The following is a 57,671-nucleotide window of genomic DNA, read 5'->3' as shown; positions in this document are numbered from 1 at the left end:
AAAAGAGGATATAAATGGTAGGATTCCTATTTTATATTATGCAATAGATTCTTTTGCTAAATTTGAATGTGATAATAGACAGATTAATAAGATAAAAGAAAATCTTGATAGTAGTTCTAAGATAGAAAAGATTATAAAAATATCGAGACTTGTAAGTAGTTATTATATAGAGGAGTATAAAGAAAAATATGGTTTAGAGTATAATGCTATGATAAAAAAACAAATTGACTATAAAATTTTATCAAAAGGAAGATCACGTGCTTTAGAATTGTTAGAAATGCAACTTTAGTAGACAAAAGTGATAAAATGAAAAAAATTTTTAACAATATTTTTATTATCTTAACTTTTTTTAAATTATAAGGTGAGAACTAAGCCAAGTGTGAAGATTCAAAAAGAAGAAATCGGAAAAAAATAAACTGGAAAATCAATAAAATATTTGTCAAATGTTTCAGGGGAAGATTTTCAAAAGAAATGGATGCCAACCTTGATAGATATAGTATCAAAAACGGTTTCAGATAAAATTAAAAATATAAAAGAATTTGATGAAAAAGAAGGAACTGTAGAAGCAACAAAAATTAATGGAAAATGGAATATTATAATGAATAATTTAAAATAGAACATTTTAGAAAATTAATAAGATTGGAATTTTTTAACATAAAAATTAAAAATTTTTTGTAACAAAGGAAGGATTGAAATGGCAAAAATAATAGACACACATACACACATTTACGATGAGCAATTTGCAGAAGATTTTGATGTGGAATTGAAGTTGAATAAAATTTAATTTAAAAATTTAATATAAAAAAAGGAGTTTTATGAAAAAAATACTGATTTTATTTTTGGTTATTTTTTCGTTAAGTTTTTCATTTGAATTAAAAAAAGAAAATTTTAAAATTACGAAAAATAAGAGTTTAAAATTATCAGAAGAGGAAATGAAAAATCAAAGTGAAAAAGTTGTTGAAGTTTTTAATAAAGAAATTTCAGATAGGATAGAAAGTAAAAATAAGGGTATTGGATATTCGGAAAATGCTGATTTGGAAACAGGTGAAAAAAATTTTAAAGTGAATATGCCAAATGTTTTGATGAATAACAAAGTTTATGAAAAAACAATTTATAAAATTGAAAAAATTAATTTTATTTCAAAAAACAAAGTGGAAATAATTTATACTGAAAAATCTCCGAATATTTTTGAAATTATGTTCTCTGAAGAATTTAACAAAAAACTTGAAGATAAAGTTTCAAAAGAATTGGGATATAAATTGGATAAGGAAAAAATCAAAAAATTGTCCAATGAAGAAAAATTGAAAGCAAATGTAATAATTTTGTCTGAATCTCAAAATGAAATGATAAAAAGATTGGATAATAATGAATTTGAATATGAAACTGAAAAGAGAAAAATGATTTTGGAAAAAAATCAGAAAAAATGGGAATATAAAGATGAAGAAACATTAGAAAGCGATGGTTTTGATATTTTTGATTCTATGTTTGAAAATTTTGGAAAATAATGTGAATAAATTAGAAGAGGTATGAGTAAATGAAGAAGATATTAATATTATTTTTGCTAACAACAAGTCTTGGATTTTCTGTGAATTATAAGGTGGAAGTTAAGCCAAATGTGAAAATTCAAAAAGAAGAAATTGAGAAAAATAATGCAGGGATAGAAAAGGCTTTTGAAAAATTTGTGGAAAAACAGAAGGCTGAGGGTATTAGAGAGGCAGAATTAACTACACAAAGCAGTCAAAGACTTGGAATGGCGTTAACTGACGGGATGGCAAAACAGCTTGTTTATGATACGCAATATTCTATAAAAAAAATTGAATATATTTCAAGTGACATTGTTAATTTAGATCTTGAAATAAAGATTCCTGAATTAGATAGTAGAAACTTTAGTGAAGATGAAATGATGAGAGTAGTTTCTAAAAGGTTTAAAGAAAAAACTGGGAAACCAATAGAAATTTTAAAAACTACACCAAAGAAAAATATAAAACCTGAATGGGTTTCAACATTATTCCAACTAATGAGTGATTTTACAATAGAAAAAGTTAAGACTACAAAAATATTTACTTATCAAAATGCAACAATAAGTTTGAAAAAAGTAAATAAAGAATGGACATTTCATAGGATTGTAAAACAGTAAAATCAAAAAAATTAAATTTAGAAAGGAAATGAAGTTATTCTGAAATTTTGGAATAACTTTATCTTGTTAAAATGAGTAAAATAATTGATACGCATACACACATTTATGATAAACAGTTTGAAGAGGACTTCGATGATGTGATGAAAAGAATTGAGGATGAGCTGGAAGGGATTGTAAGCATTGGGTTTGATTTAGAAAGTTCACTTAAAAGCATTGAGCTTGCGAATAGATATTCGTTTGTGAATGCGGTGATTGGAGTTCATCCTGTGGATATAAAAAAATATAGTGATGAAGTGGAAAAAGAACTGGAAAGATTGGCATTGACTGAGAAAAAAGTTGTCGCAATTGGAGAAATTGGGCTGGATTATCACTGGATGGAAGATCCGAAGGATGTTCAGATTGCTGGATTTAGAAAGCAGATGGAACTTGCAGAAAGGGTAAAAAAACCAGTTGTTATCCATACAAGAGAGGCTTTGCAGGATACACTTGATGTTTTAAAGGATTATAAAAATGTTGGCGGAATTTTGCATTGTTATCCAGGTTCTTTAGAAGCGGCAAAGCCGTTTTTAGATAGGTATTACTTGGGAATTGGTGGTACTTTGACGTTTAAAAATAATAAAAAGACGAAGGAGCTTGTGAAGGAGTTGCCTTTGGAAAAAATTGTTCTGGAAACAGATTGTCCGTATTTGACACCTGTGCCTTTTCGAGGGAAAAGAAATGAGCCGATTTATACAAAATATGTAGCGGAAGAAGTTGCTGGAATCAAGGAAATTTCGGTAGAGCAAGTTATTAAAGTAACTACTGAAAATGCTAAGAAAATTTATGGAATATAATGGAATTTAGAAATAAAATAGGAGATAAAATGTGTATTGAAAAAGAAAATAAAGATTTTAAAAATCCAATAGAATATAAATTAGAAAAAAAAGATGGAAATGCACGTGCTGGAGTTATAAAAACACCACATGGAGAGATAAAAACACCAGTATTTATGCCAGTTGGTACACAGGCGACTGTAAAGGCGATGACTAGAGAGGAATTGGAAGAGATTAATTCTCAAATTATTTTAGGAAATACATATCATTTGTATTTACGTCCTGGAGATGAGCTGGTAAATGATTTTGGCGGTCTTCATAAATTTATGAGATGGGATAAGCCAATACTTACTGATAGTGGCGGATTTCAAGTATTTAGTCTTGGAGATTTGAGAAAGATAAAAGAGGAAGGGGTTCATTTTCGTTCGCATTTAGATGGATCAAAACATTTTTTATCGCCTGAAAAATCTATTTCGATTCAAAATAATCTAGGAAGTGATATTATGATGGTGCTGGATGAATGCCCGCCAGGACTGTCAACTCGTGAATATTTGATTCCGTCCATTGAAAGAACTACGAGATGGGCAAAGCGTTGTATTGAAGCAAATAGAAATAAGGATAAGCAAGGGCTTTTTGCAATTGTGCAAGGTGGAATTTATGAGGATTTACGGGATAAAAGTTTTGAGGAGCTGTATGAGCATGATTATGGGTTTGCTGGATATGCTTTAGGAGGACTTGCAGTAGGAGAGCCACGTGAGGATATGTATAGAATTTTAAAATATAGTACACCAAAACTGCCTGAAAATAAGCCACGTTATTTAATGGGAGTGGGAGAGCCTGTGGATATGCTTGAAGCTGTGGAACATGGAATTGATATGATGGATTGCGTTCAGCCTACAAGAATTGGTAGACACGGTACTGTATTTACGAAGTATGGACGTCTTGTTATAAAAAATGCGATTTATTCAAGAGATGACAGACCACTTGATGAAGGTTGTGACTGTTATGCCTGCAAAAATTATACGAGAGCGTATATAAGACATTTATTCAAGGCTGGAGAAATTTTGGGACAAAGGCTTGCAACATATCATAATTTGCATTTTTTGCTAAAACTTATGGATAATGCACGTGAGGCAATTATTGATGGAAGGTTTAAGGAATATAAGGAAGAAGTGCTGAAAAACTATGCCATGGGGAAAGAAAGTGAATGGATAAAGCCAAAGTCGATATAACAATTAGAAAATAAAATGCAATAAAAATGTGCTATTTATTTCATAACAAATATTTTTCATTCCAAATAAAAAATATAAGTTAAAAGTAAATAGCACAAACATAAAATACTACATTTCTTTAAATGTCAATGTTTTTCCATCATCTGTCATAAAAGTCAAACGATTATTATCTAATTTAATCTTTTTTGAATTTTGTAAAATATTCAAATATTGGTTTTCAAGTCTCATAAAGTTATCTGGACCTGCCATTTTTGTAGAGCCGATAGGTCCAACCATAATATTATCTGATGCCATTATGTAATTTGAAAAATAGTTGTTTACTCCTGAATCGCCATGTATTCTGTCTTCTGAAAAATTAAGAGTAATTCTTATTTTATTTGTTGTCAATATCTTTCTCATTTTTGTGTCAGAAATATCAATAAGTTTCCAGCTAGTATTCAATAATTTTTTTTTCAAATTTAAAAGAGAAAGTGAATCCTTGTCATTCTGATTAACTGTATTTGACTTTTTAAAAGTCCAAATATCGCCAGTCTTGTTAGTTAAAGTTAAAGTATCCTTGTTGTATTTAATCACAGGGTTGGATTGCAGAATATCAAAGAAATCCTGTTCGAGATTCATTAAATCTAGAGAACCTCCCATCAAAGTTGAAGTTACTGTGGCAGAAAGAGTAGAATTTCTGTTAATTTTATAATTTCCTGAATATTCATTGATTCCACCAAATCCATTAATCTTATTTTTTGAAAAATTAATAGTAACACTTGTATTTTCTGAAATATAAGAATTAAATCTATTTTTCTTAATTTGAGTTAACTTCCATGAAGTTTCATTTAAATTTGAAAGAGGAAGTGAATCGTTGTCTGTTTGATTAACTGTATCAGGATTTTTAAAAGTCCAAATCTCTCGCTTGTTAGTTAAAGTTAAAGTATCCTTGTTGTATTTAATCACAGGGTTGGATTGCAGAATATCAAAGAAATCCTGTTCGAGATTCATTAGATCTTGAGCACCTCCTGTTAAAGTTGAACTTACTGTGGCAGAAAGAGTAGAATTACTGTTTAATTTATAACTTCCTGAATATCCGTTAGTTCCTCCAAATCCGTTGATATTATATTTTAAGAAATTAATAGTAACATTTGCTTTTTCTGGAATACGGGAATTCCGTCCATTTTTCTTGATTTCTGTCAATTTCCATGAAGTTCCATTCAAATTAGTGCTAACAGAGTCTCTTTTTTTCACAGCCGCATTCAAAAAACCACAGCATAAAAGAAGCATTGTAAAAATTCCAACTAAAAAAAATCTTTTTTTCATTTTAAAAACCTCTTTTCATTATTTTTTCTCTTTTCCTTTGTTAATTCAATATTATCATATTATCATTAAAGAATTATGAGAATTTTAAAAATTATTTGGTTTTTATAAAATATTTTTATTCAGCTTGAAAATTTTTCAGTTACTTATATATATTTTTTCATTTTTATTATCTGATTCCAGTTTATTAGAAGTAATATAATTATGGAATAAAGAAAAAACCGCCACGAAAATAATTTGAAAGAGTAAAAAGCATAACAAATATTTCACTCACAACAACTCTAAAACTTACCCATTCTAAATCAACTAGTCTTGGAAAACATTTTGCAAAAAGCTGAAAATAGTTAAATTCGCTACGATATTCCTTGTAAAGCATATTTGTGACATCAAAAGTATTTATTATATAAACTATTGAAAATGTAACGATAAATAATGAAAAGGCATCAAAAAAAGAGAAATCATCAGCTTCAAATCTATTGAATCCATTTATTTTGTTTGAAAAAAACATATATCCAATATAAGATGCGATTGGAATGGAAATGCTAAAAATCAAGGAAATAAAATTTTTATTAAAATAAAAAGCGATGTAATATATTATAATTCCTATCAACGAAAATAGAATTGCACCTAACAATCCAAATAGGATTTGTTTAAATTTATAATTAAAATTCTGTATAAGTTTGTTCATTGAGTATAGTGTATTCCTTTCAAAAATTTTATTGTCATGGAAAAACCTTCAGGTTGTAGTCTCCTGCAGATTTTTGGAGGTATAAAATGGTAATTTGTCATCTGTTTGCTAAAGATCAGATACAATCTTGAGGAGGCGAACCTCAAAAAATATTATAACATAAAAAAATACCCCAATCAATAATAGATAAGAGTATTTTTCTCCCTGTTTAGTCTGATATGGACGAATTCAATTATTTTGCTAATTATAGCACAAATTTTTTATTTTTCAATCATATAATTTTTATTTTTTTATAAATTTATGATAAATCCAGTCAACTATAATAGCTATTGCATTATCCCCAGATACATTTGCCGCTGTTCCAAAGCTGTCCTGTGTTATGTAAAGAGCAATTAGAAGTGAAGCTAAAGGACTGTTTGCGGCAATTCCAACCATTCCTAGAAATGGAAGTGCTGACATTATTGCTCCTCCAGGTGCTCCAGGTGCGGCTACCATTGCAACTCCTAGAACTAGGATAAATGGGAAAACTTTTGTTACATCGTAAGCCATATTGTTCATCATAAGAACGGTAACAACACAGCTTGTTATTGTAATGATACTTCCTGCTAAATGGATTGTGGCACATAATGGCACTACAAATTCACGTATTTCAGGCGATGTTCCGTTTCGTTTTGCACATTCCAAATTTATTGGGATTGTTGCTGCTGAAGATTGTGTTCCAAGTGCTGTAAAATAGCCAGGAATCTGATTTTTCATACAAGTAAATGGATTTTTTCCTGAAAGTGCTCCAGCGAATACAAATAAAGCTGAAATATATAAAATGTGAAGAATTATCACACAAACAAAAACTTTTAAGAAAATAGAAAGCGTTGTAAACATTTGTCCGCTGTAAGTCATGTTCATAAATGTTCCAAAAATGTAGACTGGAAGTAGAGGAATAACCGATGTGCTCAGTAATTTTGTGATTATTTTTGAAAACTCACGAAAAAGGTTGTAGGTAGTTTGTCCTTCACCATTATTTCTAAGCCAGCTTATTGAAAGCCCCATTATAAAGGCAAAAACGATTGCTGAAGTTACATCAAACATTGGTGCGAGAGGAATTTCGAAATAAGCTGTTAAAAGATTTTTCTCAGGATGTTCTATTGCTGCAAAAGAGGTAAAATTAAGAATTTTTGGAAAAATATTAGTTGCCATAAGATAAGATAAACTTCCTGCCACAATTGTGGAAACATAAGCTATCAATGTAGTAATTCCCAGCAATTTTCCTGCTCCTTGACGTAAATCTGAAATTCCTGTCACAACAAATCCGATTATCATAAACGGAATAACAAAAGATAAATACTTGCTAAATAGCGACGAAAAAGTCACAAAAATCCTAATAACAGGACTTGGTAAAACTAACCCCAGTACTATACCAAGCGTTATTGCGATAATTAAACGTGGCACAAGCCCGATTTTTTTCATAAATTTTTCTCTCCTTATATATTTTTTGTATAACTAAAATAAATCCCGCAACCCAACCTCAATATTATCAATTAACATACGGTAGTAAAATTTACAGTAATTTGTACAAATGTAACAATACTGGGATTAATTATAATTCTTGTAATTTCCCCGCACTACTTCATCTTGTAAGATATTTTTTCCCTAATATCCAAAGGTTTATGTTCACCTTAATAATATCTACACCTAAAATTTATTTAAATTATATTTTTTTATTCTTCAATCAAATCAATAGTCCAGTTTGCCTGCTGTAATTTTGTATCAGTTTCACGAATTTCCTTAGACAATTTATCCAGCTGCTTCTGCTGTGCTGGAACATTGATTGTACTAAAAACTTTTATTTCCGTTGTCGAATAAAGATTTATCTTTTGGCTTGCAATTTCTATAAATTCACGCAGGATTCCTGCTTTTTGTGAAAGTGTGTCCTTTTTTGCAATTAATTCGACTAATGAAATTCCATCAATCTTTGAAAGAGTATTTGTTTTGTTTATTTTTATTATTAAATCATTTAATTGAGAAATTAAGCTGTCTAATTCAGTTAATAAATGTTGAGGATTTTCAGTAGGTTCTTCGTGTTCCTGAACTTTAGCATTATTGTTAAGTCTTGTTTTTAATTGTGCAATTCTTTTTTGAATATCTGCACGTAAAATAAGAGCTTCAGCAATTTTCAATCTATACACCTCCGATTTTTAATTTTTTAGTACTTAAAGTATAATAGAAAAATTAGAAAATGTAAAGGAAATTTTATATTTTTTATTGTTAAAAATTGTATGCAAGATATTTTTTTAACTTGCAAATATTTGTTGTAATGGTTACAAAATTATGATAAAATTAAAAAGGAAATTTTGAAAAACAAAATATTACTTACTAAAATGAAAAAATTAAATTAAAATATGCAAATGGAGGGAATTATGGAATTGTCAAAAGGTAAATTGCTGAATATTTATGAACGAATGCTCAGTATAAGAAATTTTGATTTGAAGGTAAATCAGCTTGTAAAAAGAGGAATGGTGCCTGGAATGACACATTTGTCAGTAGGAGAAGAAGCGGCGAATGTTGGTGCTATTGCGGCATTGAATGCTGATGATTTGATAACATCTAATCATAGAGGACATGGGCAGGTTATCGCTAAAGGGATTGACTTGAATGGGATGATGGCTGAAATTATGGGAAAGGCCACTGGAACTTGTAAAGGTAAAGGTGGTTCAATGCACATTGCCGATTTAGAAAGTGGAAACTTGGGAGCAAATGGAATTGTTGGTGGTGGACACGGAATGGCAGTTGGTGCGGCTTATACTCAAAAAGTAAAAAATACTGGAAAAATTGTAGTTTGTTTCTTTGGAGATGGAGCCACAAATGAAGGAAGTTTTCATGAGGCTATGAATTTGGCATCAGTATGGAATGTTCCTGTTATATTTTATTCAATTAATAACGGTTATGGAATCAGTACGTCAATTAATAAAGTTACAAAAGTGGAACATTTGTATAAAAGGGCTGCGGCTTATGGAATGCCAGGATATTTTATTGAAGATGGAAATGATGTTCTGTCAGTATATGAAACGTTTGAAAAGGCTGTGGAGCATGTAAGAGAAGGAAAAGGACCAGTCTTCATTGAAAGCATAACTTACAGATGGTTTGGACATTCTAGTTCAGATCCAGGAAAATATAGAACAAAAGAGGAAGTTGACGGATGGAAGTTAAAAGATCCTAACTTAAAATTTAGAAATTACTTGCTTGAAAATAATATTGCAACAGAGGAAGAATTAGTAGAACTTGAACAAAAATCGAAAAAACAGATTGAAGATGCAGTGGAATTTGCGAAAAATAGTCCAGAACCTACTTTGGAATCTGCATTTGAAGATATATTTGCAAATTAGAAAAGGAGATAAAGATGGAAACAAAGTTGATGTCTGTAAAAGAGGCAATTATTACAGCAATGTCGGAAGAGATGAGAAAAGATGAAAATGTATTTTTAATGGGAGAAGATGTAGGAATTTTTGGAGGAGATTTTGGAACATCGGTTGGAATGCTGGAAGAATTTGGACCAGAAAGAATAAAAGATATGCCAATTTCAGAATCTGCAATTTCTGGAGCTGCGATTGGTGCGGCAATGACAGGGCTTCGTCCAATAGTTGATGTAACATTCATGGATTTTATTGTTTATATGATGGATAACATTATAAATCAGGCGGCAAAAACTAGATATATGTTTGGTGGAAAAGGGCAAGTGCCTGTAACTTTCAGATGTGCGGCAGGTTCTGGAGTTGGATCGGCAGCACAGCATTCACAGTCACTTGAGTCTTGGTTTACTCACATTCCAGGAGTAAAAGTTGTTGCACCGGGGACACCTGCAGATGTAAAAGGGCTTTTAAAATCAGCAATTCGTGATAATAACCCAGTAATTTTCCTTGAATATAAAGCACAATACAATATGAAAGGTGAAGTTCCTACAGATCCTGAATTTATTATTCCGCTAGGAAAAGGAGAAATTAAAAAAGAAGGAAAAGATATTACAATTGTAACTTATGGAAGAATGCTGGAAAGAGTAATGAAGGCGGCGGAAATTGCAGAAAGTGAAGGGATTAGCGTAGAAGTGGTGGATCCTAGAACATTGATTCCGCTAGACAAGGAAATTATTTTGAATTCTGTTAAAAAAACAGGAAGAGTAATTTTAGTAAATGATGCTCACAAAACAAGTGGATTTATTGGAGAAATCTCTGCAATTATTTCAGAAAGTGACACATTTGACTATTTGGATCATCCAATTGTGAGGTTAGCTGGAGAAGATGTACCGATACCTTATAATCACGCTCTTGAAACAGCAATGGTTCCAAGCGTGGAAAAAATTGTAGAAGCAATTAGAAAAGTAAAAAATAAACAGTAAAGATAGTAAAAATAATATAAAAAAGAAAGGAAAAAGCTATGGAAAATAATGAGTTAAGAGCCACTCCTGCGGCACGTAAATTAGCACAGCAGATGGGACTTGATCTTTTTCTTGTAAAAGGCAGTGGAGCAAATGGACGTGTTCATAAGGAAGATGTGGAAACATTTAAATTTGAAAAGCACGTAAGAATATCGCCCCTTGCTAGAAAAATAGCATTAGATCATAACATTGAACTTGAAAATGTTGTTGGAACAGGGCATAATGGGAAAATAATGCGGGATGATATTTTGAAATTGATTGCTAAGCCACAGGAAACAGAAGACTTGGCAAGACATGAAAAGGCTGTTGTTGCAGAAGAAAAAGCAGTTGCACAGCAGGATATAGAAATCGTGCCAATGACGGCAATGAGAAAAGTTATTTCAAAACGTATGACAGAAAGTTACCTGACTGCACCTACATTTGCACTTAATTATGAAATTGACATGACGGAAACTATTGCACTTAGAAAAAAAATATTGGATACAATCTTGGAAAGTACAGGTAAAAAAATAACAATAACAGATATTATTTCGTTTGCAGTAATCAAGACTTTATTGAAGCACAAATTTGTAAATTCAAGTCTATCGGAAGACGGAACACAAATTATTCTGCATAATTATGTAAACTTAGCGATTGCAGTAGGATTTGATGGTGGACTTCTTGTACCTGTTGTAAAAGGTGCAGATAAAATGACACTTAGCGAATTAGTTGTTGAATCTAAGAAGATAGTGAAAAAAGCATTAGATATGAAGTTGACGCCTGATGAACAAAGTGGAAGTACATTTACAATCAGTAATCTTGGAATGTTTGGAGTGCAAAGCTTTAATCCAATAATAAATCAGCCAAATTCAGCAATCTTGGGAGTTTCTTCTACAGTTGAAAAGCCTGTTGTTGTAAATGGCGAAATTACAGTTCGTCCAATGATGACTTTAACACTTACAATTGATCACAGAGTGGTAGATGGACTTGCGGGAGCTAAATTTATGCAAGACTTGAAAAATGCTTTGGAAAATCCAATCGCTTTGTTAATTTAGTTTAACATAAAAAAATTAAAGTGGAACTTATGGAATTAGAAAATAAAAAACGTAAAATTATTTTAGTATAAGGAGTGAAATTAAATGGCTACTGAAGTGATAATGCCTAAAGCCGGAATTGATATGACGGAAGGGCAGATTATAAAATGGAATAAAAAAGAAGGGGAAAAAGTAGAAGCAGGGGAAATTTTACTTGAAATAATGACAGATAAGACAAGTATGGAACTGGAAGCAGAAGAATCAGGATACTTGATAAAAATAGTAAAAGGAGATGGAGAAACAGTACCTGTTACTGAAATTATCGGATATATCGGTGCAGAAGGAGAAGTGGCTCCAGAAGCAGGTTCAGCAAATTCAGCACCAGAAAATACAGCTTCTCAACCAGCACCAGAAAAAGCGGCTGCGGCTAGTGAACCTAAAAAAGAAAAAGCAGAAGATGAATTTGATATTGTTGTAATTGGTGGAGGACCTGCTGGATATGTAGCGGCAATCCGTGCAGCTCAACTTGGTGCAAAAGTGGCAGTTGTGGAAAAAAGTGAATTTGGTGGAACTTGCCTGAACAAAGGATGTATTCCTACAAAAACATTCCTTAAAAATGCTGAAATTATCGAAGGTATCGAAATGGCAAGTAAAAGAGGAATTATTTTGGAAAGTGAAAAATACACAATTGACATGCCAAAAGTTGTGCAGTTGAAAAATGAAATTGTTAAAACATTAACAAATGGTGTAAGAGGACTTCTAAAGAGTAATGAAATTAAAATGTATAATGGAATCGGGAAAATCAACAAGGATAAAGATGTCGTTGTAAATGGTGAAACTGTTTTACGAACTGATAAAATTATTTTGGCTGGTGGATCAAAAGTTAGTAAAATAAATATTCCTGGAATTGAAAGCAATAAAGTGCTTACAAGTGATGATATTTTAGATTTACAGCAAATACCTAAATCACTTACTGTAATTGGTGGAGGAGTTGTTGGAATCGAACTTGGACAAGTATTCTTATCATTTGGAAGTGAAGTTACAGTTGTAGAAATGATGGATAGAATTGTGCCAGGAGTAGACAGGGAATCATCAGCTGTGCTTAGAAAAGAACTTGAGAAAAAAGGAATGAAAATATTGACTTCTACACAAATTAAGGAAATTGTAGATGATGGACATAACTTAACAATTAAAGTTGATGGACACGATGACATCGTTGCTGAAAAAGCGCTATTGTCAATAGGAAGAGTACCTGACTTGGAAGCTGTTGGAGAGCTTGAACTGGAAATGGAAAAAGGTCGAATCAAAGTTGATAAATATATGGAAACAAGTATATTAGGAATTTATGCACCTGGAGATATAAATGGAATTAAGATGCTTGCTCATGCAGCATTTAGAATGGGAGAAGTTGCAGCTGAAAATGCGGTTCAAGGAAACCATAGAGAAATCAGACTTGAAACAACTCCATCGGCAATCTACACAGTGCCGGAAGTGGCAATGGTTGGATTAACAGAAGATGAGGCAAGAGAAAAATATGATATTAAAGTTGGTAAATTCCAATTTGCAGCAAATGGAAGGGCATTGGCATCTGGAGAAACAGCAGGATTTGCAAAAGTTATTACAGATAAGAAATATGGAGAAATTTTAGGAGTGCATATTGTAGGACCTTCAGCGGCAGAAATGATTAACGAGGCATCAGGACTTATGGCAATGGAAATTACAGTTGACGAAGTAATCAAGACAATTTACGCACACCCAACTTATTCAGAAGCTGTATTTGAAGCATGTGCAGACGCACTTGATGAAGCAATTCATTTACCTAAAAAGAGAAAATAAAAAGGTAAAAAATAAATTTTGAAAGGAATTTGCAAAATATGAAATATTATATTAATAATTCCAATGATCCAGCATTTAACATTGCTTTGGAAGAGTACTGCTTTAAGCAGTTACGTGATATTGATGAAATATTTTTGCTTTGGATAAATGAACCGACAATTGTTGTTGGCAAATATCAGAACACAATTGAAGAGATAAATACAGAATATACTCGTGAAAAAGGAATCCATGTTGTCCGTAGAATTTCTGGCGGAGGTGCAGTTTACCACGATTTAAACAATCTAAACTATACGATAATTTCCAATAAGCAAGAAGACAAGGAAGGCTTTAACTTTAAGGAATTTTCAAAGCCAATTATAGAAACTTTGGCAGAATTGGGCGTAAAAGCCGAATTTACAGGTAGAAATGACTTAGAAATAGATGGACAGAAATTTTGTGGAAATGCTCAAGCATATATAAAAGGGCGTGTAATGCACCATGGTTGTCTATTATTTGATGTAAATTTTGGAGAACTGGGAAATGCACTGAAAGTTTCAAAGGATAAAATTGAGTCAAAAGGCGTAAAATCAGTAAGAAGCCGTGTTACAAACATACTTCCTCATTTGAAACAGCCAATCACAGTAAACGAATTTGGTGAAAAAATAATGGAATATATGAAAAAACAGTATCCAGATATGAAAGAGTATGTTTTTAGCCAAGAAGAGCTGGATTACATTTCCAAGAGAGCTGAAATTAAGAGAAGCTGGGAATGGAATTACGGAGAGTCGCCAGAATTTAATATAACTAGAGGAAAGAGATTTGAAAATGGTAAAATCCAAATTTTTGCCACAGTAGAAAACTCTAGAATTAAAAATATCAAATTCTATGGAGATTTCTTTGGTAAAAATGAAGATTTGAGTGAAATTGAGAATTTATTGAAAGATACTAAATATACAAGGGAAGCTGTGAAAGAAAAATTGGAAACAGTTGATATTGGTGAATATTTTTCTAGGTTTACGGTGGATGAAGTTGTGGAAGTTATTGTGGAATAAACAGAAATTTTAATTGATAAATTTAGTATAAAATGATATACTAAATTAAAATAAAGTATTATAATAATTTGATAACCTTACATAAAATAAATGTAAGGTTTTTAAAATATATGTATAAAAAAATTAATTATGATATTTTTAGCGAATAGTTTTGCATTATAAACAATAAAGACTAAAAATATTACAACTGACATATTGCTAAAATTTTTTAAGTTTTGCGACAGAATGTGTGAAAGGAAGTATCAATGAAAACAATATCACTTTTTTGTGGTGCTGGGGGATTAGATTTAGGTTTTAAAAATGTTGGTTTTGATATAGTTTGGGCTAATGATTCTGATAAGTTTGCAGTCGAATCTTATAAAAAAAATGTAGGAGAACATGTTGTTCTCGGAGATATAACTGAAATCGATTTAAATTCCATACCATTAACAGAGGTTATAATCGGTGGATTTCCGTGTCAACCTTTTAGTATAATGGGTTCAGAATTAGGTTTTGGAGACACAAGAGGAACACTTTTTTTTAGAATATTAGAAATTATTAGAAATCAAAAACAAAGAGGTAATCTTCCTAAAGTTATTGTACTTGAAAATGTAAAAAGGTTACTTACTCATGATAAGGGAAATACTTTTAAAATTATAAAAAAATCACTTGAAGGCTTGGGATATAATATTTTTTATAAAGTCTTAAATACTGCTGACTATGGTATTCCACAAATAAGAAACAGAGTTTTTATAGTATGTTTCTTAGATAAAGAGATAAATTTTGAATTTCCAAAAGAAGTAAAATTAGATAAAACAATGCAAGATTTATTAGAAAAAAATGTAGATGAAAAGTATTTTTTATCAGAAAAAATAATTCCCACTATTCTTTCTTCGGGAACAAAAAATTATAAAGCAAAAACTGAAATTGATTTAAAAATTGCTAGACCTTTATGTTCAACAATGCATAAGATGCATCGTGCTTCACAAGATAACTATATCACAGATAACGGTAGGATTAGAAGATTAACTCCAAGAGAAGCAGCAAGGCTTCAAGGATTTCCTGAAAACTTTGAAATTATTGTTTCTGATACTCAAGCATATAGACAATTTGGAAATGCAGTTACAGTTACAGTTGCTGAAAAAGTTGCTCTTTCTATTAAGGAGGCGATAGATGTTTAAAATAAATTATAAGAGTGATTATATCGAATTAAAAGAAATTTTAAAAATTATAAATCAAGAATATAAAATGAAATATTCTGAGAAGAAAGAAAAAGAAAATATCTCTTTGCTTTGTCAAGAGTCGGAAGATGTTTATTTAAACAATCGTTCAAAAGAATACATTAATTTTTTAGAAGAAGATAATCAATTTAAAAAATTATTTGGAACTCTTGATTTAGAAAACAAAGATCATTATAATTTAGTAAAAAAATATTTTAATAGTTTTTGTAATTTAGAAAGAAAAAAAGAGAGAAAAAAAAATAATTTTATTGATTTATTCTGTGGAGCAGGTGGACTTTCACTTGGGTTTGTTCAAGAAGGATATAATGTTAATTTTGCTTGTGATTTTGAAAAAGCTTGTATTGAAACTTATTTATTTAATCATCCAAACACAAATAGTGAATATATCAAACTTGTTGATATTAAAGAAATTGAACACAATATTTTAAATTTTTTAAGTAATAAAGAAGTAAGTGTTGTTATAGGGGGTCCTCCTTGTCAAGGTTTTAGCATAGCAAATCAGCAAAGAGTCATTGATGATCCTAGAAATGAATTATATAAATCTTATGTAAATGTTGTTAGACAAGTGAAACCTAAATTTTTTGTTATGGAAAATGTAAAAGGTATGTTAAAAGTAGCGAATCAAGTTGTTGAAGATTTTGAGAATATCGGATATAAAGTTGTTTATAAAATATTAAATGCTAAAGATTTTGGAATTCCGCAAAATAGAGAACGACTAATATTTATTGGCAATAGAATCAATATTGAAAATAATAAGATTTTTGAAAAAATAGAGAAGAGTAGAATTTATAAAACTATAACATTACGAGAGGCTATATCTGATTTAAAAATTTTGGAAGCTTCGCGATTAAAAAATAAAACAAATATTATTTCTGAAAAAACTGGTGGAATTGTAATAAAAAATAAAAATTTCAATAACAATGATTACCTTAGTTCTATTAATTTAAATGAATTAAAGTCTATTGTAACATTTAATCATCAAGCTAGATACAATAACGATAGAGATATAGAGATTTTTTCAAGATTAAATCAAGGAGATAAATCAGATGATTCTAAAATAGCAGATATAATGCCTTATCAAAATAGAAGTCATATTTTTAAAGATAAATATTATAAACTTATTTACGATAATATTTGCAAAACAATAACAGCTCATATGAAATTTGATTGTAATATGTATATCCATCCAACACAAGCTAGAGGTCTTACTCCAAGGGAAGCTGCAAGAGTACAGTCGTATCCTGATGACTATGTTTTTAAAGGAACGTTTACAAAAACTTATATGCAAATAGGCAATTCAGTGCCTCCTTTATTAGGAAGAAAAATAGCTAGGGTTTTAAAAAAATATTTAAAGGAGGAGATTTAGATGAGTTTTAGTGATGTATTTAAAAGTATAAAGGATTTTCTTTTGAATCAAAATGGTATTGAAATTAAAGAAACTGATTATGACTCTCTTTTAGTAAAACAATTAAGTGGTAGCAATATACTAGGAGAGAAAGGAAAACAAACTCATATTGCAATAACAGGAGAATCAATGGAAATGTTTCCTTATATATATTCAAAAGAATTTATAGAACTTAATAATAAAGAAATGAAGAATTTTTTTGTTTTGAAAGCTCCTATGAAAATTTATCAGAAAAATTATAATTACTTTTCTGATATCAATAATATTGATTTTAATAATAAAGATTTTCTAGAAATAAATGTTTGTATTTATCCAAGAAACAAAGGTGATCAAGTTCAACTTTCAATGCTGTCACATGATTCAAAAGAATTTATAGAATATAGAAAATCAATAAAAACCAATGATTTTTTAGTAGTTTTAAAATATTCTAATAAACTTCAATATGATGTATTTGTAATTAAAAATAATGATGGCATGTCTTTTATTGATAAACATAATCTTTTTAAAATAAAAGACAATAAAAAAAAGACTGATATGACATTTATTTCAAAAGAAAATTTTTGTTTTAATGATTTAGAAAATATAAATTTGACAAAGAATATTAACAAACCCCACCAAAGAATATTCTTTGGTGCTCCTGGAACTGGAAAAAGTTATTTATTGAATGAAGATGCAAAAAAATATTTTGGAAATAATTATGAAAGAGTTACATTCCATCCAAACTATATGTATGGAAATTTTATAGGAACATTCAAGCCATTTCCTGTTAAATTGGAAAATGGAAAAGAAACTATAATGTATAAATATATACCTGGTGTACTATTACGTTTATTAATTAAAGCAATCAAAAATCCTGTTACAAACTATTTATTAATAATTGAAGAAATAAACAGGGCAAATACAGCAGCAGTTTTTGGTGACTTTTTTCAGTTATTAGATAGAAATGGTAATGGTGAAAGTGAGTATGGAATAGCTGTTTCTGAAGATTTAAAACTATATTTAGAAGAAGAGTTTGATAAAAATAACTTAACAGAAAATGAAAAAAGGTATTTAGGAGAAAAACTGGATAAAATCACATTACCTCCAAACTTTTATATATGGGCAACAATGAACAGTGCTGATCAAGGAGTTATGCCGTTAGACACAGCTTTTAAACGAAGATGGGAATTTGAATATACTGGAATTGATGATGCTTATAATAAAAGTAAAGATGAAAGTGGTAAATCTGAATTTGATGATTACAAATTTAGAGCTAATGGAAAAGAATTATCCAACTGGAATGATTTTAGAATAAAAATAAATGAAATTTTATCCAAATGTCATGTTTCAGAGGATAAATTAATAGGACCCTACTTTATTTCAAAATCAATATTGGCTAGTAAAGATATTGATAAAATAACTAATGCTATAAAAAATAAAGTTCTGATGTATCTTTATGAAGATGCTGGAAGACAGCATAGAAAGAGAATTTTTAAAGAAGGAAAATGGGAAACTTATTCTAAGTTATGCGAAGCTTTTGATGAAAATTGTGAAGAAATATTCAATGATAAAGTTGAATTGCCTGATAAAACACCAATAGAAGTAGGAGAAGAAATAATTAGAGGAACAAAAGAAGAAGAAAAAATTCAAGAAAATGAAACTGAAATAACTGAAAACACTGAATCTATTGATGAATAGAGGTAGTTTAGATGAAAGTAAAAAAAATTCAGGAATTAAAATTATATGATATTTCTAAATTACAATCTATATTTAATCTTACTGAAGATAAAACTAGAGAAGTTTTAAAAATATTAGCATATAAGAATATTGTCAGAAAAATTTCTAAGAACTTATCTGAAGTTGAATTAGAAGAATTAAATAATGGAGAATCTTTTAAAAATTTAGAAAAAGAATTTGAGGGAGACAAGTATAAATTTAAATTTGTTGGTATAATTACTGTAAAGGATATCTGTCTGATTATTTATCCAAAATATATTAAGGAATTTGATGAAAATTTTGATAGGGATAATAAGATAATAAAGCAGTTAATAGAAGTTATGAGAAAATATGAAAGCAAGGAGCAGAAACAATCCTTATCAAATGACAAAGAAAATAAAAATTATAACTTGCTGGCTTTAGCAATAGATTTGTATGATGATTATCACATTAATGGACTTTATAGTAATGAAAAAACAATAATAGAAGAAAATGGAGAAGGAGAAATTCTCTGGGAGAAAACTATAAATGAAAAAGGTGCTTATTTTGTAAATAATGTCCCATTCTATTTGGATGTTTTTTCTGTAAATAAAGAAACAAATGAAGAAGAAATTCTTAGGAGATTACATCGTTGCATAATAACAGAAAGCTACAATAAAATTAAGGAAATATTTGATATTCTCGATTATGAACCTATAAATATTTCAGATGATGAAATTGACTATTTTGGAGATAAGGATTATATTCAAGAAAAATTGAATCAGGAAATGAGCAGACAGTTTGTTGATAAAAAGCAGAAACAGTTAAATATGATGAAGAATTATCTATTGGAATCTGAAAATTCAAATGAAGATGAAGAAATAAAGTTTATTGGAACAACCAGTTTCAATTTAGTATGGGAAAAGGTATGTGCTGTTGTTCTGGAAAATTCCCTAGATAGAAAACTAAAGGATTTAGGATTAGGAACAACAAATCATACTGAAAACAAAACTTTGAAGGAAATAATAGCTAAACCTGAATGGAGTGTTATCAATTCTGAAAAGAAACATAAATCTGATAAGACTTTAATCCCTGATTTAGTTGTATACAATCAAGAAGATAAAAGCATTTCCATTTATGATGCGAAATATTACAATATTATGTTTACAGAAGAGGAATTAAGGGGCTATCCTGGAGTACAAGATGTATCTAAACAATATTTATATGAACTTGCATATAAGAATTTTATCCAAGAGAATGGTTTAAAAATGAAAGAAAATGCTTTTATAATGCCGACAGATAATGAAATTGAAGAAGAACTTGAAGAAATAGGAGAAATAAAATTTGAAATATTTAAAAGTATGGATTTACAAGATATAAAAGTAAAATTGGCATCTGCTACCAAAATGTATGAAAAATATTTAAAAAAATAAATATCAAAATATGAATTTAAGAAATTTTTGAAAAATATATTTAAATTTATAATTTGTTTTTTATGTAAAGAAAAAATACTTGACAATTTTTAAAAATTTTAGTATAATCATAACATACTTAAAATAATAAATTTTCAAGTTATTAAATAAATGGAGGTAAAATTTAATGTTAAAATTAAGATTAACTAGATTAGGAAGAAAGAAAGTTCCTTTTTATAGAATAGCAGCTATGGAAGCTTTATCAAGAAGAGATGGAAAAGCAGTTGCTTACTTAGGAACATTCAATCCACTTGCTGAAGAAGGAAAACAAGTAGTATTAAAAGAGGAAGAAATCTTAAGATACTTATCAAATGGAGCACAACCAACTGAAACTGTTAAAAGCATTTTGACAAAAGCAGGAATCTGGGAAAAATTTCAAGAAACTAAGAAAAAATAGTTATTTATAGAAAGACACTTTTATAGGTGTCTTTTTATTTAACCAATTAAACATAGAAAGTATGTAAAAATAACAACTTGCTTTTGATAAATATGTATAAAGATTATTTAATTCAAGATTTGAAACTTTAAACGGGAAATAGTATTGGTTATACATAATAAATATAGAAGATGCAGGAGAAATATTAAGAAGATTATGTGAATAAAATAGGGAGAAGGAAATGACATTACAGCAACTAAAATATGTAGTAACAGTCGCTGAAAAAGGGACATTAAGTGATGCTGCAAAAGAGCTGTTTGTTTCACAGCCGGCATTGACGAAAGCAATAAAAGAGCTGGAAGATGAGATGAATATAAGGATTTTTAACAGGACAAATAAAGGAGTAATTGTTTCACTTGAAGGAGATAGATTTCTGGGGTATGCTAGACAAGTTTTGGAACAGATGGATTTGTTGGAAGAAGAATATAAAAAAGGAAATAAGATAACTCGTAGATTTTCGGTATCAACTCAGCACTACTCGTTTGCAGTAAATGCTTTTGTAGATGTGATTAAGAAATTTGGCGAAAATAAGTATGATTTTACACTTAGGGAAACACAAACTAATGAAATTATTGAAGATGTAAGCAAGAGAAAAAGTGAAATTGGAATTTTATACACTTCAGGAGCAAATAAAACTGTAATTGAAAAAATGATAAAAAGAAATAACTTGAAATTTATTGAGCTATTTACTGCAAAGCCACATGTTTTCATTAGTTTTAATCATCCTTTAGCAAAAAAGGAAAGCATTAGTCTTGAAGATTTGAAGGAATATCCATATTTATCATTTGAGCAAGGAGATTATAATTCTTTTTATTTTTCAGAAGAAATATTGAGTACACTTGACAGGGATAAGAATATAAAGGTACGTGATAGAGCAACTTTATTTAATTTGGCAGTTGGGCTTAACGGATACACGGTAAGTACAGGAATAATTAGTAAAGAGCTAAATGGAGAAAATATTATCGCAAAACCGCTGGAAGTGGATGAATATATGAAAGTTGGAATTATAATGCAGAAAAATATTGAACTAAGTGTTTATGGGAAAGTTTATGTGGAGGCTTTGAAGGAACATTTGAAATATACAGAAATTCCATAAGATTAAAGAACATTGGCATAAATAAAAGTTATAATAAACTAAAAAATAAATGTATTTTACAGAAAGCATATATTTGTATATAATAACTTCATAAAATAATAACAAATAAGGGAGTTGATAATATGTGTACAATAAATGCACCTCATAGACACGATACTGTAGGAAGTTTTTTGAGAACTGAGAAACTGAAGAAAGCTAGAAATGATTTTGAAAAGGGAAAAATTGACAAGAAAGAATTGGAAAAAGTTGAGGATGAAGAAATTAGAAAAATTGTGGATAAGCAAATTGAATTAGGATATACAAGTGTTACAGATGGGGAATTTAGACGAAGTTACTGGCATTTGGACTTTTTCTGGGGATTCAATGGAATTGGGCATGTGCATGCTGATAAAGGTTATGAATTTAATGGTGTTGTTACTCGTGATGATACTGCGATTGTTACTGGAAAAATTGGTGGGGAAAATCATCCGTTTGTGAAACATTATACATTTTTGCGAGATTTAGTAAAAGATAAAAAAGGTGTGGAAGCTAGATTTACGATACCTGCTCCAGCACAATTTTATGCAGAATTAGTAAGGGAAGATAAGCATGTGGCCGCACTTCTTAAAGTTTATCCTGATTTTATAGGATTGGAAGACGATATTGTCAGTGCCTACAAAACTGTTATAAATGACTTGTATAACGAAGGACTTAGAACTTTGCAAATTGATGACTGTACTTGGGGTTGTCTTGTAGACGATGACTTTATTGCTTCATTTATTGAAAAAAGTGATAGGGATAAAGAAATTATCAGGCAAGAATTTGCAGAAAAATTTCTAAATATAAATAACAGGGTATTTCAAAATAATCCAGAAAATTTGGTAATTAATACGCATGTTTGCCGTGGAAATTATGCTTCTACCTGGTTTGGGAAAGGCGGATACGATAAAATTGCAGATGAGCTTTTTGGGAAAGAAGATGTAAATGCCTATTATTTGGAATTTGATACAGAAAGAGCAGGTACTTTTGAATCGCTTGCAAAAGTTTCTGGAGATAAAAAAGTTGTTTTGGGATTAATAACTTCTAAAAATCCAACATTGGAGGAAAAGGAAAGTGTAATTGCACGTATAAAAGAGGCTTCAAAATATGTGCCACTCGACAGGCTTTATTTGAGTCCACAGTGTGGATTTGCTTCAACAGAGGAAGGAAATAGGCTTACAGAAGAAGAGCAATGGGCAAAACTTAGATTTATTAAGGAAATTTCAGATGAAGTATGGGGAGAAAATTAATAATAATTTGATTTATATTTCTAAAAGTGTGTTGTTTATCACACTTTTTTTTATGAAAATATGTTAAAATAGGTTTGAGAATCAAAATATAATTGAACTTTTTTATGTTATAGTAAAACTGCTTTAAAACTAAACTCAAAAGGCTATGACTATTTTACTCAAACCCTAAATCTATATAATTTTAGTAGTTTAATTTTAAATAGGTTTGAGTATAAATTAACAAAATTAAATATTTCTAAGAATTGAGAAAAATAGCTATAATTTAAAAATTTGGCATAAAATGTTATTAGTGCATATTAATATAAAATTTGGTTTTAAAATTTTAACAAAGAAGTTTTATTTGGCTGAAAAAAGATTATAAAAAATAGAAGGTGGTTATTATGGCACAGGATATGAAAAATTATCTAAAATTAGATCTTGAGAAAATTGAGAAAATGACTCAAATAAAAAAAGATTATATTGAAGGGAAGACTGATTTTGAGACTACTAAAAAATTAATAAAAGAGAATTTTGACAAAATGACTGCAAGCGAATTTGCTTATTCAGAGCAAAAAATTAAAGAACTTGGCTTTGATGACAATACGGTTCATGACAAGATGAATGATGTTTTGGGACTTTTTGAGGATATTATTGTGAAGGATGAATTTAACTTGCCTGAGGGGCATCCAATAAATACGTATATTTTGGAAAATGAAGCGGCTAGAAAGCTGATTGCGGAAATGAAAGAAGAGTTTGGGAAAAAGTTTATAAAGAACAGATGGCTTGAACTTTATGAAAAATTATCTCAATTTAATCCTACCCATCTTGCAAGAAAACAGCATCAATTATTTTCAATATTAGAGAAAAAAGGGTTTGATCGTCCATCAAGAATAATGTGGAGCTTTGATAATAACGTGAGAGATAGCATAAGTGAAGCATATAAATTACTTGAAAATGACAAAATTGAAGAATTTTTGGAAAAACAGGAAAATGTATGGGAATTGACGCTTGATATTATGCATAAGGAAGAAGAAGTGCTTTTTCCAACTTCGATGAAAATGATTAGTGAAGAAGAATTTAAGCAAATGCGTGCAGGAGATGATGAAATTGGATATTTCCTGATTGATAAACCAACTGGATTTTATCCTGAAAACATAGAAAAACAAGATAACAATAGTAATCAGTCTATAAAAGAGGAAACTGTAAAATCAGAAACTGATGTTCAGAATAATCAAAATGCTGGAAATTTTATGAATGACCTTGCAAGTCTTATGGCAAAATATAATATGGGAAGCCAAAATAGTGAAAATGAAGTTTTTGATGTGAAGCAGGGGAAATTAACGCTTGAACAGATTAATCTTATTTTTCAGCATATGCCTGTGGACTTGTCTTTTGTGGATGAAAATGAAATTGTGAAATTCTATACGGATACTAAACATAGGGTTTTCCCAAGAAGTGCAGGAGTTATTGGGCGTGATGTTAAAAACTGCCATCCAAGAGAAAGCGTCAGTTCCGTACTTGAAATAATAGACGCTTTTAGAAAAGGGGAACAGGATGAGATTGACTTCTGGCTGGAAATGCGTGGTAAATTTATTTACATCTATTATGTTGCTGTAAGAGATGAAAACGGTGTCTTTAAAGGTGTTCTAGAAATGATGCAGGATGTTACGAAAATTAGAAGTCTAACAGGGGAAAGAAGACTTGTAACATGGGAAAATAAAGGCAAAGATGAGAAAAAAGAAGAAACAGGAGAAGTATTTACAAGCAAGTATAATTTGACTGGAAAAACTGTAATAGGAGATATTGTTAAAAAATATCCTTATATCAGGGAATATATGCCATTAATTTCTCCAGAATACAAAAAACTTTTAGATCCTATTCAGTATATGATGATGTCTAAAATAGCGACTCTTCAAATGATTGCAATGCGTGGGGAATTGGAACTTGATTATTTGATTATGATGATTGAGGCTAAAATTGATGAGGAAGAGAATAAATAATTTTAAAATTTATTAAAGATAGATAGAAAAAAGTATCTGTTTGACAATATCATTCGGATACTTTTTTGATTTCTTTCAACATATGTATTATCTCACAACATTTCTAAGAAATTTCTTTTAATAAAAAAGGGACTCAATTTAAGAGTTTCCCTTTAATTGTAATTATTTATGCAGATAATAAAAATCAGTCTTTTACGTATATTTTCTTTACTCTTCCTGTATAAACTATATGAGGATCTTCCTTTGTGTATAGTTTTTCAGGTATGCTCTTATCTATGAAGTTTTCAGGTTTTATATCATCTATATATAATTTTTCAGCTACAATAACTAATTTTGCTTCTTCAAATGCAGGAACACCATCTAAGAATATTGGATTAAATCCAACTTCTGCAATTTTGTCTACATCTCTTCCTGATTTGAGTCCAAGTACGTGAAGTTCCTTTTTATAACCATTAAAAAAACTTAAAGAAAAACAATTTTGCTCGTCTACAAATTTTTTAGTATATCTTGTAGGTCTTATATAAACTGAAATAACAGGACCTCGCCAAAGATAGCCCATCATTCCCCACGTGACAGTCATTGTATTTATCCCATTCTCATCTCCCGCCGTGACAAGACTCCAGTCTTTACCTGTACTTGTGAATGGATTTAAATTAAAATCCTGAATTTTTATTTCGTGAAATCCCATTTCTAACACCTCCGTAATTTTTTTATAGATTTTTAAGGTATTTTTATTATAACATATTTTTTTAAAAAGTAAATATTGACACAAATAATATTTTGTAGTAAAATATTTTTATAATCAAAGTATTTTTGGAGAAAAAATTAACTAAAATTAAAGAATTTAATACACAGGAATGAGGAGGAAAACATGTTAAAAAAATTAGCAATTTTAAGTCTTATTGTAGTTGGAATGATGGCATTTGGAGATGATAATGACACATTTAATGTAAAATTGGAAGAATCGGTAGTAACAGTCACGGGATTTGATGATGTGCAGAGCAATCAAATTAAGAATACTACAATTGTAACGGCTCAAGATATACACGATAAAGGGTATAACACTATAGAAGAGATATTGAAACGTACACCAGGTATAAATTTTGTTAATAATGAGTTTGGATATATTGTGGATGTAAGAGGGCAAGGAGTTCAAGGAGCTGCTAAAAATGTAAAAGTTCTTGTGGATGGTTCGCCTTTAAACATACTTGATATGTCACATGCGATTCTACCTCTAAATTCGGTTTCAGTGGAAGATATTCAGAAAATAGAAATTATTAACGGTGGAGGAACTGTGCTTTATGGCGGAGGAACTGCTGGTGGAGTAATTAACATCATTACAAAAAAAGGACAGGAAGAAGCTGTAAAAAATAAAGTTTATTATCAAAACAGTTCATTCGATACAAATAAATTTGGATTTGGGACAAGCATAAAATTTGCGGATAATTTCTTGTTAGATTTAGAATACGAAAATATTAATGGAAATGGGTATAGACGTGGAGATAAAAGAGATGGCGAAAATCTAAGAGGTGGATTTACATATAATATAAGTGATAATCAGACATTAAGATTTAAAGCCACAAGATACAAGGAAGAATCAAAAGAATCTAACGGCATAACTAAAGCCCAATTAAATAAAGATAGAAAACAGGCAGGAACAACTTTGACAGAATCTGATTTAGATAGAACAGAATATAGCTTAAACTATGAAATCAAACCTACCGATAATTTGACTTTCTCGTTATTAGGATATAATCAAAAAACAATTAGAAACTATGACCAAAAAGCACCTATGGATAGAGGAACAACTTATAAAATAGATGGATTTTTTAAAGACAAAAAAAATGGAATTGATTTAAAAGGAAAATACAACTATAACTTAGGAGAAGTAATTTTTGGATATGGATATATAAAAAATAACTCAAGTAGAAGTGCTGTTCACGATTTGTATATGGGAAGTAGAAAATTAGCTACAATATCAGATACAGATATTAATTTACAAAAAAATACACATTCAATATTTTTGCAAGATAGACATTTATTCACAAGCAAATTGGATGGTATATTAGGTTATAGATACGAGCATGCAGATTATTCTATTTATAGAAATGATAGAATAAATATTATAGATATAAAATCTAAAAAGAACAACAGTGCTTACGAAGCAGGATTAAACTTTAAATATTCTGACACAGGAAATATTTATGCAAAATATGAAAGAGGCTACAGATCACCAAGTCCAACAGAAATGGTAGATAAATCATCAAGATATGGATATGTATTAAATAATTTAAAATCTGAAAAATATGATACTTATGAAATCGGTATTAAAGATATGATTGGACCATCGTTTGTGAGCCTGACAGGATTTTACACTAAGAAAAATGATGAAATTCTTATAAATATGGTGGGACATGGAGTAAGTTGGACATATAAAAACTTGCAGGAAACAGAAAGAAAAGGAGTAGAGTTGTTTGCAGAACAATATTTTGGATCATTTAGAGTAAATGAATCAGTTTCTTATGTGGATGCTAAAATTAGCAAAGGTACAGACAAAAATAAAAAAATTCCTTATGTATCAAAAACAAAAGCAACTTTAGGAGCAAATTATGAAATCTTGAAAGGATTAAACCTAACAGCTGACCTTAATTATTTCTCAAACTCTGTGGATGATAATTATGAAAAAATAAAAGGTTATTCTACAACAGATTTAGGGGTAAATTATGCTCATAGAACAGGGTTAGGTGTACAAGCAGGAGTTAAAAATGTATTTGACAAAAAATACTATAAATATAAAAACGGAAATAGTTACATTCCTGAAGCTGAAAGAACATATTATGTTGGTGTAAGTTACAACTTCTAAAAATAATTTTAAATATGGAAAGTGGCAGTCAAGCAATCGTTATAAAGTTGTTTGGCTGTATTTTATAAATAAATAAAATTGTTAATTTTTATAAGATACAGTTGTTAATAAATATTTTTTCAATAATTTTTATATTTTTTCTTTTTTTATGTGTAAAGGGGATCAATCGCCATCTCCTTTTATTTCGCGATATTAGTTATTTCAATTTCTTTAAATTATAACATCTGAAGATTTTGGCGAAAGTGCTACGCACTAATCCCAGCTTGTCTAAGCATTTTTTTGAAATATTCCCAAATTTTATTTGGGAAAGTAGTCTAAACATTTATTGTTTGGATAAACCTGAATTACTATGAAAACTAAACTCGCTGATGCTCACTTTTGTAAATAAAGATTAGAACAACTCTATAAAATATATTTACTATGAAGGTTCTGGCGAAAGAAACACATAAATGTGTTTAGTCGTTTTCATTTCAAAAAAATCACGACGATTTTAGTTTAATTACAACAGTTATTTTAATAAAAAATCCTTAAGCAAGATTGTAAAAAAATGGAATTAATAGTCTTAAATAAAAAAAGATTAATGTAAATTAAGAAAAAATATTAATAAATGTAGATAAGGAATAAAAGATGGAAATTGAAAGTAGAAAAGTAAAATATAAAAAGCGTGATAGTAATATGTGGAAAATGTATTCTGGAATAACAATTTTTATAATTATAGTGGCATTTTTGTCTTTGAAAATAGGAACTGTGAATATTTCGGCAAAAGATATATTTAGAAGTTTTTTAGGCGGGAAAATGAGGGATGAATCTATAAAATCGATAATATTTAATGTGAGGTTGCCGAGAATTATTATGGCGGTGCTGATAGGAATGTTGCTGGCTAGTTCAGGGGCGGTTGTGCAGTCGGTTTTTCAGAATCCGTTGGCGGATCCTTATATAATTGGTATTTCGGCTAGTGCTACGCTTGGAGCGGTTATTGCGTATGTCCTTAATTTTCCTGATGTTATGTATGGAATTTGTGGATTTATTGTATCGGTTATCGTGGCGTTGATAATTTTTAGGATTTCGAGAAGCAGGACTAGGACGGATGTGGCTGTACTTTTAATTGTTGGGATTGCGATTTCGTCTTTTTTAGGGGCATTTACGTCGTTCAGTATGTATCTGATTGGGCAGGATTCCTTTAGAATAGTAACGTGGATGATGGGATATATGGGAAGTGCTTCTTGGTTGAAAATTGGAGTTCTTATGATACCGCTTGTAGTTTCTGTCGTTTATTTTTATTTAAAAAGATATGAGATGGATTTGCTGATGAGTGGGGATGAAGAGGCACATTCGCTTGGAGTGAACGTTGATGGGCTGAAAAAAAATTTATTGATTGTTTCGGCACTGATTGTCGGATTTTCTGTGGCATTTACTGGAATGATAGGATTTGTTGGGCTTATTGCACCGCATACGGTAAGGCTTATACTAAAAAGTGGAAGTAATACTAGGCTGCTTCCTTTAGCAACATTGGGTGGAGGACTGTTTTTGCTGATTTGTGATACGATTGGACGTACAATTTTAGCACCAACAGAAATTCCGATAGGAGTGGTAACTTCATTTTTTGGAGCACCATTTTTTCTATATTTGGCGATAAGAAGGAAAAAAGGTGGATAGGATGAGTAGTGGAAATAATAATTCAGAAATTTCGATAAAAAATGTAAGTTTTAGCTATGATAATTCCCAAAAAAAGATAATTGATGGATTAAATATAAATATAAAAAAAGGTGAATTTGTTGGGATTCTTGGTGCAAATGGGAGTGGGAAATCGACACTTTTGAAAATGATTTTGAAATATTTTCCGATAGAAACTGGGAATATTGAGATTTCTGATAAAAATATCAGTTTGTATAGTTCTAAGGAAATGGCAAAAATAATAAGTTTTGTTCCTCAAAAGTCGGCTTTGAATATGCCGATAAGTGTAATCGAAATGATTTATATGGGACGTACGCCACATATTAAGAATAAGTGGATTGGTTTTGATAAGGAAGATGAGCGGAAGGTAAATGAGATTTTGGAAAAGTTGCGACTTGAAAAATTTAGGGACAGATCGATTTTTTCACTTTCGGGTGGAGAATTTCAGCGTGTTCTGCTGGCAAGGGCATTGGTGCAGGAAACGAGGATTATTTTACTGGATGAGCCGACTTCTGCATTGGATATGAATTATGCTCTTGAAATTATGAAGCTTACATCGGATTTTGTGAAGGAGAAAAAGATTACAGCTGTTATGGTTTTACATGATTTGAATCTGGCTTCAATGTATTGTGATAATGTGATGTTTTTAAAAGATGGAAAAATTGCATATTCAGGGAGTCCAAAGGAGCTTTACAAAAAGGAGATTTTTTCTGAAATTTATGGATTTGAATGTGAAATTGTGGAAAATAGCGGATTTTTGTATGTAATACCTAAAAAAATTTAATAGGAAAGGATTGGAAAAATGAAAAAAATAATAAGAAATTCTTTTTATTTGGCATTGCTGATTATTTCAATGTTTATAATTTCTTGTGCAAAGAAAAATGATGAAAATGCTAAAAAGGGGGAAAATAAAAAATATAATAGGATTGTTGTGCTGGATCCTGCGACTGTTGAAATGATTTATATGCTTGGAGCAGAAGATAAAATCGTGGGAGTTGCTAATTTGGAGCGTTCAAAGGTATGGCCTGAAGAAAAGGTCGCAAAACTTGAGAGTGTGGGAACTTTTATAAAGCCGTCGCTTGAAAGAATAATTACCTTAAAGCCTGATTTGGTTATAACGTCAGCTCTTACAGATGACAACCTTAATAATGGGCTTAAATCAAATAACATTGAAGCAAAAAGAATTCAGGCAAATTCGATAGAAGAAATATTTACCAATTTTATGGAAGTAGCAAAAATGCTGGGGAAAGAAAATGAAGCAAATAAAATAATTGCTGAAAAAAGAGTAAAGCTGGAAGAAATTAAAAAGATGGCAACGATCAATAAAAAAGGGCTGTTTGTTATGTCAGCTTCACCGCTTATGGTATTTGGAAACGATAATTTACCAAATGATATAATGAAATTGTTGAATATTAAGAATATCGCAGAAAATCAGAAGGGGAGAAATCCAATTGTAACGCCTGAATTTATAATAAAGGAAAATCCAGACATGATAATTACATTATTACCAAATCCATCTCAAATTGTGGCTACAAATCCACAGTTAAAAAATGTGAATGCAATAAAAAACAGCAAATTTATTGTTGTAAATTCATCACAAATTTTAAGAGGTTCGCCAAGAACTATTGATCAGATTGAAGAAATTGCAAAAGCAGTTACAAAGTAATACTTTGAGGAAAATTTGTTAAATCAAAATAGAAGGAGTGAAAAAATGGATATAAGCATAGAAAGAATTTTGGATCACATGAACAATGATCATGGGGATGTTTTGCCTTTGTATGTAAGGCATTTTTGCAAGAGAGAAGATGTGAAGGAAGCAAAGTTGATTGATGTGAATGAAGAGGGGATGACTTTGCTTGTGAACGGCAATGAGAGAGTTCGGATTAAATTTACGAAAAAAATTGATTTTAAAGGAATCCATCTGGAAATGATAAAGATGGCAAAAATTGCGAGAAAAGCTTTGAATGTGCCTGGACCCGAACATTACAAGGACAAGGGGCACCAGGAAGAGGAAAAAATGAAAATGGAAATAAGTGATTTTATTGGAAACTTTAAATCGGTTATAATTGGAACTGTATCAGAAGAAGGAGAGCCGAATGCAAGTTATGCACCATTTTTTAAGTATCATGGGGACAGTTATATGTATATTAATCAAACAGAAGTCTATTTTGAAAATTTTAAGAAAAATGGGAAAGCAAGTTTGCTGTTTATTCAGGATGAAGGACAGGCAATGGTTCCATCAATGAGACAAAGAGTTACATACAATGTAGAAATTCAGTTTTTAGAAAAAAATGATTACTATAACGAAATTTTGGACAAATTTCAGAAAAATGACTTTTCAATACAAATGACTAGAAATGTGCCAGTTTTTCACTTGGTAAGGGCAAAATTGGTAAGCGGAAGATATGTGAAAGGACCTAGACAGGCTTTTGACATTACAAAGGATAGAAGAGTTGTGGAAGTTATGTTGGGAGCGTCTGAAAACAACTGAAAAGAAATGCCTAAGGAAATGCAAAAAGGTAAAATTTCAGAGCCAAATTTGGAGGAACAGGGAATTTTCCCAAAAAGATTTAAGTCACATAATGATTCGGCGGGAATTGTATCGGATTATTTCAGGAAAAATAAGAAATTTGGAACAGAAGCAGAACTGCTGGAAAGAATGCAGAAACCTGCGGAAAATGAACTTGGAACAATTTATGTCCATACTCCATACTGCGATAAAATCTGTTCATTTTGCAATTTGAACCGAAAGCAGATTGATAATGATTTGGAAGATTACACAAATTTTCTTGTTTCAGAATTTGAAAAATACGGAAAAACACCTTATATGAAAAGCAAAAAAATAAATGTAATTTTCTTTGGCGGTGGAACGCCGACTATTTATAAGGAACATCAGCTGGAACGAATTTTAAAGGCTATAAATGATAACTTTACGTTAACAGACGACTGTGAATTTACATTTGAAACAACATTGCATAACTTGAATCCAAAGAAAATAAAAATTCTGGAAAAAGGCGGAGTAAATCGGCTAAGTGTTGGAATTCAAACTTTTTCTGATAGAGGAAGGAATATTCTGAACAGGACTTTTTCAAAGGAGGAAACGGTAAAAAGATTGAGAAATCTTAAAGAGAGTTTTAGTGGAATGGTTTGTACTGATATAATTTACAATTATCCCGATGAAACAGTTGAGGAAGTGCTGGAAGATGCGAGAATCGTGAAGGAGCTCAAAATTGACAGCACAAGTTTTTATTCGCTTATGATTTACGAAGGCTCTCAAATGTCTAAGGATATACGAAATAACACGCTGGAGCTGAATTATGAACTGGAAAAAGACTTTGAACTGCATGACGCTTTTCTTAAAAGCATGCTTGAAAGCGGAGAATATGAAGTGATGGAGCATACAAAAATTGTCAGAAAAGGAAGGGATGAGTATAGATATATAAGAAATACACATCAAGGGAAGGATATTCTGCCGATTGGAGTAGGTGCAGGCGGGAAAATTGATAATTTTGAAATTTTTAGATTAAGTCAGGACAAGGCATTTTATGCGATTTCTTCAGATGAAAATGAAATGAAGATGAAACGAATAAGTGGACTTTTACAGTATCCGAAAGTTTATTTTGACAAATTAAAAGAATATGTTTCCGATGAAATGTTTAATGAAATTTATAAGATTTTTGAAAATTTTGAAAAAAAAGGATACTTGAAAATTCATGAAACTCACACAGAGCTCATGCCAGAAGGAATTTTCTGGGGAAACAACATAAGTGCAACAATATTAAAAAAATGTTTAGGAGGTGCAAAGGATGTCAAGTCTAGTAGTCTTTTCCACATCAACAGGAAACACAAGAAAAATAGCTGATGCCATTTTTTCAGCCTTAAAGGATTCAGATAAAAAAATAGTGGATGTAAACGAAATAAACACTGTAAATATGAATGAATTTGAGAAAATTATTATTGGTGGCTGGATTGACAAAGGCGAGATTGATGAAAAATCCAAAGAGTTTTTGACTAATCTAAAAAATAAAAAACTTGGACTTTTTCTAACAATGGGCGGAAATCCCGAAACAGACAGAGCCAAAAAATGCGTACAAAAGGTTAGAGAATTGCTGGAAAAAAATGGAAACATTGTAGAAAAAATATTTGTATGTCAAGGGGCGATTGATCCCAATTTAATAAATAAATTTCGAGAAATGACAAAACAAGGTATAGCAGGGCCTTTTGCAGTTACTCCAGAAAGAGAAGCCAGATGGGCAGAAGCGGCAAAACATCCAGACGAAAAGGATATTGAAAATGCTAAGAGAATATTTGAAGGATTGTAGAATTAAGAATAAAAAAAGGGGACAAATTATGAAAATAATATATATAATTATAGGATTAATTGCAACAGGATTAGGATTTATAGGAGCTTTTTTGCCAGGATTGCCTACAGTGCCATTTTTATTGTTAGCTAGCTTCTGCTTTGCAAAAGGCTCAAGGCGATTTGACAGATGGTTCAAATCAACAAAGCTGTATAAAAACCATCTGGAAGACTTTCAAAAAAACAGAAGTATGAGTTTAAAGGCCAAAATAGGAATATTACTTTTTTCAAGCGGAATGATGCTATTTCCAATAATTAAATTTAATAATCCTTATGTAAGAGGTACATTTGTTTTGCTGGAAGTTTTTAAATATTACTATTTTATTTTTAAAATAAAAACAATGAAATAATTTTTTCTAGGTTTTATTTTAAATTTTTTGATTAATGAATATTTTTTGTTTTATATTTTCTAATTTCTTTTAATGTAAGAGTATCAGACGCCATGGACTTAGAACCCTGCTTGACGAAATTTTACTTTATTTTTGTTTTAATTAAACCAACTAAACTAAAATTGAAATTCAGGAAGTAAGGAGATGCAAGGGAAAGCCACTTATTTCCTTCACTTAAAATAAATTGAAAAAAGTAAGATTTAAGAAAAAACAATTAACTAAAAAAACTTAAAATAAAACTTGCAAATAAAGACTATTTACTTGAATATTTAATGAATAAATTTTTTTAAAATATGATATAATAACAAAAAAATTAGTAAATAAAAAATGAGGAAAATAAAGAAATGAAAAATTATTTAAAGGGGATAAATCAAAGACTTGGAAATATTTTTGTGAATATTCGGACTTTGGAGGAATTGGAAAAAAAGACCAAAAGTGTGGTAAATGAAGAGGAGAATGTATTTGAGTACAATCAGAATGTTAAAAAAGTTAATGATTTTATAAAAAAGGGAGAATTTAAAAGGGCGAGAAGTGTTTTGGAAGAGATGAAGGGGCTTCATCGGATGGGGTATTATGAGCTTGGGAAGTATTATTATTTTTGTGAGAGGGATTTGAGCAAGGCAGAGAGCAATTTGTATATTGCTTTTGAAAATGGGATTGTAAAGGCTGGATATTATCTAGGTCTGTTAGAGGAAAAGAGCGGAAATATAAACTTGGCTAGAAACTGGTATGTTACCAGTTTTAATTTTTCTGAGGAGTCTGTTATGAAGCTATTTTATTTTGCCATTAGAGAACAGAATTTCTGGGCAATAGATGGATATTTTTATTATTTGCTGCAATACGGCGAGAGTGCTAAAAATCTGTATGAATTTGCCAAATATTATTTTTGGAGAAATGATGCTGAAAAAATAAAGGAAATTCAGAATAAACTGCTGAATGAAAGCCAAATTTTGTATTTAACAAAAGAAATTTTATACAATGTTGAATGTATGCTTGGAGATGAAAAGAGCAGGGAATATATAAAGTTTGTGGAAAACGCTAAAAATCTTGAGAAATTAGGGGAAATAGAAAAAGCAGAAAAATTTTATAAAAAATCAATTGAATATAGTGAATATGGGAATGTAGAACTGGCTAAATATTATGGAAAATTTGCAGAATTTGATAAATATGAAAAACTAAAAAGGATTTTTAAAAATAATTTTCTGAAACAAATACGATCAGAAACATCTTATCAGCTTGGAAAGTACAGTGAACACGAAAACAATCTTTACGATGCGATAAAATGGTACGAAATATCTTCAAAAAATGACAATTATAAATCTTTCTATAAACTTTCAAAACTGCAAAGTCAAAAATTTTCTGAAACAGAAACAAATTTACAGAATAACTATTTTAAATATTTAAAAAGCTCTGCAGATTTAGGATATGCACGAGCAATGATTGAAATGGCATTTGATTCACACTTAAACAGTCTGGAAAGTTTTGAGGTATCAGAGAAGATTTTGACACAGAATAATATTTTTGAACTGACAAAGGCAATAATGAATAAGGCAAAAATGATTTATTTTGGAAATGAAATTAAGGAAGTTCTGGAAATAAATTATGAAGAGGAAAATACGAATACGATAAAGATGTTATTTGAAAATGAGAAAAAAAGAAAATCTAATATTTTCAAATAATTAAAATATAATTTTTACTTTTTAAACAGAGTCTACCATAAACTAATCCGTCGGAACATTTGGTATTAAGATTAGTTTTAAAATTATTATTACTTAAAATAGAAAAACCGTTTTAAATGAATTAATCAAATAAGACGGTTTTTTGTTATTTATTTGCTATAAAATATATTTAAATTCTAGTCTTTTATAACAGGCTTTAATGCTCCTAATATAAGAGCTGAAACGATACTTCCAATAATAACTGCTACTAAGTACAATAAGAAGTTATTGCTTAATACCATTACTAAAATTCCACCATGTGGGGCAGGTATTTTTATGTTGAATAAACCTGTTAATCCTCCTGCAATTGCTGAACCTACAACACTTGCTGGAATAATTGTTTTCGGATCTGCCGCCGCATAAGGAATCGCACCTTCTGTAATAAATGATAATCCCATTACATAATTTGACAGTCCAGCTTCTCTTTCCTGCTCAGTAAATTTATTTTTAAATAATGTCGATGCTAATGCAATTGCGATAGGTGGCACCATTCCTCCAGCCATAACTGCTGCCATTGGAATACTTCCTCCAGAAGACAATGTTGCTGCCAGAGAACCTACACCAAATACATAAGCTGCTTTATTTACAGGCCCTCCCATATCTATTGCCATCATTCCACCTAAAATCAATCCTAGCAATGCTGCACTTGCTCCACTCATTGAAGTAAGCCAGTTATTTAATCCTGTATTTATTATTGAAACTATCGGATTTAATACTAAAACCATACCTAAACCTGTCATTAAAACAGATAAAACAGGATAAAACAAGATCATTTTTAATCCATTTAATGATTTTGGCAAGTTTGCTAATGCTTTTACTAAAAATTTAACTACATAACCAGCTAAGAAACCTCCAGCTAACGCTCCTAAGAAACCTGAACCTCCAGCTTTTGCCATTGCTCCTGCAACTAATCCTGCTGTAAGCCCTGCTCTTTCACTTATGCTGTATGCTATATATCCTCCTAGAACAGGTATAAATAAATCAAATGCAACGCCTCCAATTTGAACTTTCAGTATATATGCTAATGTTGTAATTGAACCGTAAATCTGTCTAGGGTCATCAGTATTTACAGATTTAGCAAGACTTTCTGCATTTCCTTTTCCTGCCAAAGTATCAACCAAGAATGCCAATGCAATCAATATTCCTCCACTTATTACTAATGGAAGCATATAAGAAACTCCGCTTAATAAGTGTTTGTAAAGTCCTTTTTTCTCAGACGAAGATTCTTCAGAAGAAGCTGTAGAAGAACCGCTTGCATGGAAAATAGGGGCTTTTCCATCTAAAACTTGCTGAATTAATGCTTTTGCGTTGTTAATACCTTCCTTTGCCTCCACTTGAATTAATGGTTTACCGTCAAATCTGTTAACTTCAATATTTCTGTTAATCGCTAAAATTACACCAGTCGCTTTTTGAATATCTTCATCAGTTAAGACATTTTTTCTACCGTCAGCACCATTTGTTTCAACTTTTATGTTTACTCCCATTTCATCAGCTGCTTTTTTAAGTGCTTCTGCCGCCATATAAGTGTGGGCAATTCCTGTTGGACAGGCTGTTGCCGCGATTATGTAAGGAGCGTTTTCATCTGATGAAGTCTGTGCAGGTGCTGCTTCTTTCTTTTCTTCCTCTGCAAATTTTTCTGCTTCAGCCTTGTTAATAATATCCAATACTTCGTCAGCAGTTTTTGCATTTTCTAGTGCCGCTTTAAAATCATCATCTAATAATAATTGTGATAATCTTGCAAGTGTTTCAATATGAGTGTTATTCGCACCATCTGGAGCTGCAATCATGAAGAACAGTGTCGCAGGCTCCCCGTCCAATGAATCATAGTCGATTCCTTCTGGCTTTCTTCCCATAGCAAGTGCAGGTTCTTTTACAAATTCTGTTTTCGCATGCGGAATCGCGATTCCTTCCCCAATTCCAGTTGAACTTTGATCTTCTCTTGCCATCAATGCCTTCACATAGCCGTCATAGTCATTTAAGACACCTGTTTTTTCATGCAATGTTGCAAGTTCCTTTATAATGTCTACTTTATTTGTAGATTTTACATCCAGATTTATTCTATCTTTAATCAGTAAATCTGATATTTTCATATTTATACCATCCTTATTAAATTTATTTTTGCATTTAACATAATAAAACCACTTTAAAATTCGATTCAAAAATCATCATTATTTTACTCAAATTGAAATTTGATTTTTATTGATTTAAGTTTATTTTAGAAAGTTTCTTTTGTAATTTCAATTTCGCTGTATAATTTATTTACTAAATCTTTTTCTGCAAGTCCATATGAATAAGCTGTTGCACTTCCCGAAGCAACTGCCAGCCTAAATGAATCTTCTGGAGAAAGCCCTTTTACAAATCCAGCAATAAATCCTGCAACCATAGAGTCTCCCGCTCCGATTGAGTTAATTAACTGTCCTTTTGGAACAGATGCTTCCAGTACAAAGTCTTTGTTTACAAGTAATGCACCTTCGCCACCTCTGGAAAGAATAACATTTTTTACACCTTTGTCCAAAAAGAATTTACATTTTTCCACAATTTCAGCTTTTGTTTCCAATTTTTCGTTAAACATTTCCCTTAGTTCATGAATGTTTGGTTTTACAAAAAGGTTGTTGTGAATGTTATCCTGCAGTAAGTTTCCTCTTGTGTCAAGAACAATTTCCACATTGGCTTTTATATTTTCCGATAATTCTTTGTAAATTTTACTGCTAACTGAAGCAGGGATGCTTCCTGAAAGTACAAGAATATCTCCATCTTTCAAATCAGAAATTTTGCTAGTTAGTTCCTGCAATTTTTCAGATGTAATTTCTGGTGAAACTCCTGTAAGTTCGGTTTCCTTGTCGTTACCATTAACTTTTACATTAATTCTAGTATTTCCTTCAAGTTCCACAAATTCAGATTTAATGTTATCTTTTTGCAAATCTCTAATAATAAAATCTCCAACAAATCCAGCCACAAAGCCGATTGCTGTAGATTCCACATCCAGATTTTTCAATACTTTTGAAACATTAATTCCTTTTCCACCAGCTCTGTAATTGACTTCATGTGCAAGATTCAGATGTTCAGCCTGTAAGTCATTTTTCAGATACATGTCATAATCCAATGCTGGATTCAATGTCAATGTGTAAATCATAATTTTCCTCCTTAAAATTAAACATTATTTCCCATTTATTTATATCATTTGAGACTTAAAATGTCAAATTAATTAATTAATTAATTGTTTATTTTTTCTGATTGACAATTTAGAAATTTCTATGTATAATAAATTTGGTTGTTGAAAAAGTAAATTAATTTTTTATCTATAAGATGAAATAAAATTATGCGAGTGTGGTGGAATGGTAGACACGCTATCTTGAGGGGGTAGTGGCAGTAGCCGTATGGGTTCAAGTCCCATCATTCGCACCATAAAACCCCACACAAAACAGTGGGTTAGTTCAGTAATATCAGCACTTCTAAAGGTTGATATTTTTTTCAATAATTTTTTATTAAGTTAATTATAAAATAGAAATACTGCGAGTGTGATGAAATTGGTAGACATGCTATTTTCAGAGGGTAGTGGCAGTAGCCGTACGGGTTCGACTCCCGTCACTCGCACCACTAATAAATATATTAAAAAAATCACAGTTATTACAGTTAGCTGTGGTTTTATTTTTTATGATCGTAAAAATTATTATGTGAATTTTTTGGAAATTATAAGGTAAAATGTTTAAATCTGTGCTACAATGTTATCAATATTATAAAAACATAAATTTTTTAATTAAAATTTTACATAAGGAGAAAAGTATGGAGCAAACTGAAACATTGATAAAAATTAATAATCTTGTTACAAGTTTTCGGATAAAAGATGAATATTTTCCCGCTGTGGATAATATTTCGCTGGAACTTAGAAGAAATGAGATACTTGCGATAGTGGGGGAGTCAGGATGTGGAAAAAGTACGCTTGCAACTTCTATTATTGGACTGCATAATCCGATTAACACAAAATTGACAGGGGAAATCAATTTTGAAGGGAAAAACTTGGTAGAAATTGATGAAGAACAATACAATAAAATTAGAGGAAATAAAATTGGGATGATATTTCAGGATCCTCTATCAGCTTTAAATCCACTTATGAGAATAGGAGAACAAATTGATGAAGGAATGATTTATCATACAAAATTGTCCAAAACAGAAAGAGAAGCCAGAATGCTGGAATTACTAGAGAATGTAGGAATAAAAAATCCAAAACGTGTAGCAAGGCAATTTCCGCACGAATTATCTGGAGGAATGCGTCAAAGAGTAATGATCGCAATAGCACTTTCCTGCAAGCCCGAAATTATTATAGCCGATGAGCCGACAACAGCATTGGACGTTACAATACAGGCACAAATACTGGATTTATTAAAAACTTTGCAAAGTGAAATAAATGCTGGGATTATACTGATTACACATGATTTGGGTGTCGTTGCCGAAATGGCGGACAGAGTGGCAGTAATGTATGCTGGAGAAATTGTAGAAATCGCAAACGTAAATGATTTGTTCAATAATCCAAAACATCCCTACACAAGATCTCTGCTAAATTCAATTCCGCAACTTGACACAGAAACAGAAAAATTACACGTAATTCAAGGAATTGTTCCATCGCTAACCAAATTAGAGAGAACAGGTTGTCGTTTTTCTCAAAGAATTCCATGGATAAAGGAAAGTGAACACGAAAAAAATCCGACATTGCATGAAGTGGAAAAAGAGCATTTTGTGAGATGTACTTGCTGGAAAAATTTTCATTTTGAAAAATAAATCAATCTATTGGAAAGATTAATTTATATTTTCATCTCTTAAATAGTAAATTTAGTATAAAATTTTTCAACAAATAATAAATCGACGGAGCTTTTATTTGTTCAACTACGACTGTTTGACGACTATAAGGAGGAGTTTCGGAGTTGGGCAAATAAAAGTCGTAGTCTAGCCATAGGTGCAGGATTTGCGGCAATGAGCAATCCTGCGAAAAAAGAAAAAAACATATTAAAAATAGTAAGAACTATTATTAAACAAAGTAATTTAATACTAAATCCCATTAGAAAATAGAAACTATGCTAAAATAACTATTATTATGAAATAAAGGGAAATGGTGATTGATTTCCCTTGCTTTATAAAAATAAAAATTATAGATAAAATAATTATTAATTAAAATAAATTAAAATCAAAATGAGAAATTATAGTTTTAATTTAGAATTTGAGTTATTGAATATTTTGGAAGGAAGGAATAAACAAAAATATGAGTTTTATTGAAGTGAAAGACTTGAAGGTTCATTATCCTATTCGTGGGGGCTTTTTCAATAAGGTAATTGACCATGTGTATGCTGTGGATGGTGTCAGTTTGACTATTGAAGAAGGGAAGACTTATGGACTTGTGGGGGAGTCGGGGTCTGGAAAGTCTACGATTGGAAAAGCGATAATTGGGCTTGAGAAGATAAAAAGTGGAAAGATAATTTACGAAGGTAAGGAAATTGATAGGAAGTTTCGGAATAGAAGGAGTGAATACAATAGAAACGTGCAGATGATTTTTCAAGATTCGCTGTCTAGCTTAAACCCTAAGAAGAGAGTGATTGACTTGATTTCTGAGCCTTTGAGAAATTTTGAGAATTTGACTTCAGATGAGGAAAAGAGGAAGGTGTCAGAACTGCTGGAAATTGTAGGGATTAATAGAGAAGATATTTATAAATATCCACATGAATTTTCTGGAGGACAGAGACAGAGGCTGGGAATTGCACGGGCTGTTGCAACTAAGCCTAAATTGATTATAGCAGATGAGCCTGTGTCAGCACTTGATTTATCGGTTCAGGCACAAGTTTTGAATTATATGAAGGACATTCAGGAGCAGTTTGGGCTAAGTTATCTTTTTATTTCTCACGATCTGGGAGTTGTAAAGCATATGTGCGATTATATGTTTATAATGTATCGTGGAAGATTTGTGGAAACTGGGATAAAAAATGATATTTATAAAAATCCTGAACATTTTTACACAAAACGGCTAATTGCTGCAATTCCAGAAGTACATCCTGAAAAAAGGCTAGAAAATAAAAAAAGACGATTAGAAATTGAAAAGGAATATTTGAAAAATGAAAAAAAATATTATGATGAAAATGGGCGTGTATTTGATTTAAAAAAATTAACAGATACCCATTTTGTCGCTATTAAAGATGAAATAATGCAAAATAACGGAAAAGGGGGAAAATAATTAATGTGGAAAACAGTTTTACGAAGAATTTTGGTTATGATACCGCAACTATTTATACTTAGCCTATTAATCTTTATTTTGGCAAAGCTTATGCCGGGAGATCCGTTTACAGGACTGATTACACCACAGACTGATCCTACAGCACTTGAAGAATTGCGAAGAAAGGCAGGGTTGCTGGATCCTTGGCATATTCAGTATGTAAGATGGCTAAAAAATGCCGTTTCTGGAAATTTGGGAATGAGCTACACTTATAATGTTCCTGTAAAGACGCTTATTGGAGAACGGGCAGTAAACACATTTATTTTGTCGTTGCTTAGCCTTATTTTGACATATTGTATTGCAATACCGCTTGGAATACTTGCTGGACGTTATCAGAACTCATTTCTTGATAAATTTGTCACATTTTATAATTATGTAAGCTATGCGATTCCGACTTTTGTGCTTTCGCTTATAATGATTTGGTTTTTTGGATATACGCTTGGATGGTTTCCAACAACTGGATCGGTGACAGCTGGACTTAGTACGGGCACTTTTGGGCATATTTTGGACAGGATTTATCACATTATATTGCCTGCAATTACGTATGCATTGCTGGGAACAACTTGGATTGTGCAGTATTTGAGAAATGAAGTAATTGACGCTAAGAATCTGGATTATGTGAAAACGGCGAAAAGTAAAGGAGTACCTAAAAATAAAGTTTATTCAAGACACATTTTTAGAAATTCGATTTTACCAATTGCGGCGTTTTTTGGTTATTCGATAACAGGGCTTCTGGGAGGTTCGATTTTTATTGAAAAAATATTCAGTTATCCTGGAATGGGAGGACTGTTTGTAAATTCAATTATAACACGAGATTACAGCGTTGTAACAGCATTAATACTGCTGTTTGGATTTTTAACATTGCTTGGAAGTTTGCTTTCAGATATTATTCTTAGCATTGTTGATCCTAGAATTAGAATAGAGTAGGTGGTGAAAAAATGTCTAATAATGAAATTTTAAAGAAAAATAATGAAAAAGCAGAAAATTTTGATGAAATTAAGAAAAGCAGCAAGCCGACTGGAATTAGTGTTATTGTGAGGGAGATTTTAAAAGATAAATTGGCACTTGCTTCGCTTATTATTCTTGTAATTCTTTTTGGAATAATTTTTATTGGATCGCTTTTTGCAAATCAGGAGGAAATTATGAAAATAAGCCTTCTGGATAAATATGCTATTCCTATGAAAGAGGGATTTTGGCTAGGTTCTGATTCTGGTGGGCGTTCAATATTGGGGCAACTGATACTAGGTGCTAGAAACTCGATTATTATTGGTTTTACAATAACAATTTTGACATCAGGAATTGGGATATTTTTTGGTTTGATTGCAGGATATTATGGAAAATGGGTGGATAATGTAATTATGAGAGTTATCGATTTTATTACGATTTTGTCTACACTTATGATCATTATTGTGTTTGTTACTATTGTTCCAAAGTACACTATAGCAACTTTTGTGCTGATAATGAGTGCATTTTACTGGGTTGGAGCAGCAAGGCTGATTAGAAGTAAGGCACTTGCTGAAAGTCAGAAAGATTATATTTTGGCTTCAAAGACTATGGGGACAAAGGATTTTACGATAATCTTCAGGGAAATATTGCCTAACTTGAGTTCAATTATAATTGTGGAATTGACATTAGGATTTGCTGGAAATATTGGAATTGAAACAGGGCTTAGTTTTCTTGGCTTTGGATTACCGCTTTCTACTCCGAGCCTTGGGACTTTGGTTGGTTATGCAGCAGATCCGGAAGTATTGTCAACAAAATTATGGATTTGGCTTCCAGCGTCAATATTGATTTTAATTATGATGCTATGTATTAATTATGTCGGACAGGCTTTAAACAGAGCGGCTGACGCAAAACAGAGAAGAGGATAAAACTAAAAAAGGAGAACAGTATGAAAAAATGGAAATTAATAATCACGTTTCTTGTATTAATATTTGTAGTTTCGTGTAATCCAGGTAAAAAGAGAAGCGAAATGCCAGGTGCAAAACTGAATTTATCATTGTTTCCAGAAAAAACCTCAAATAATGAGCCTGCGATAGAAGGTGGGACTTTACAAGTGGCGTTAGTAAAGGATGATCCGTTGGTTGGAGTTTTTAATGAAACATTTTATTCTGATGGTTACGATGGTGAGATTATCTCAATGTTTTTAAGCTCGGGTATATTTGAAGTGGATGAAAATTTTGAAATAACAGATACAGGAGTGACTACTCTTACAGTTGATGCAAAAAATAAAAAAGCTACAATAAAAATAAAAGATGGTGTGAAGTGGTCTGATGGACAGCCTCTGACTGCTGATGACATTATTTTTCCCTATGAAATTGTAGGACATAAAGATTATACAGGAGTTCGATATACTGAAGAAAGTCAAAAGATTGTTGGAATGAAGGAATATCACGATGGGAAAGCCCCAAATATTTCAGGTATAAAAAAAATAGATGATAAAACAGTGGAAATTTCATTTTTGCAGCTGGGACAAAGTATTTATACAGTTGCAAACGGACTGGTTGGAAATGCACTACCAAAACACTATTTGAAAGGAATTCCAATAAAAGAATTGATTTCATCGGATAAAATTAGAATGAAACCAGTAACATTGGGACCATATAATTTAACAAAAGTTTCACGTGGAGAAAGTCTAGAATTTACAGCAAATCCTTATTATTACAAAGGAAAGCCAAAAATTGAAAAGGCAATAGTGCAAGTAGTAAATTCACAATCTATAGTGGCGGCATTAAAAGCTGGGAAATATGATTTTGTAATGAGCATGCCTGATTCTCTTTACAATAATTATAAAGATTTTAAAAATATAGAAACATTAGGACAACAGGATTTGTATTATTCGTATTTGGCCTTTAAATTGGGGCATTATGACAAAGCAAAAGGAGAAAATGTGACAGATCCAAATGCCAAGATGTCGGATTTAAGATTACGTCAAGCTCTTGTGTATGCGATAAATGTTGAGGAAATAGCACAGGCATTTTATTTTGGGTTAAGACAGGAAGCAACTTCATCAATTCCTCCTGTTTTTAAGAAATATTTTCCAAAGGACTTGAAAGGTTATCCGTATAATCCTGAAAAAGCAAAACAGCTGCTGGATGAAGCGGGATACAAGGATGTAAATGGAGATGGAATCCGTGAAGATAAAAATGGAAAGCCCTTTGAAATAAAGATGGCATTTATGGCAGGAGGCGATGTAGCAGAACCACTTGCTCAAAACTACATTCAAAGCTGGAAAAAAATAGGAATAAAAGCAGTTCTTACATCAGGAAGATTGCTAGCTTTCCAGAATTTTTATGAAAAAGTGCAAGGAGATTCTAAAGATATAGATGTATTCTTTGGAGCTTGGGGAGTTGGAACAAGTCTAGATCCAACTGGATCAGCAGGAAGAAAATCCCAGCTTAACTTTTCTCGTTTTGCATCAGAAGAAAATGACAGGCTAATAGGTGAAATATTAGGAGAAAAATCATTAACAGTTCCAAATTATAAAGTAGAAGCATACAAAAACTGGCAAAAATACTATATTGGACAAGCCGTAGAAGTTCCATTAATGTACAGATATAAACTTTATCCAGTAAATAAAAGATTAAAAAATGTTTATATTGGATATGATTCATCAAAAAAAGATGAGGGCATTCATAAGTGGGAATTAACGGCTATTACTCCAATGAGATAGTTTTTTACAGGATTTTATATAACTTTATTTTCTTTTATAAATAAAAATAAAATAAATAATAAAAAATGTAAGGGCATGATAATAACTATGCCCTTACTTGAAAATATAATATAAAAATTTAAAATTTGGTTTGATTTTGAGATGTTTTATTGTGGTTTAGAGATAGGTTAAAACAATGTGTAAATAAAATCAAAATTATATATTTTTCAATACTACTTCCAGCATTTCATCATTTATATCTTCTATTGTTCTCAAATTGTCTTTATTAACACATGAAATTACATTCCAGCAGTATTTTTCTGATAAATCTTTAGCAACTTTATATGCATTTTTCAAATAATTTTTGTCCTTTTCATGAATATCTTTCTCTTTTTCACCAGTTATTTTATTTTCTCTATCTTTCATAAGTTTTTGACTAAATTCAAAAGGAATGTCTAGAAAAAATACAATATCTGGTTTTGGTATTTGAATTTTACTCCATTCCAAATCTATTAACCAATCCAAATATTTTTCACGTTCAGATTTTTCTAGAATTTTCGGAATTTGATGAATCATATTTGAAATAGTGTATCTATCACTAATTACAATTCCACCATTATTGTAAAATTCTTCCCATTCTGTCTTAAACGAAGCGAATCTATCAACTGAATAAAGCACGGAAGCCGCGTAAGCATTCACACTTTCAGCCGTTTTTCCAAATTCACCTGCAAGATACATTTTTACTGGTTCAGAGGCCCTGCTTTCATAATTTGGAAAGGATATTTTTTTTACATTATTTTCACCTTTTATTTCTTTTAATTTCTTGCATAGTAATTCTGTTTGTGTTTGTTTTCCACTTCCATCTGTACCTTCAATAATTATTAATTTTCCCATTTTTAATTTCCTTGTTTATTTATATTTAACTGTATTTTTATTTTATAAATTTTATTTTTCATTGTCTAGTATTGAAACAGAACGATGAGCAACAGAAGTTATTACTTCATTAAACTGTAATATTCCTACACTCAAAAATATTGCTACAGCCAGATGTTCCCCTTCTCTTGCCAGTCCAATTTTCCCGCCGACACTAAGCCCATTTATAATCGCTTCAATTTGACTCATTGCCTCTCGCATTGCACCAATTACTGCACCATCGTGAGCATGCACATCCTGAATCAGATTATTTCGTTTTGCTGCTATTAATGCACTTTCAATAAATTTAAAACGAGACTGAGGCATTGCACCACCAACATTTACAGCAGCAGTTTTTATCCCAATTTTTCTGTAGTCTTGCATTAATTTTTTTTCTTCATCTCTTGAAGAAATCGCCATTTTTAATGCTGTTCTGCATATTTCTACACTTTTATTATTTTCTTCCATTTTTGGAATCTCCTTAAAGATATATTTTTTTATTTAAATTAATCATTTAGTTTTTTCATTTATTAGCAATTCCACAGCTTCTACATATCCTTCCTTACCTTTACCATAAATCTGGGCAATACAAGCAGGTGCTGTAACTGAAGTTTTTCTAAAAGCTTCTCTTTCGTGAATATTACTTAAATGTACTTCTACAGTTGGAATTAATATTGATTTTATTGCATCAAAAATTGCATAGCTGTAATGAGTATAAGCTCCAGGATTTATTACAATTCCATCAAAGTTTCTGAAATATGCTGACTGTAAAAAATCAATAATTTTTCCTTCAGAATTTGATTGCAAAATATCTATTCTTACTTTTTTATCAGAAAATTTATCTTTTATATAGCTGCAAATACTTTCATAATCATCATTTCCATAAATATCCTTTTCTCTAATTCCCAAAAAGTTTAAGTTAGGACCATTTATAATCATTATTTTTTTCATTTTTTATTTGCCATCCTTATTTTTTATTTTAAAGTTTTCCTCTTAAAGCAGTAATTATTCTATCAACAATTATACTCATATCATCATTATTTTTTATAATAATATCCGAATATTTTTTATACAAGTCTATTCTTTCATCGTATAATTTCTGAATATTATTAATATCTTGTAAAAGAGGGCGATGTTTATGGTTTTCTTTAGAAATATCATTAATTTCCCTATTTAGAAATATTACAATTCCATTTTTTTTCAAAATATCAATATTTTCTTTCTTTTTAACGGCTCCACCGCCTGTTGAAATTATAAGACCTTCTTTTTCCGATAATTCCTTCAAATATTTAGTTTCAAGATTTCGAAAATATTCTTCCCCCTCATTTGAGAAAATGTCTGAAATAATACGATTTTCCTTTTCTTCCAAATATTTATCTGTATCCAAAAGTGGATAACCAATTTTTTTGGATAGCCAATATCCAATTGTACTTTTTCCGCAGGCAGGCATTCCAATTAATACAATATTTTTCATAAACTACTTACCTTTTCTTTATGTTTTTTGTTTTCAAAATTACATTCTTTTAAACTGATTTTCGCTTTCTACATACTCATAACCAGCTTCACTAAATTTGTTTAGAAGCCAATCTTTATCAACGCCGTAATAATTTATCAAATCATTCAAATCTAAAAATTCATCTCGTAATTTCATATTTATAAGGCTATAAAGCAGCATTATATCTTGTGTCTCAAAATTTATCATTTTTTCTCCTAATTTTTATAATTTTACAAAATTATTTTCACTTTCGATTCGTCATTTTCATCAATATTTTCAATTATAACATTTTTACTTGTATCTGAAAATAAAGTATAATATTCATTTCCACGTTTTTCCAAAAAATCTCCAATTCTTACATTTTCTGTACCTAGATTTCCAACAACTTCGTAAACTTCATTATAAATTGTTTCCAAAAATCCAATATCAAAAATTGTAAATAATTGTGGTTCATTGTCTATTCTGAAAAATGCTTTTTCAGGAACGATGAAATACAATGTTGACTCATAACCCATATTTATTCCAAAGATGATATGTCCACGGTGTTCTAGCTCATAATTTACAATTGAGTACAAAATATCAACAAGAGATTCATCATATTCCAGCTCTTTTGAACGGATACTTTCCCAATTTATATTTAAATCATCAGGATTTATACCTTTTTTTATAAGTAAGTTTCTAAATCCTTCAGTATAGCCTTTTGCCATAAATTTGTAAAAATAGCTGTCAGAATATTTTATTAAATATTGGTAATAAAAGTCTGAAAAAGTAGCAATTTTATTTTCACTGTTTTCATCACTCAGAAATTCTTCACCAAAATATTTTTTTACAGTTTCTTCAGGCTCGAATAAATATTCTCTTCTAGCTTCTACGTATTTCAAAAAATTATCTGAATTTAGCACTTCCGCAGCAAAATCGTCAAGTTCATTATAAACAGATAAGTCAAGATGTTTAGTTTTATCAGCTAAGTTTATGTATTTTCGATCCTTCAAGATTTTGTTTTCTTCCTCTATTGGATTTTCTAAAGTATAAACTTTCTCATCTTTTTCCTCACTTACATTTTTAACATCTTCATTGTTGTTAAAGTTTTTTTCACTCATTTTGGCTCCTTCCGATTTTTAACTTTTTATTTATTAATTTATTTTTCTTCTTTTTTTTCAATTGATTGAATTATAAATTTAATATTTGATATATTTTCAAATTTTACTATTTTTTTCAATTTTTCCTTATTGCCATACGACAATGAAGAAGTGTTAATATAATCATCAAACCATTTGTCATAGTTATTATACAATTTTCTAAGTTTTTTTAGGCTTGATTTTGAAGCAGCTGCAGCCTTTTTCATTTCTTTTCCTTCAGTTCCTCTTACATCCAGTAGTCTTTCCAGTTTGTCGTATTCTTCATCTACAATTGTCTGCATTTTACTAGATGCCATTTTTTTGTACTCTTCTTTATCAATTTTATCCCCTGCACTGTATAAATAATCATAAATTGCATTTATATTCTCATCTACAGTTTTTGGATCTTTTTCAGCTTCAAGATAAGTATTCATATTTAAGTTAAATGTTTCCAAAAGTAAGTAATTATTAGTGTAGGCATACGACTGAAATTCTCCTGTATCAGCTAAAAAGGCTCCAAATGCATTTTGTAAAAATTTTCGATATTCCAAAACATAATCGCTATAATATGCATACATTGTTCTAAAGTTAGAACGTCGATTTCCCGAAAGTCTTGCAAACTCCTTGTCAAAATATGCACGGTTTTCATTATATAAATTTGTCATTACTTCTGTATAAGTTGAATTTGCAACAGCCGTCTTATCTTTGGAGGAATTAAAATTTTTATCAAAAATCACTTTCTGTCTTTCATTTCCTGCATCAATAATTTCCTTATTTGTTCGTGCAAAACTAATACTTGCAAGAACTAATATTCCCAATATTATTTTTTTAAACATCAAATTTTCCTTTCTTCTAAACTCTCTTTTATTTATATAATTTTTTTGATAATTTTTTATGAATTTCTTTTAAAATTTCTGATCCATATTCTTCATTATGCCAAATTTCTTCAGACTTTATTGCTTGTGAAATAAGCATCGTAAGTCCATTTGCAACTTTTATGCCCTTTAACTTGTACTTTCTCATAAGTACAGTTTCTTCTGGGTTATAGACAATGTCTACCACTGCATTCGTATTAATCAAATTTTTTTTCTCAAGAGGACAATTGTCAATAGCTGGATACATTCCGACTGGAGTACAGTTTACAATTAATTCAATATCCCGTAATGATGAAATTGTTGAATAATGAATTAATCTATCCTGTGTTCTAGTTTTAAATGGGTCATTTTCAATAATTGTAGCAAGATAAACATTTTCTGCGCCACTGTCAATTAATCCAGCGTAAATAGCTTTTGAAGCTCCTCCAGTTCCAAGCACAAGCACTTTTTTACCATTCACATCAATGTCATTTAATTCCAGCGTTTTCAAAAATCCAAAGTAATCAGAGTTATCTCCAATCAATTTTCCATCCCTTAATGTTATCGTGTTTACTGCACCAATCTTCTTAGCAGTTTCTGATACTTCATCCAAATATTTAATAACTTCCAGTTTATACGGAATTGTAACATTAATCCCATTAAATTCTCCATTTCTCACACTTTCCAGTAATTCTTCAATTTCATCAATCTCCCTTTCAATCATTTTATAAATAGCCTTTTTCCCAGTCAGCTCAAAAAAGATTTCATGAATTTCTTTTGAATAACTATGTCCCAATTTTTCCCCTAATAATCCATATTTTTCCATATTTTCCTCTTTTCCACATAATTAAACTTTCAAACTATCCAATTCTTCTGCTGTTAATTCCCGATATTCCCCCAATTTTAAATTTTCATCTAGCAAAAGATTTCCCATTTTCATCCGTTTCAAATAAAGAACTTCATTATTAACAGCTTTAAACATTCTCTTTACCTGATGAAACTTCCCTTCAGAAATTGTTATATATGCCAAATATTCATTGTTTTCACTATTATTACAAATTATTTTGACTTTTGCGTTTTTGGTTATAAAATTTTCTTCTAATTTTATTCCATTTTCAAGCGTTTTTATGTCCTCTTCAGTAAGAGGATTGGCAATTTTTACATAATATTTTTTATCTACATGCTTTTTTGGAGAAAGTAAATTATGCGACAAAATTCCATCATTTGTAAGTAAGAGCAGACCTTCTGTATCAATATCCAGCCGTCCAACTGGAAAAATATCATAAGTTCTGTACTCATCGTTTAATAAGCCAATAACAGTTTTGTGATGATTGTCTTCCGTTGCGGAAATCACTCCAGCGGGCTTATTCATCATAATGTAGACAAATGGCTTGTAATAAATAATGTTATCTTCATATTTTACAATATCTTTTTCTTCATCAATCTGAATTTTTCCATCTTTTACAAAAGCATCATTAACACTTATTTTCTTATTTTTCAGTATTTCCTTGACTTCTTTCCTTGTTCCAATTCCTGAATTTGCCAAAAATTTATCCAATCTCATTTCGCACTCAGACTCCTTCAAAATTAATCTTGTACCTAAAAATGTAAATAAACACATATTTTGAAACAAATAATACAACTTTTGCGTTTAATCTTAATTTATTACGTTTTTTTATATTTTCAAATTATATAATTTGTAATTTCCCAAAATTTGTAAGTAATTTGATTTTTCTCTCATTTCCTCAAGTGCCATTTTTACATTCTCGTCAGCCATATTACCTTCAAAATCGATATAAAAATAATATTCCCAAGGTTTATTCACTCTCGGACGTGATTTTAGATTTACCATATTGAGCCCATATTTATAAAATATCTGCAGTAACTCTATCAAAGCCCCTGATTCATTCTTTGCACTCGTTACAATGCTAATTTTATCACTTCCGTCAATTACAATGCTCTCATTTGAAATCACAAAAAATCTTGTATAATTTTCCTCTTCGTTATTGATATTTTGTTTCAATAGTTCTAAATCGTACATTTCTTTTGTTTTCATATTTGCAATACAGGCGTTTTCCTTTTGGTTTTTTGACTCAATATATTTTCCGCTAATTGCAGTATTTGTCATTCGATTAAGATGCCACTCTTGCTTTGATAAAAATTCTGAACATTGCATAAAAGCCTGTTCGTGAGAATAAACATTCTTTATATCTTCGATTTTGCTTCCTTTTACACCAAGCAAGTTGTGTGAAATCTTATGTCTGACTTCTCCGATTATGTGGATATTTTTTGTATTTATCAAGTCAATGCTGTCCCGCACTTCTCCAACAATAGAATTTTCTATCGGCAATATTGCAAGATCAATTTGATTAGTATGCACAGCTTCTACTAAATCCTTGTGTGAATTAAAATGAAAAATATTTTTATTTTCTTCAATACTGGAAAAATTTGAATTTTTGTTATTTTTGAGCAAGTTCATAAGCACTTCGTAAGCATAAGAACCTGGTACTCCAGTATATCCCAGTTTTTTATTTTCCAATTCCAAATCATTCACATATTTAGTAGAAATCCCAATTTTAAACTTTTGGTACTCTTTGCTGGAATTCATAATATCTTTTAAAATAAGTTCAATATAATGATTTAGCTCCTTATTTTTAACTCTTTCCAGATTCTTTTTAACAACTTCCTTTTCCCTTTCCTCATCAAAAATTTTCTTTCCAGTATTTTTTTTAAATTGTGCCACTTCCTGTACAATATACAGTCTTTCCTCAAGTAATTCTACAAGCTGTTTATCCAGTTTGTCTATTCTTTCTCGAATTTCTCCTAAATCCAAAATTTTATTTATATCCATTCATCATACCTTTTTCTTCTATAAAAATAATTTATTTTTATTATAACACAGCTTTTTTAATTTTTCTTTAGAGTATATTTGAAATTAAATTATTTATTATAGCAATAAATAAATATTTTTCTACCTTAGTATAAATTATACTAGAATAAACTCGAAAAATCAAGGAAAATAAAAAAAGGGGCATTTCTAAAATTAATTAAAAATAACTCCTTTTTTATTAAATCATATTTTATTTTTTAGATTAATCTTCTATATAATCTTGAATTTCAACTGGCTCAATATTCCAAATTTCTTTTGCATATTCGGCAATTGTTCTGTCTGAACTGAATTTACCTGCATTTGCAATATTTTTAAGAGCTTTTCTAGTCCATTCTCTTTTATCTTTGAAGGCATTTTGAAGCCTATCTTGTGCTTCTCTATATGATGCGAAATCTTTTAATAGGAAATATACATCCGGACGAGAACCATCTACTCCGTATAATAATGAATTTTGTAATTCTCTGAAGATTCCTGTATGGTTATCGTCATAAGTTCCATCACCTAACTGATCCACAACTTTTTTAAGTCCTTCTACGCTGTTATATTCGTCAAATGGATTATACCCTCCATGTGCTTGATAATTTTCAACTTCCTGTGCAGAAAGTCCAAAGATAAAGGCATTATCAAGTCCAACTTCTTCAACGATTTCCACATTTGCTCCATCCATTGTTCCAAGAGTTAATGCACCGTTTAGCATAAATTTCATATTACCAGTTCCAGATGCTTCTTTACTTGCTGTAGATATTTGTTCTGATACATCTGCTGATGGGAATATTTTTTCTGCAAGTGAAACTCTATAGTTTTCAAGGAATACAACTTTGATTTTTCCGTTAATGTCGCTGTCGTTGTTTACTTTTTCTGCAACAGCATTGATTAATTTGATAATTCCTTTTGCACGTCTATATCCAGCAGCTGATTTTGCTCCAAAAATAAATGTTCTTGGTTCAACATCCAAATATGGATTTTCTTTTAATCTGTTGTACAAGTCCATAATATGAAGTACATTTAACAGCTGTCTTTTATACTCGTGCAGTCTTTTAACTTGAATATCAAAGATAGAATGAGGATTTACTTCAATTCCTGTAGTATCTTTTATATATTTAGCCAATTTTTCTTTATTATGCAATTTGATTTCAGAAACTCTGTTTAATATGTTGTCATCATCTAAGTATTGCTCCAATTTTTTAAGTTCGTATAAGTTTGTAACCCACTTGTCTCCAATTAACTCTGTAATTAATGCTGCTAATTCAGGATTTGCTTTTAGTAGCCATCTTCTTTGAGTAATTCCATTTGTCTTATTTAGGAATTTTTCAGGATATAATTCATTCCATTCTTTTAATTCACTGTTTTTAAGAATTTCTGTATGCAGTGCTGCAACTCCGTTTACTTTGTGCGATCCTACGATTGCAAGCCATGCCATTCTAACTTGTCCATTTCCAATGATTGACATTTTGTTGATTCTTTCCCAATCTCCTGGATATTTTTGCTGCAATTCTGCGATAAATCTTCTGTTAATTTCTTCAATAATTTGGTAAGCTCTTGGCAATAATGGCTGGAATAGTGAAATATCCCATTTTTCCAATGCTTCTGATAAAATTGTATGGTTTGTGTAAGCAAATACATTTTTACAAATATTCCAAGATTCATCCCATCCTAATTTTTCCTTATCCAAGAAAATTCTCATTAATTCAGGAATTGCAACTACTGGGTGAGTGTCATTTAACTGAATCGCAACTTTGTCTGCAAATTTAGAAAAATCGTTTCCAAATACAGATTTATATCTTCTAATAATATCTTGCAATGAAGCAGACGTAAAGAAGAATTGTTGTTTTAATCTTAATTGTTTTCCATCTTTTTCAGTATCATTTGGATATAATACTCTTGAAATATCTTCAGCTTGAACTGCTTTTGCAGACGCTTGTAAATAAGTTTGATCGTTGAATAATTTTAGGTCAAATCCTTCAGGTGATCTTGCTTCCCATAATCTTAATGTGTTTACAGTATCATTTCCATAACCGATTACTGGTACATCATAAGCTACAGCGTGAACTGTTTCAGTATTTACACGTTTAAAGTATTCTTTTCCAAATTCATCACGGTGAACTTCAATTTGTCCACCAAATTTTACATCAAAAATTCTGTCCATTCTTTTGATTGACCAAGGGTCTCCGTATTTAGTCCAGTCATCTGGATATTCTATTTGGAATCCATTTTCAATTTTTTGTTCGAACATTCCATATTTATATCTAAGACCATATCCAAGCCCTGGTAATTTTAATGTTGCAAGTGAGTCAAGAAAACATGCGGCAAGCCTTCCAAGTCCTCCGTTTCCAAGTCCTGCATCCATTTCACGATCTTCAATTCTGTTAATGTCTATACCTAATTCATTTAATGTTTCCTTAATAATATCGTTAATTTGTAAATTAATCAGGTTATTTCCCATAAATCTTCCCATTAGAAATTCTGCTGAGAAGTAATATATTTGTTTTACCTGTTTTTTAGCATACGTCTTTTTAGTATTATACCATTTTTCCACCGCATAATCTAAAGCTGCCCTTGAAATTGCATAATATAATTCAAATTCATGGGCTTCCTCAAGGGTTTTTCCATATTGTCTTCTCAGTTTCCTAAGAATACTTCCCTTTAATTCAGCTTTATCAATTTTCATATTGCCTCCTAAAATATTTTTTTTCACCTCAACTGTATCACTTTTTTAGTATTATTTCAATACTTTTTTTATAAAATTAATATCATTTAACCATTATTTTAATTTTATATAATAAAATATACTGATTTTTTTTATAAAAATTCGTAAAACTTCAAGTATTTTTCAATAAATTGTGAAAGATATAAAATAAAATATATAAAAAGAAATCAAATTGTGATATAATAATGTTTGAAATATAACAACAAATAAGGAGAGGGTATAATGGCTAGAAAAAAAGCTGAAGAAAAAGAAAAAGAAGATAAAGGATTAAGCGAAAGAGAGAAAATGCTTAATTTGGCACTGAAACAAATTGAAAAGGATTATGGTGAAGGTGCTATAATGAAACTTGGTGAAAATCAAAAAATGAATATTAGGGCTATTTCTACAGGAAGTTTGAATTTGGATATAGCACTTGGGATTGGTGGAGTACCAAGAGGAAGAATTGTTGAAATTTATGGAGCAGAATCATCTGGGAAAACAACACTTGCACTTCATATTATTGCGGAAGCTCAAAAAGCTGGGGGAACTGTGGCATTTATTGATGCGGAACACGCTTTGGATCCAGTTTATGCAAAGGCTCTCGGAGTAAATATTGATGAATTGTTAATTTCGCAACCTGATACTGGAGAACAGGCACTTGAAATATCAGATATGCTTGTAAGAAGTGGGGCAATGGATGTAATTGTTGTGGATTCGGTTGCAGCACTTGTTCCAAAAGCTGAGATTGAAGGAGAAATGGGAGATCAGCAAATGGGACTTCAAGCAAGACTTATGTCAAAAGCACTTAGAAAATTGACAGGAAATATTTCAAAATCTGATACAGTTATGATTTTTATTAACCAAATAAGAGAAAAAATTGGTGGATTCTCATTTGTTCCAGGAGTACAGACAACGACTTCGGGAGGACGTGCATTAAAATTCTTTTCAACTGTAAGAATGGAAGTAAAAAGAGTAGGTTCTGTTAAACAGGGAGATGACGTTATTGGAAGTGAAGTTGTAGTAAAAGTTACAAAAAATAAGGTTGCACCACCATTTAAAGAAGCTAAATTTAATGTTATGTATGGAACTGGAATTTCTAAAATTGGGGAAGTACTTGATGCAGCGATTAATCTTGGAATTGCTTCAAAAAGTGGAGCATGGTTCAGTTATGGCGATGAACGTTTAGGACAGGGTCGTGTAAATGTTGAAAATATGCTGAAGGAAAACAAAGAAGTATATGGAAGACTTGAAAAGCAAGTGCTTGATGCTATTCGACCAAAACAGGAAACAGAACAATTAAAAATTGTAGAAACTGTTGAAGTTGAAAATGCTGAAAGTGAAGAAGCGGAAAATAATGAAGATTAATAAAATTTATCGTAATAAAATATATCTTGATACTGAGGAAATTATGGATATAAGTCCTCTTATTAGGCAAAAATATGATTTGAAGGTAAATGACAGTATTGAGAGGTTTTATGATGAGATTTCGTATGAAGCCTCTCTTGAAAAAGGTATTTTTCTGATTTCATTAAAAGACAGGACAAAAAAGGAAGTACGGTTAAAGCTGGAAGAAAAATTTTGGAATAAGAACGCAGTTTTAAAGGCAATAGAAAAGCTGGAGGAATTTGGGTATCTGAATGACCTAAACTATGCGATTTCATACATTGAAAGCAAAACTTATGGAAAAAATCGTATTTCTTACAATCTTTTTCAAAAGGGAATTGACAGAAGTACAGTTGAAAAAGCGTATTTGACTTTGGATGAGGAAAAAGAAGAA

53 protein-coding genes and 2 tRNA genes (2 of these 55 only partly in view) are annotated in these 57,671 nt (G+C 30.6%); 37 read left to right on the top strand and 18 right to left on the bottom strand.

The window, feature by feature from the left end; all coding sequences use genetic code 11:
- From BQ5344_RS10835 to tgt, 6 genes are all read left to right on the top strand, one after another.
- Positions 1 to 289: the 3' end of an AIPR family protein gene (locus BQ5344_RS10835; protein WP_071125313.1), read on the top strand. Its footprint begins 1,496 nt before the window's first position; 289 of the gene's 1,785 nt are visible here — the last part of the coding sequence; its start codon lies beyond the left edge, outside the window; its stop codon occupies positions 287 to 289.
- A gap of 147 nt (positions 290 to 436) precedes the next feature.
- A complete protein-coding gene (locus BQ5344_RS10830; protein ID WP_071125312.1) occupies positions 437 to 616 on the top strand; it encodes a hypothetical protein in 180 nt (59 codons plus the stop codon).
- 199 nt (positions 617 to 815) lie between these two features.
- Entirely contained in the window at positions 816 to 1,505 is a 690-nt protein-coding gene (locus BQ5344_RS10825) for a hypothetical protein (protein WP_071125311.1), read from the top strand.
- A 29-nt stretch (positions 1,506 to 1,534) separates the two neighbouring features.
- Positions 1,535 to 2,137 (top strand): hypothetical protein, encoded by a 603-nt coding sequence (locus tag BQ5344_RS10820; protein WP_071125310.1) that lies wholly within the window; start codon positions 1,535 to 1,537, stop codon positions 2,135 to 2,137.
- Positions 2,138 to 2,208: 71 nt separating this feature from the next.
- A complete protein-coding gene (locus tag BQ5344_RS10815; RefSeq protein ID WP_071125309.1) occupies positions 2,209 to 2,970 on the top strand; it encodes a TatD family hydrolase in 762 nt (253 codons plus the stop codon).
- A 29-nt stretch (positions 2,971 to 2,999) separates the two neighbouring features.
- Positions 3,000 to 4,181, top strand: coding sequence for a tRNA guanosine(34) transglycosylase Tgt (gene tgt / locus BQ5344_RS10810; protein ID WP_071125550.1), 1,182 nt, complete (start codon positions 3,000 to 3,002; stop codon positions 4,179 to 4,181).
- A gap of 108 nt (positions 4,182 to 4,289) precedes the next feature.
- Here tgt and BQ5344_RS10805 read toward each other — a convergent pair whose 3' ends face one another.
- From BQ5344_RS10805 to BQ5344_RS10790, 4 genes are all read right to left on the bottom strand, one after another.
- A complete protein-coding gene (locus BQ5344_RS10805) occupies positions 4,290 to 5,486 on the bottom strand; it encodes an META domain-containing protein (RefSeq protein ID WP_071125308.1) in 1,197 nt (398 codons plus the stop codon).
- 199 nt (positions 5,487 to 5,685) lie between these two features.
- Complete coding sequence (locus BQ5344_RS10800) at positions 5,686 to 6,171, bottom strand: hypothetical protein (RefSeq protein WP_071125307.1); 486 nt, start codon at positions 6,169 to 6,171, stop codon at positions 5,686 to 5,688.
- Between the two features lie 282 nt (positions 6,172 to 6,453).
- Positions 6,454 to 7,635 carry a dicarboxylate/amino acid:cation symporter gene (locus tag BQ5344_RS10795; protein ID WP_071125306.1) on the bottom strand — a complete coding sequence of 394 codons (1,182 nt, stop codon included), beginning with the start codon at positions 7,633 to 7,635 and terminating at the stop codon, positions 6,454 to 6,456.
- Positions 7,636 to 7,886: 251 nt separating this feature from the next.
- Positions 7,887 to 8,345 carry a DIP1984 family protein gene (locus tag BQ5344_RS10790; protein WP_071125305.1) on the bottom strand — a complete coding sequence of 153 codons (459 nt, stop codon included), beginning with the start codon at positions 8,343 to 8,345 and terminating at the stop codon, positions 7,887 to 7,889.
- Positions 8,346 to 8,585: 240 nt separating this feature from the next.
- Here BQ5344_RS10790 and BQ5344_RS10785 point away from each other — a divergent pair, with 240 nt between their 5' ends.
- From BQ5344_RS10785 to BQ5344_RS10725, 13 genes are all read left to right on the top strand, one after another.
- Positions 8,586 to 9,551 carry a thiamine pyrophosphate-dependent dehydrogenase E1 component subunit alpha gene (locus BQ5344_RS10785; protein WP_036071746.1) on the top strand — a complete coding sequence of 322 codons (966 nt, stop codon included), beginning with the start codon at positions 8,586 to 8,588 and terminating at the stop codon, positions 9,549 to 9,551.
- A 14-nt stretch (positions 9,552 to 9,565) separates the two neighbouring features.
- Positions 9,566 to 10,558, top strand: a complete 993-nt coding sequence (locus BQ5344_RS10780; RefSeq protein ID WP_021743109.1) for an alpha-ketoacid dehydrogenase subunit beta — start codon at positions 9,566 to 9,568, stop codon at positions 10,556 to 10,558.
- Between the two features lie 38 nt (positions 10,559 to 10,596).
- A complete protein-coding gene (locus tag BQ5344_RS10775) occupies positions 10,597 to 11,631 on the top strand; it encodes a dihydrolipoamide acetyltransferase (RefSeq protein ID WP_071125304.1) in 1,035 nt (344 codons plus the stop codon).
- An 84-nt stretch (positions 11,632 to 11,715) separates the two neighbouring features.
- Positions 11,716 to 13,446, top strand: a complete 1,731-nt coding sequence (gene lpdA, locus BQ5344_RS10770) for a dihydrolipoyl dehydrogenase (protein ID WP_071125303.1) — start codon at positions 11,716 to 11,718, stop codon at positions 13,444 to 13,446.
- A 38-nt stretch (positions 13,447 to 13,484) separates the two neighbouring features.
- Complete coding sequence (locus BQ5344_RS10765) at positions 13,485 to 14,477, top strand: lipoate--protein ligase (protein WP_071125302.1); 993 nt, start codon at positions 13,485 to 13,487, stop codon at positions 14,475 to 14,477.
- A gap of 245 nt (positions 14,478 to 14,722) precedes the next feature.
- Positions 14,723 to 15,637 carry a DNA cytosine methyltransferase gene (locus BQ5344_RS10760; protein ID WP_071125301.1) on the top strand — a complete coding sequence of 305 codons (915 nt, stop codon included), beginning with the start codon at positions 14,723 to 14,725 and terminating at the stop codon, positions 15,635 to 15,637.
- Entirely contained in the window at positions 15,630 to 17,063 is a 1,434-nt protein-coding gene (locus BQ5344_RS10755) for a DNA cytosine methyltransferase (RefSeq protein ID WP_071125300.1), read from the top strand. Before BQ5344_RS10760 ends, BQ5344_RS10755 begins: the two co-directional genes overlap by 8 nt.
- On the top strand, positions 17,064 to 18,779 hold the full coding sequence (locus BQ5344_RS10750) for an AAA family ATPase (protein WP_071125299.1): 1,716 nt from the start codon (positions 17,064 to 17,066) through the stop codon (positions 18,777 to 18,779).
- 11 nt (positions 18,780 to 18,790) lie between these two features.
- Positions 18,791 to 20,209, top strand: a complete 1,419-nt coding sequence (locus tag BQ5344_RS10745) for an LlaJI family restriction endonuclease (RefSeq protein WP_021770178.1) — start codon at positions 18,791 to 18,793, stop codon at positions 20,207 to 20,209.
- A 166-nt stretch (positions 20,210 to 20,375) separates the two neighbouring features.
- Positions 20,376 to 20,645, top strand: a complete 270-nt coding sequence (rpsP, locus tag BQ5344_RS10740) for a 30S ribosomal protein S16 (RefSeq protein ID WP_021770179.1) — start codon at positions 20,376 to 20,378, stop codon at positions 20,643 to 20,645.
- A 220-nt stretch (positions 20,646 to 20,865) separates the two neighbouring features.
- The gene (locus BQ5344_RS10735) at positions 20,866 to 21,780 is read left to right on the top strand and encodes a LysR family transcriptional regulator (RefSeq protein ID WP_071125298.1); all 915 of its coding nucleotides are present in this window, start codon (positions 20,866 to 20,868) and stop codon (positions 21,778 to 21,780) included.
- A gap of 122 nt (positions 21,781 to 21,902) precedes the next feature.
- A complete protein-coding gene (locus tag BQ5344_RS10730; RefSeq protein ID WP_071125297.1) occupies positions 21,903 to 23,048 on the top strand; it encodes a 5-methyltetrahydropteroyltriglutamate--homocysteine S-methyltransferase in 1,146 nt (381 codons plus the stop codon).
- Between the two features lie 380 nt (positions 23,049 to 23,428).
- Positions 23,429 to 25,027, top strand: a complete 1,599-nt coding sequence (locus BQ5344_RS10725; RefSeq protein ID WP_021770183.1) for a PAS domain-containing protein — start codon at positions 23,429 to 23,431, stop codon at positions 25,025 to 25,027.
- A 184-nt stretch (positions 25,028 to 25,211) separates the two neighbouring features.
- Here BQ5344_RS10725 and BQ5344_RS10720 read toward each other — a convergent pair whose 3' ends face one another.
- Entirely contained in the window at positions 25,212 to 25,715 is a 504-nt protein-coding gene (locus BQ5344_RS10720) for a flavin reductase (RefSeq protein ID WP_021770184.1), read from the bottom strand.
- A gap of 183 nt (positions 25,716 to 25,898) precedes the next feature.
- Here BQ5344_RS10720 and BQ5344_RS10715 point away from each other — a divergent pair, with 183 nt between their 5' ends.
- From BQ5344_RS10715 to BQ5344_RS10675, 9 genes are all read left to right on the top strand, one after another.
- Positions 25,899 to 27,890, top strand: coding sequence for a TonB-dependent receptor (locus BQ5344_RS10715; RefSeq protein WP_021770185.1), 1,992 nt, complete (start codon positions 25,899 to 25,901; stop codon positions 27,888 to 27,890).
- Between the two features lie 675 nt (positions 27,891 to 28,565).
- Positions 28,566 to 29,546 (top strand): FecCD family ABC transporter permease, encoded by a 981-nt coding sequence (locus BQ5344_RS10710; RefSeq protein ID WP_036071957.1) that lies wholly within the window; start codon positions 28,566 to 28,568, stop codon positions 29,544 to 29,546.
- A gap of 1 nt (position 29,547) precedes the next feature.
- A complete protein-coding gene (locus BQ5344_RS10705; RefSeq protein ID WP_021770188.1) occupies positions 29,548 to 30,348 on the top strand; it encodes an ABC transporter ATP-binding protein in 801 nt (266 codons plus the stop codon).
- Between the two features lie 18 nt (positions 30,349 to 30,366).
- Complete coding sequence (locus BQ5344_RS10700; RefSeq protein WP_021770189.1) at positions 30,367 to 31,230, top strand: ABC transporter substrate-binding protein; 864 nt, start codon at positions 30,367 to 30,369, stop codon at positions 31,228 to 31,230.
- Positions 31,231 to 31,275: 45 nt separating this feature from the next.
- Positions 31,276 to 32,055, top strand: coding sequence for a DUF2470 domain-containing protein (locus tag BQ5344_RS10695; protein ID WP_021770190.1), 780 nt, complete (start codon positions 31,276 to 31,278; stop codon positions 32,053 to 32,055).
- An 18-nt stretch (positions 32,056 to 32,073) separates the two neighbouring features.
- A complete protein-coding gene (locus BQ5344_RS10690; RefSeq protein WP_235846153.1) occupies positions 32,074 to 33,426 on the top strand; it encodes a coproporphyrinogen-III oxidase family protein in 1,353 nt (450 codons plus the stop codon).
- Positions 33,371 to 33,886, top strand: coding sequence for a flavodoxin family protein (locus tag BQ5344_RS10685; RefSeq protein WP_071125295.1), 516 nt, complete (start codon positions 33,371 to 33,373; stop codon positions 33,884 to 33,886). Before BQ5344_RS10690 ends, BQ5344_RS10685 begins: the two co-directional genes overlap by 56 nt.
- Positions 33,887 to 33,914: 28 nt before the next feature.
- Entirely contained in the window at positions 33,915 to 34,274 is a 360-nt protein-coding gene (locus BQ5344_RS10680; protein ID WP_071125549.1) for a YbaN family protein, read from the top strand.
- Between the two features lie 383 nt (positions 34,275 to 34,657).
- The gene (locus BQ5344_RS10675) at positions 34,658 to 35,992 is read left to right on the top strand and encodes a hypothetical protein (RefSeq protein WP_071125294.1); all 1,335 of its coding nucleotides are present in this window, start codon (positions 34,658 to 34,660) and stop codon (positions 35,990 to 35,992) included.
- Positions 35,993 to 36,168: 176 nt separating this feature from the next.
- Here the strand turns inward: BQ5344_RS10675 and BQ5344_RS10670 are convergent, their stop codons facing one another.
- Both BQ5344_RS10670 and pfkB read right to left on the bottom strand, forming a co-directional pair.
- Positions 36,169 to 38,121, bottom strand: coding sequence for a PTS fructose transporter subunit IIABC (locus tag BQ5344_RS10670; protein ID WP_071125293.1), 1,953 nt, complete (start codon positions 38,119 to 38,121; stop codon positions 36,169 to 36,171).
- Between the two features lie 125 nt (positions 38,122 to 38,246).
- A complete protein-coding gene (gene pfkB / locus BQ5344_RS10665) occupies positions 38,247 to 39,164 on the bottom strand; it encodes a 1-phosphofructokinase (protein ID WP_071125292.1) in 918 nt (305 codons plus the stop codon).
- Positions 39,165 to 39,352: 188 nt separating this feature from the next.
- Between pfkB and BQ5344_RS10660 the strand changes: the two genes are divergently transcribed.
- The 7 genes from BQ5344_RS10660 to BQ5344_RS10630 all read left to right on the top strand — a co-directional run bounded on the left by BQ5344_RS10660 (position 39,353) and on the right by BQ5344_RS10630 (position 45,960).
- Positions 39,353 to 39,436 (top strand) — tRNA-Leu (locus tag BQ5344_RS10660).
- 107 nt (positions 39,437 to 39,543) lie between these two features.
- Positions 39,544 to 39,628: transfer RNA gene (locus tag BQ5344_RS10655), tRNA-Leu, on the top strand.
- A gap of 186 nt (positions 39,629 to 39,814) precedes the next feature.
- Positions 39,815 to 40,807: an ABC transporter ATP-binding protein gene (locus BQ5344_RS10650; RefSeq protein WP_071125291.1), complete on the top strand. Its 993-nt coding sequence runs from the start codon at positions 39,815 to 39,817 to the stop codon at positions 40,805 to 40,807.
- Between the two features lie 478 nt (positions 40,808 to 41,285).
- Positions 41,286 to 42,248 (top strand): ATP-binding cassette domain-containing protein, encoded by a 963-nt coding sequence (locus BQ5344_RS10645; protein ID WP_071125290.1) that lies wholly within the window; start codon positions 41,286 to 41,288, stop codon positions 42,246 to 42,248.
- 3 nt (positions 42,249 to 42,251) lie between these two features.
- Positions 42,252 to 43,214 carry an oligopeptide ABC transporter permease gene (gene opp4B, locus BQ5344_RS10640; RefSeq protein ID WP_071125289.1) on the top strand — a complete coding sequence of 321 codons (963 nt, stop codon included), beginning with the start codon at positions 42,252 to 42,254 and terminating at the stop codon, positions 43,212 to 43,214.
- A gap of 11 nt (positions 43,215 to 43,225) precedes the next feature.
- Positions 43,226 to 44,158, top strand: a complete 933-nt coding sequence (locus BQ5344_RS10635; protein WP_071125288.1) for an ABC transporter permease — start codon at positions 43,226 to 43,228, stop codon at positions 44,156 to 44,158.
- A gap of 20 nt (positions 44,159 to 44,178) precedes the next feature.
- Positions 44,179 to 45,960 carry an oligopeptide ABC transporter substrate-binding protein gene (locus BQ5344_RS10630; protein ID WP_071125287.1) on the top strand — a complete coding sequence of 594 codons (1,782 nt, stop codon included), beginning with the start codon at positions 44,179 to 44,181 and terminating at the stop codon, positions 45,958 to 45,960.
- A 195-nt stretch (positions 45,961 to 46,155) separates the two neighbouring features.
- On the opposite strand, the gene BQ5344_RS10625 is transcribed toward BQ5344_RS10630, so the two are convergent.
- From BQ5344_RS10625 to BQ5344_RS10575, 11 genes are all read right to left on the bottom strand, one after another.
- Positions 46,156 to 46,833, bottom strand: coding sequence for a dTMP kinase (locus BQ5344_RS10625; RefSeq protein WP_071125286.1), 678 nt, complete (start codon positions 46,831 to 46,833; stop codon positions 46,156 to 46,158).
- A gap of 51 nt (positions 46,834 to 46,884) precedes the next feature.
- Positions 46,885 to 47,319 (bottom strand): HutP family protein, encoded by a 435-nt coding sequence (locus tag BQ5344_RS10620; RefSeq protein ID WP_021770203.1) that lies wholly within the window; start codon positions 47,317 to 47,319, stop codon positions 46,885 to 46,887.
- 42 nt (positions 47,320 to 47,361) lie between these two features.
- Entirely contained in the window at positions 47,362 to 47,802 is a 441-nt protein-coding gene (gene aroQ, locus BQ5344_RS10615) for a type II 3-dehydroquinate dehydratase (RefSeq protein WP_021770204.1), read from the bottom strand.
- Between the two features lie 28 nt (positions 47,803 to 47,830).
- Positions 47,831 to 48,325, bottom strand: coding sequence for a shikimate kinase (locus tag BQ5344_RS10610; protein WP_071125285.1), 495 nt, complete (start codon positions 48,323 to 48,325; stop codon positions 47,831 to 47,833).
- Positions 48,326 to 48,364: 39 nt separating this feature from the next.
- Positions 48,365 to 48,553, bottom strand: coding sequence for a DUF4250 domain-containing protein (locus BQ5344_RS10605; RefSeq protein ID WP_021770206.1), 189 nt, complete (start codon positions 48,551 to 48,553; stop codon positions 48,365 to 48,367).
- A 23-nt stretch (positions 48,554 to 48,576) separates the two neighbouring features.
- Positions 48,577 to 49,446 (bottom strand): hypothetical protein, encoded by an 870-nt coding sequence (locus BQ5344_RS10600; RefSeq protein ID WP_021770207.1) that lies wholly within the window; start codon positions 49,444 to 49,446, stop codon positions 48,577 to 48,579.
- A 38-nt stretch (positions 49,447 to 49,484) separates the two neighbouring features.
- On the bottom strand, positions 49,485 to 50,300 hold the full coding sequence (locus tag BQ5344_RS10595; RefSeq protein ID WP_071125284.1) for a hypothetical protein: 816 nt from the start codon (positions 50,298 to 50,300) through the stop codon (positions 49,485 to 49,487).
- Positions 50,301 to 50,328: 28 nt separating this feature from the next.
- Positions 50,329 to 51,144, bottom strand: coding sequence for a shikimate dehydrogenase (gene aroE / locus BQ5344_RS10590; protein ID WP_071125283.1), 816 nt, complete (start codon positions 51,142 to 51,144; stop codon positions 50,329 to 50,331).
- Positions 51,145 to 51,165: 21 nt separating this feature from the next.
- The gene (locus BQ5344_RS10585; protein WP_071125282.1) at positions 51,166 to 51,882 is read right to left on the bottom strand and encodes a pseudouridine synthase; all 717 of its coding nucleotides are present in this window, start codon (positions 51,880 to 51,882) and stop codon (positions 51,166 to 51,168) included.
- Positions 51,883 to 51,993: 111 nt separating this feature from the next.
- On the bottom strand, positions 51,994 to 53,169 hold the full coding sequence (locus tag BQ5344_RS10580) for a chorismate mutase (RefSeq protein ID WP_071125281.1): 1,176 nt from the start codon (positions 53,167 to 53,169) through the stop codon (positions 51,994 to 51,996).
- A 241-nt stretch (positions 53,170 to 53,410) separates the two neighbouring features.
- Positions 53,411 to 55,876 carry a glycogen/starch/alpha-glucan phosphorylase gene (locus tag BQ5344_RS10575; protein WP_071125280.1) on the bottom strand — a complete coding sequence of 822 codons (2,466 nt, stop codon included), beginning with the start codon at positions 55,874 to 55,876 and terminating at the stop codon, positions 53,411 to 53,413.
- A 261-nt stretch (positions 55,877 to 56,137) separates the two neighbouring features.
- On the opposite strand from BQ5344_RS10575, the gene recA reads away from it, so the two are divergent.
- Both recA and BQ5344_RS10565 read left to right on the top strand, forming a co-directional pair.
- Complete coding sequence (gene recA / locus BQ5344_RS10570) at positions 56,138 to 57,259, top strand: recombinase RecA (RefSeq protein ID WP_071125279.1); 1,122 nt, start codon at positions 56,138 to 56,140, stop codon at positions 57,257 to 57,259.
- A protein-coding gene (locus BQ5344_RS10565; protein ID WP_071125278.1) for a regulatory protein RecX crosses the window boundary here: on the top strand, positions 57,249 to 57,671 show its 5' portion. The gene runs 183 nt beyond the window's last position; the window shows 423 of its 606 coding nt (coding positions 1-423); the start codon lies at positions 57,249 to 57,251; its stop codon lies off the right edge, out of view. Before recA ends, BQ5344_RS10565 begins: the two co-directional genes overlap by 11 nt.

The sequence above is a fragment of the Leptotrichia massiliensis genome (genome assembly GCF_900104625.1).
GTDB classification, from domain to species: domain Bacteria; phylum Fusobacteriota; class Fusobacteriia; order Fusobacteriales; family Leptotrichiaceae; genus Leptotrichia; species Leptotrichia massiliensis.
Note: the sequence above shows the minus strand (reverse complement) of the source record. Positions and strands in the feature narration are given on the sequence as shown.

Coding starts and splice junctions, on each gene's coding strand:
- BQ5344_RS10825 (WP_071125311.1), top strand. CDS start 816: ATGAAAAAAATACTGATTTTATTTTTGGTTATTTTTTCGTTAAGTTTT.
- BQ5344_RS10820 (WP_071125310.1), top strand. CDS start 1,535: ATGAAGAAGATATTAATATTATTTTTGCTAACAACAAGTCTTGGATTT.
- BQ5344_RS10815 (WP_071125309.1), top strand. CDS start 2,209: ATGAGTAAAATAATTGATACGCATACACACATTTATGATAAACAGTTT.
- tgt (WP_071125550.1), top strand. CDS start 3,000: ATGTGTATTGAAAAAGAAAATAAAGATTTTAAAAATCCAATAGAATAT.
- BQ5344_RS10805 (WP_071125308.1), bottom strand. CDS start 5,486: ATGAAAAAAAGATTTTTTTTAGTTGGAATTTTTACAATGCTTCTTTTA.
- BQ5344_RS10800 (WP_071125307.1), bottom strand. CDS start 6,171: ATGAACAAACTTATACAGAATTTTAATTATAAATTTAAACAAATCCTA.
- BQ5344_RS10795 (WP_071125306.1), bottom strand. CDS start 7,635: ATGAAAAAAATCGGGCTTGTGCCACGTTTAATTATCGCAATAACGCTT.
- BQ5344_RS10785 (WP_036071746.1), top strand. CDS start 8,586: ATGGAATTGTCAAAAGGTAAATTGCTGAATATTTATGAACGAATGCTC.
- BQ5344_RS10780 (WP_021743109.1), top strand. CDS start 9,566: ATGGAAACAAAGTTGATGTCTGTAAAAGAGGCAATTATTACAGCAATG.
- BQ5344_RS10775 (WP_071125304.1), top strand. CDS start 10,597: ATGGAAAATAATGAGTTAAGAGCCACTCCTGCGGCACGTAAATTAGCA.
- lpdA (WP_071125303.1), top strand. CDS start 11,716: ATGGCTACTGAAGTGATAATGCCTAAAGCCGGAATTGATATGACGGAA.
- BQ5344_RS10765 (WP_071125302.1), top strand. CDS start 13,485: ATGAAATATTATATTAATAATTCCAATGATCCAGCATTTAACATTGCT.
- BQ5344_RS10760 (WP_071125301.1), top strand. CDS start 14,723: ATGAAAACAATATCACTTTTTTGTGGTGCTGGGGGATTAGATTTAGGT.
- BQ5344_RS10755 (WP_071125300.1), top strand. CDS start 15,630: ATGTTTAAAATAAATTATAAGAGTGATTATATCGAATTAAAAGAAATT.
- BQ5344_RS10750 (WP_071125299.1), top strand. CDS start 17,064: ATGAGTTTTAGTGATGTATTTAAAAGTATAAAGGATTTTCTTTTGAAT.
- BQ5344_RS10745 (WP_021770178.1), top strand. CDS start 18,791: ATGAAAGTAAAAAAAATTCAGGAATTAAAATTATATGATATTTCTAAA.
- rpsP (WP_021770179.1), top strand. CDS start 20,376: ATGTTAAAATTAAGATTAACTAGATTAGGAAGAAAGAAAGTTCCTTTT.
- BQ5344_RS10735 (WP_071125298.1), top strand. CDS start 20,866: ATGACATTACAGCAACTAAAATATGTAGTAACAGTCGCTGAAAAAGGG.
- BQ5344_RS10730 (WP_071125297.1), top strand. CDS start 21,903: ATGTGTACAATAAATGCACCTCATAGACACGATACTGTAGGAAGTTTT.
- BQ5344_RS10725 (WP_021770183.1), top strand. CDS start 23,429: ATGGCACAGGATATGAAAAATTATCTAAAATTAGATCTTGAGAAAATT.
- BQ5344_RS10720 (WP_021770184.1), bottom strand. CDS start 25,715: ATGGGATTTCACGAAATAAAAATTCAGGATTTTAATTTAAATCCATTC.
- BQ5344_RS10715 (WP_021770185.1), top strand. CDS start 25,899: ATGTTAAAAAAATTAGCAATTTTAAGTCTTATTGTAGTTGGAATGATG.
- BQ5344_RS10710 (WP_036071957.1), top strand. CDS start 28,566: ATGTGGAAAATGTATTCTGGAATAACAATTTTTATAATTATAGTGGCA.
- BQ5344_RS10705 (WP_021770188.1), top strand. CDS start 29,548: ATGAGTAGTGGAAATAATAATTCAGAAATTTCGATAAAAAATGTAAGT.
- BQ5344_RS10700 (WP_021770189.1), top strand. CDS start 30,367: ATGAAAAAAATAATAAGAAATTCTTTTTATTTGGCATTGCTGATTATT.
- BQ5344_RS10695 (WP_021770190.1), top strand. CDS start 31,276: ATGGATATAAGCATAGAAAGAATTTTGGATCACATGAACAATGATCAT.
- BQ5344_RS10690 (WP_235846153.1), top strand. CDS start 32,074: ATGCAAAAAGGTAAAATTTCAGAGCCAAATTTGGAGGAACAGGGAATT.
- BQ5344_RS10685 (WP_071125295.1), top strand. CDS start 33,371: ATGTCAAGTCTAGTAGTCTTTTCCACATCAACAGGAAACACAAGAAAA.
- BQ5344_RS10680 (WP_071125549.1), top strand. CDS start 33,915: ATGAAAATAATATATATAATTATAGGATTAATTGCAACAGGATTAGGA.
- BQ5344_RS10675 (WP_071125294.1), top strand. CDS start 34,658: ATGAAAAATTATTTAAAGGGGATAAATCAAAGACTTGGAAATATTTTT.
- BQ5344_RS10670 (WP_071125293.1), bottom strand. CDS start 38,121: ATGAAAATATCAGATTTACTGATTAAAGATAGAATAAATCTGGATGTA.
- pfkB (WP_071125292.1), bottom strand. CDS start 39,164: ATGATTTACACATTGACATTGAATCCAGCATTGGATTATGACATGTAT.
- BQ5344_RS10650 (WP_071125291.1), top strand. CDS start 39,815: ATGGAGCAAACTGAAACATTGATAAAAATTAATAATCTTGTTACAAGT.
- BQ5344_RS10645 (WP_071125290.1), top strand. CDS start 41,286: ATGAGTTTTATTGAAGTGAAAGACTTGAAGGTTCATTATCCTATTCGT.
- opp4B (WP_071125289.1), top strand. CDS start 42,252: ATGTGGAAAACAGTTTTACGAAGAATTTTGGTTATGATACCGCAACTA.
- BQ5344_RS10635 (WP_071125288.1), top strand. CDS start 43,226: ATGTCTAATAATGAAATTTTAAAGAAAAATAATGAAAAAGCAGAAAAT.
- BQ5344_RS10630 (WP_071125287.1), top strand. CDS start 44,179: ATGAAAAAATGGAAATTAATAATCACGTTTCTTGTATTAATATTTGTA.
- BQ5344_RS10625 (WP_071125286.1), bottom strand. CDS start 46,833: ATGGGAAAATTAATAATTATTGAAGGTACAGATGGAAGTGGAAAACAA.
- BQ5344_RS10620 (WP_021770203.1), bottom strand. CDS start 47,319: ATGGAAGAAAATAATAAAAGTGTAGAAATATGCAGAACAGCATTAAAA.
- aroQ (WP_021770204.1), bottom strand. CDS start 47,802: ATGAAAAAAATAATGATTATAAATGGTCCTAACTTAAACTTTTTGGGA.
- BQ5344_RS10610 (WP_071125285.1), bottom strand. CDS start 48,325: ATGAAAAATATTGTATTAATTGGAATGCCTGCCTGCGGAAAAAGTACA.
- BQ5344_RS10605 (WP_021770206.1), bottom strand. CDS start 48,553: ATGATAAATTTTGAGACACAAGATATAATGCTGCTTTATAGCCTTATA.
- BQ5344_RS10600 (WP_021770207.1), bottom strand. CDS start 49,446: ATGAGTGAAAAAAACTTTAACAACAATGAAGATGTTAAAAATGTAAGT.
- BQ5344_RS10595 (WP_071125284.1), bottom strand. CDS start 50,300: ATGTTTAAAAAAATAATATTGGGAATATTAGTTCTTGCAAGTATTAGT.
- aroE (WP_071125283.1), bottom strand. CDS start 51,144: ATGGAAAAATATGGATTATTAGGGGAAAAATTGGGACATAGTTATTCA.
- BQ5344_RS10585 (WP_071125282.1), bottom strand. CDS start 51,882: ATGAGATTGGATAAATTTTTGGCAAATTCAGGAATTGGAACAAGGAAA.
- BQ5344_RS10580 (WP_071125281.1), bottom strand. CDS start 53,169: ATGGATATAAATAAAATTTTGGATTTAGGAGAAATTCGAGAAAGAATA.
- BQ5344_RS10575 (WP_071125280.1), bottom strand. CDS start 55,876: ATGAAAATTGATAAAGCTGAATTAAAGGGAAGTATTCTTAGGAAACTG.
- recA (WP_071125279.1), top strand. CDS start 56,138: ATGGCTAGAAAAAAAGCTGAAGAAAAAGAAAAAGAAGATAAAGGATTA.